Below are 56529 nucleotides of genomic sequence, written 5' to 3'. Positions count from 1 at the left end.
CACATATTGCTGCGCTCCGTCGATGTGCTCCACGATTTCTACGTGCCTGAGTTTCGCGCCAAGATGGACATGATCCCCGGCATGATCACCTATTTCTGGTTCACGCCGACGCGCACGGGGACCTTCGAGATCCTCTGCGCCGAACTCTGCGGCGTCGGCCATCCGCAAATGCGCGGCACCGTCRTCGTCGATAACGACGCGGACTACCAGACCTGGCTCGGGCAGCAGCAGACATTCACCCAGTTGACGGCATCATCGGGAGAGCTGCCGCCGGCAAACTGAACCGGCCGGAGGCCGCGTACCGGTTCAAGGAACCGGAGAAGCAGTCGCAGACCGCTTGGGAAAGGGAAGAGAGATCATGGTCGAGATTCCATCCGGCAGCATCCCATCCGCCGAAGTCGAGGATGTCGAGCTTTATCACCCGCACAGCTGGTGGACCAAATATGTGTTCAGCCAGGACGCCAAGATCATCGCCGTGCAATATTCGATCACGGCCATCTCGATCGGCCTGGTGGCGCTGGTGCTCTCCTGGCTGATGCGGATTCAGCTCGCCTTTCCCGGCGCTCTCTCCTTCATCGATGCCGATCACTATTACCAGTTCATCACCATGCACGGCATGATCATGGTGATCTATCTGCTGACCGCGCTCTTCCTCGGCGGCTTCGGCAATTACCTCATTCCGCTGATGGTCGGCGCCCGCGACATGGTGTTTCCCTATGCGAATATGCTGAGCTACTGGATCTATCTGCTTGCGGTGCTGATCCTGGTCGCCGGCTTCTTCGCCCCCGGCGGCCCGACAGGGGCCGGCTGGACGCTCTATCCGCCGCAATCGGTTCTATCAGGTACACCCGGCGGCAAGGACTGGGGCATCCTCTTGATGCTCTCCTCGCTGATCGTCTTCATCATCGGCTTTACCATGGGCGGGCTGAACTATGTGGTGACGGTGTTGCAGGGGCGGGCGCGCGGCATGACACTGATGCGGATGCCGCTCACCGTCTGGGGCATCTTCACTGCGACCGTGATGGCGCTGCTCGCCTTTCCCGCGCTCTTCGTCGCCTGCGTCATGATGCTCTTCGACCGCGTGCTCGGCACCAGCTTCTTCATGCCTGCCATCGTCGAGATGGGCACGCAGCTCCAGCATGGCGGCGGCAGCCCGATCCTCTTCCAGCACCTGTTCTGGTTCTTCGGGCATCCGGAGGTCTATATCGTGGCGCTGCCGGCCTTCGGCATCGTTTCGGACCTGATCAGCACCCATGCGCGCAAGAACATCTTCGGCTACCGCATGATGGTCTGGGCGATCGTCATCATCGGCGCGCTCAGCTTCGTCGTCTGGGCGCACCACATGTATGTCAGCGGCATGAACCCGGCCTTCGGCTTCTTCTTCGCCACCACGACGCTGATCATCGCTGTGCCCACGGCGATCAAGGTCTATAACTGGGTGCTGACGCTGTGGCGCGGCGACATCCACCTGACGCTGCCGATGCTCTTTGCGCTCGCCTTCATCGTCACTTTCGTCAATGGCGGGCTGACCGGCCTCTTCCTCGGCAATGTCGTCGTCGATGTGCCGCTGTCGGATACGATGTTCGTCGTCGCGCATTTCCATATGGTCATGGGGGTGGCGCCGATCCTCGTCATCTTCGGGGCGATCTATCACTGGTATCCGAAGGTGACGGGACGCATGCTCGACGAGGTGCTCGGCCAGATCCATTTCTGGGTCACCTTCCTCGGCACCTATGCGATCTTCTTTCCGATGCATTATCTCGGCCTGCTCGGCGTGCCGCGCCGTTACTTCGAGATGGGAGAGACGGCTTTCGTTCCGCCTTCGGCCCACACGCTGAACATCTTCATCACCGTGATGGCGCTTGTTGTCGGAGCCGGGCAGATGGTCTTCCTGTTCAATCTGTTCTGGAGCCTTTTCCGGGGCAGGGAGTCCGGCGGCAATCCATGGAGGGCAACGACGCTCGAATGGCAGACGCCGCAGACGCCGCCGGCCCACGGCAACTGGGGCAAGGACCTGCCCGTCGTCTACCGCTGGGCCTATGACTACAGCGTGCCGGGGGCGGCTGAGGATTTCATCCCGCAGAATGTGCCGTCAAGCGACGGCGTCACCCGGGAGGTCCACGCATGAACGTCATCCTGGTCTTCCTTGCTGCAATCGGCGCCATCATCATCTGGTGGCTTTCCGGGCAGCGGCTGACCTCGAAGCCCTGGCTGGAAACCGGATCGGTGCAACTGCCGGATCATCACAGCGCTGACCGGCCGCCGGTGCCGGCGGTGAAGATCGGCCTCTTCGTGTTTCTCGGCGTCGTTGGCGCGCTCTTCAGCCTTGCCGTCAGCGCCTATTTCATGCGTGCGGCGTCCGCCGACTGGTGGGCGATGCCGGTTCCCCGGCTGCTCTGGGTGAACACCGCGGCACTTGCCTTGAGCAGTGCCTCGCTGCAATGGGCGAAACGAGAAGCGGGGCAGGGCCGCATGGAAAACCTGCGGCCGGCGCTTGCCGCCGCGTTTGTCCTTGCCGTCGCTTTTCTCGTCGGACAGGTCCAGGCATGGCGGGAGCTGGTGGCGGCCGGCTACGTGCTTGTCGACAATCCCGCCAACAGCTTCTTCTACATGCTGACCGGCCTGCACGGGCTGCATATCCTCGGCGGGCTTGCCGTGCTCGCGCACACGACGGTCAGGGCATTTTCAACTGATGTCGCGCCGGAGAGACTGCGCCTCAGCGTCGATCTTTCCGCCATCTATTCGCATTTCATGCTCGCTGTCTGGCTGTTGCTCTTCGCGCTTTTCGCCGGCTGGGCGAATGATTTCGTCGATCTCTGCCGCACACTACTGAACTAAGGGGTTTGCAGATGGCACAGACTATCGAGACACACGGCGAGCCAGGCCTCAGGCCGGCCGGTCTGCGCGGTGTCGCGTCCGATTTCAGCTCTGATCAGCGCGCCTTCAAGACCGCCTCCTGGGGCAAGGCGATGATGTGGATCTTTCTCTTGAGCGACACCTTCGTGTTCGGCTGTTTCCTGATCGCCTATATGACGGCCCGCATGTCGACGCCCGTTCCGTGGCCCAATCCGAGCGAGGTCTTCGCGCTGCATATCGGCGGTGAGGACGTTCCGCTGATCCTGATTGCGATCATGACTTTCGTGCTGATCTCGAGCAGCGGCACCATGGCGATGGCGGTGAATTTCGGCTATCGCCGCGACCGGCGCACGACCGCGATCCTGATGCTGCTGACGGCGCTTCTCGGCGCTTGCTTCGTCGGCATGCAGGCTTTCGAATGGACGAAGCTGATCACCGAAGGCGTGCGCCCCTGGGAGAACCCATGGGGGGCGGCACAATTCGGATCGACCTTCTTCATGATAACAGGCTTTCACGGCACCCACGTGACGATCGGCGTCATCTTCCTCATCATCGTCGCCCGCAAGGTCTGGCGGGGCGATTTCGACGTGGAACGGCGCGGCTTTTTCACCAGCCGGAAAGGCCGCTATGAGGCCGTCGAGATCATGGGCCTCTACTGGCACTTCGTCGACCTGGTCTGGGTCTTCATCTTCGCGTTTTTTTATCTGTGGTGAGGTCGTCATGAGCGAGACAACGGCGCATGCACAAGTGCAAACGGCGCATGTACAGGCACACACCGGACAGCAGCATCCGCTCCGGCTCTATTTTCTCGTCTGGGGCCTGCTCTTCGTGCTCAGCGCGGCGTCCTACATGGTCGATTATCTCGGCGTCCAGAGCTACTTGAGGTGGACGCTGATCCTCGTGTTCATGATGCTGAAGGCCGGGCTGATCGTCGCCGTCTTCATGCATATGGCCTGGGAACGGCTCGCGCTCGTCTACGCCATCCTGCTGCCGCCGCTGCTGGTGCTGGTTTTCGTGGCGCTGATGGTATCGGAAGCGGACTACACGATCTTCACCCGGCTGGCGTTTTTTGGGGCTGGGCCGTAGGGCAGCAATCGGGCGGTCTCCGTTAGCGTTCCGATCGTCCATTTACTCGACTGCTACATCTTCAACCTGTCGAAGATGGGTAGTTCCCCTTCTTCTCCCAGGATCGCAGCGCACGCCAGAGCACGGTGTTGTCTGCATAACCCAGGACACGCGCAACTTCGGACATCGGTGCGGCATGTCGGTCGCCGAGATAGTGGGCGGCGAGTGTCTGACGATGCTGGCGAACGAGATCGCGAAGCGACACGCCTTCCTCCGACAGCCGGCGCTGCAGGCTCCGCGGCGACATCTTCAGTTCGGCGGCAAGGGTTGCGACTGTGATCGGCTTGCGGCCGAGATAGATGCTGATCAGAGCCTGGACCTTTTCAGTGACGATATCGCCGGCCGCTGGCTCGTTGACCAGATCGCCGATATGCCACTCCAGGATTTCGATCAGGCTTTTGTCTTCCGCACGGTGCACACGATCAGCCTCCGCCCTGTTCATGACCATCCGGTTGCCGGATTGGCCAAACAGGATGGGCGCGCCACAGATGCGTTCCAGCGCACTGGCGTCGCGCGGGGCGTGATGCTCGAGCTGGATTTCGATCGGCCGCCAGCCACGGCGGAAGCACGAACGGACGAGCTGACAGGAGGCGGCGATCGTGAATTCGCTGTCCTGCCGGCGCGGCCACATCGCTGGATCGACGATACGGTAGCTCCAGACAAAATCGCCATTCTCCTCGAACACGCCGGAACTGGTCGCGCCCTGGACCGCGTTCACATATTTCGACAGCCGTTCGAAAGCGCTGCGAATGGTCGGCGAGAGCGCAAAGAGCATTCCGATGGGGCCGATGTCGGCGGGCTTGAACCCGGTGCCCATGCGAGCTCCTAGTGCCGGTTCGCCGGTTATCGTCGCGGCCTCCTCGAACAGCGCGACATAACGCGCCATAGGCAGGACAGCGTAGGGATCTTCCAATTGCGAGCGCAGAATGCCGTGCGAAGCGAGAAGAAGGTCGGCTTTCCCGGATCTTTTATCGATTTGTTGCACCAGCGGGATCAAGACGGAGGCTCGAATAGAAGCAACTGCGGGCATGCGGCTGATCAAATGCGATGCAACTGCCATTTTCAGCGTCTCCGGTGACCGTCGTGGCGCGAATTATCGATTCATTGGCATAAACTGCAATTTCGGGGCCAGATCGCCGCGCTTACCTTCTTGGCAACAAACAAGCAAAGAGGGGTTCTCCATGACACTGGAAGCAAGCATGCCCGCACCATTATCGCCGGAGCGTCGTCTGGCCAGGAACTCAGTCGGCCTCGCCCACATCGTGTTCTTCGTCGTTGCCGCGGCCGCGCCGCTCACGGCCGTCGTCGGCGCCTCGCCGGCCGCCTTTGCCTTCGGCAATGGCGCAGGCGTCCCCGGCGCTTTCGTGCTTGCCGGCCTGCTCTACCTGCTCTTCTCGGTCGGCTTCACCGCCATGAGCCGGCATGTGGGCGGGGCAGGCGCTTTCTACACTTATATCACTCACGGCATCGGCAAGCCGGCGGGTGTGAGTGGCGCCTTCATGGCGCTGGTCACCTATAGCGCGGTTCAGATCGCCATCTACGGCCTGTTCGGTTTCTTCATGGCCAATGCCATAGCGCCGCTTGGGCTGGTCCTGCCCTGGTGGGGCTGGGCCTTCGCAGCACTCGTCGTCGTGCTGGTCTGCGGTCAGCGCAACATCGCCTTCTCAGGCGCGATCCTCGGCGTCTGCATGATTGCTGAAATCGCCATATTGCTGGTTCTGGATCTTGCCATCGTCTTTTCAGGCGGCGGACCGGAAGGCATCAGCTTCTCCTCCTTCATGCCATCGTCGGTCTTCGCGCCCGGCCTTGGTGCGGCGCTGGTCTTCGTTATCGGTTCGTTCATCGGCTTCGAAGCTACGGCCATTTTCGGCGAGGAAGCTGAAGATCCGGAAAAGACCATTCCCCGTGCCACCTATGTCGCTGTGCTGCTCATCACACTCTTCTATGCCTTCTCCACCTGGGCAATCGTGCAATTCTACGGTCCGGGCAAGGTGCAGGCCACTGCTGCTGCCGGCCTCGACAGCTTCTACTTCGCCGCCGCCAATTCCGTGCTCGGCGCGTGGTCGAGCCAGGTGATGAACGTGCTGCTGATCACCAGCCTGTTTGCCTGCATCCTGTCCTTCCACAATACGCTCAACCGCTATTTCTTCGCCCTGGGCCGTGAAGGCCTGGCCGCACAGGTGCTCGGCAAGGTGCACGCCAAGCATGGCTCACCCTATGCTGCAGGTCTGCTGCAAAGTCTGATCGCGGCCGTCATCCTTGGCCTGTTCGTGATTTTTGGTGCCGATCCTTACACCGTTGTGTTCTCGTGGATGGCAGCGCTCGCAGGTATCGGTATCCTGCTGGTGCAGGTGCTGGTCTCCGTCGCGATCGTCATGTTCTTCCGCAAGACGCCGAACAGATATAGCGCCTGGACCACGATGATCGCGCCKGCGCTGGCGCTCCTCGGCCTCGTTGGTTCGCTGGTGCTGGTCAGCTCCAATCTTTCACTCCTTTCCGGCAGCGAAAGCCCGATCGTCAAGGCTTTCCCCTATGCCATGGTGCTGGTGGGCATTCTTGGCGCGCTGTTTGCGATCCAGGTCAAGAGATCCAAGCCCGCTCTCTACGCCTCCCTTGGAAAGGTCTTCGAATGAGTGCCGTTGTCGAACTTGCACCCGTCGATCGCCTTCTCGTTCTCGCGGTCGCGATCCTTGCCGGCGCAACACTGCTGGTTGCCGTTGAGGCGCACGCCTTCTGCTCAGTGTTCTGCATTCATCGAGGCACGATGATGATCGAGACGCAGATCTGCTCCGGTCGATCCTGATCACCGCAGCTAGCGACGCGCCATGGTGCGTCGTCTCTTCCGAAACCAAGAGGCCCAAAACCAAAGAGGTATATCCATGGACGCCGTTGTCGCAGTCACCCATCCGCTCGATCCTCTGAGCCTCGACGAGATCGCTTCTGCCGTTGCCATACTCAAGGATACGCAGACACTCGCACCCACCTTCCGCTTTCCGATAACTCGGCTGGAGGAGCCGACCAAGGCGGATCTTGCCGCCCATCGCTTGGGCGACAGGCTGCCGCGCCTCGCCTTCATCCTGGCGATGGATATCAGCAATGGAGAAACCTTCGAGGGCATCGTAGACCTGACTGCCGGCACGGTGTCCTCCTATATCCGGCTGCCTCTTGATGAACTGCCTTATGGCCAGCCGCCGGTCATGCTGTGCGAGTTCGAAACCGTTGAAGGCACCGTCAAATCCGATCCGCGCTGGATCGCTGCCGTCAAGAAGCGCGGCATTACCGACGAGGATATTCCGTTCATCCAGATCGATCCTTTTTCCTCGGGCTATTTTGGCCGCGAATTCGAGAAGGGAAAGCGCATCGTCCGCGCCGTATCCTATTGGCGCGAGGATATCCGTGACAACGGCTACGCGCATCCGATCGAGGGCGTGGTGGCGGTGGTTGATCTGATCACCAACCGAGTGGTCGATCTCGTCGACGATGAGAAGATCATTCCGGTTCCGAGGAAGAAGCGCAATTATGGCCGCGAAACCTTCCCTGAACCGCGGCCCGATCTTGCGCCGCTGCATATCGTTCAGCCGCAAGGGCCGAGCTTTACGGTCGACGGCTGGAAAGTCGAATGGCAGAACTGGAGTTTCCGTGTCGGTTTCACCCCGCGCGAGGGCCTCGTTCTGCATGAACTCGGCATCAGGGATCAGGGCAGGCTGAGACCCGTCGTCTTTCGCGCCAGTGTCACCGAAATGGTCGTGCCCTATGCCGATCCGACCGCGAACCACTATTGGAAGAGCGCCTTCGATGCCGGCGAATATGGTCTCGGACGCTTGGCCAATTGTCTCGAACTCGGCTGCGACTGCCTCGGCCATATTCACTATTTCGACGTGCCGGCGGCGGACGATTTCGGCCAGCCTTTCATGATGAAGAATGCCACCTGCATGCATGAGGAGGATTACGGCATCCTCTGGAAGCATTACGAATTCCGCAACGGTGTTTTCGAAGTGCGCCGTTCGCGCCGCCTCGTCATCTCCTTCTTCGCAACCGTCGGCAATTATGATTACGGCTTCTACTGGTATCTCTACCAGGACGGCACGATCCAGCTCGAAGCCAAGCTCACCGGCATCATCCAGACGGCGGCGGTCGCGACCGGCGAAACCTATCCATGGGGCGGCATGGTCGATGACAATCTCGGCGGTCCGACCCACCAGCATTTCTTCAATGCGCGCCTGCACATGGATGTCGACGGCGGCGACAATACGGTAACCGAGCATGAGTTCGTGCCGCGTCCCTGGGGTGAAGACAATCCCTATGGCAATGTCTTCGATACCAGGACGCGTGTACTGAAACGCGAACTTGATTCCCCGGCACTCGCCAATGGCGAGACCGGCCGTTACTGGAAAGTCTCCAACACCAACACAAAGAACAGCGTCGGCAAGGCGCCGGGCTACAAGATTGTCGTCATGCCGTCGCCGGTCATGCTTGCCCAGCCGGATTCGACCGTTGCCCGGCGCGGCGGCTTCGCCAAGAAACACATCTGGGTCACGGCCTTCGATGCCAGGGAAAAATATGCGAGCGGCGATTATCCGAACGTGCATGCCGGCGGCGACGGCCTGCCGGGTTATGTCCAGCAGAACCGCGAAATCGAGAATGCCGATGTCGTGCTCTGGCATTCCTTCGGCCATACCCATGTCTGCAAGCCCGAGGATTTTCCGATCATGCCCGTGGAATATGCCGGCTTCACGCTGAAACCGAACGGCTTCTTCGCATCCAACATCGCCATGGACCTGCCGCCGGAAGGAAACAGCCAGAGCGTCGACAATCGCCTGCAGCACTCGCCCGACGACACCGGAAACGGCTCCTGTTGCCACATGTAGAGCTTGGCAGCTTCGATGGCGTGTCCGCACTCTTCCTGATGCGACGATGGCGCTGTAGAGTGGCCGAAAGTGCACCCGGCCGCCCCACCCGGAGGATCCGTATGGCTGCGGTCTTGTTGTTCCACCACGCACAGGGACTGACTCCTGATGCGGGAGCGTTCGCGGCGTTCTTTGGGCGGGGCCTTAGGGTGTGGCGGTCGTCTACACGCGGCACGCCTTGAGTGGACCGTTTGATGGAGATCAAGCAATGGAAAGTTTATGGCTATCTCGCGCAAAACGTCTCCAAGCGATCGCTTCAACCGGGCTCTACTTTTGCAAGGACGAATTCGATCGTGAACGATACCAAGAGGTAGCGGACATCGCCCACGCGATGCTAGCCGATCTTGCCAATGTGCCGATCACACGCATCCCTGGTCTCGTATCTGATTTTGCCAAAGGCTATGCCACGCCGAAGATCGATGTTCGCGGAGCGTTGATCGAAGGAGGTAAAGTCCTTCTGGTGCGGGAAAAGAGCGACGGCCGATGGACCTTGCCCGGTGGGTTTGCGGATATTGGACGATCAGCGTCGGAAAATGTCGTCACCGAAATACATGAAGAAGCCGGCCTTCAGGTTTCGGCCACCCACTTGTACAGCGTGYGACATAAGGCGAAGGCCGCATATGACCCGGACGCAAGAGATTTCTATAAACTGTTCTTCCTCTGCGAGCGGTCGGGAGAGATGACGATGAAAGCGGGCATCGAAACATCGGAAGTCGGTTTCTTCGCACCTGCCGATCTCCCCGATCTGTCGCAAGGGCGCGTCCTGGAAAGCGATATTCGTTCCGCTTTTGCATTCCAAAATGGTGCCCAACGGTTTGCCACGTTCGATTAGCCGCGTCACCTCGGGGATTTCAGCCATKGACAACGCTCAAGGCAAGAAAGTGATCTTGGCATTCTTGCGCCGGCACACCCTGGCGGTGATCGCGACATCGCATGCGGACGGCAAGCCTGAAGCTGCGGTCATTGACTTTTCGGTGCGTGACAACCTCGAAATCGTGTTCGATACCTTCGAACAGACGCGCAAGTTCGAAAACCTGTCGGATAGAGGCAGCGTCGCACTTGTCGTCGGCTGGGACAAGAACATCACGGTGCAATATGAGGGCGATGCCATGAAGGTTTCCGCCTCCGAAGTGCAGGAATACCAGAAAGCGCATCTTGAAAGCGTTCCAGTCGAGGGAGAGTTTGTCGAGAAGGGCGCCGTGTTGTTTAAGGTCGTTCCTCGGTGGATACGATATTCCGATTTCACCAAAGACCCTGTCGAACGTTTAGAGCTCCGCTTTTAGGTTGCCACGCGAGCGTGCACTGAAGCTCCATCTGTTAACCCCAGCCCCAGAAGGGCCTTCCCAGGTTAAACCTTCAGAAGAGAATATCTTCTGTTGCCGATCCATCGCTCCGCGGCTATGTTACCCCCGTCGGAAAAGGCATGACTTGGTGTGGTTGGCCCAAGTCCTTTCGGAAACGAAAGCTCTGTTCCTTGCCTCGTGCATGAGTTCTCCACGACGAACACGGACGCTGCTCAAGCGTCCCACTGTTCGTCCGTGTGGTTCTCGAAACGACGAACTGCTCCGGTCGAACGACCATAAAGGAGTAGTTCATGCCCGATTTTCCCATGATTCATGATGTTGTGATTGCTGGTGCCGGCCCTGTCGGTCTGTTTCTCGCCTGCGAACTGCAGCTGGCCGGCCTCTCGGTGCTGGTGCTGGAGCAGGCCGAGGACCCGCATTCGCCGTTGAAACGGCTGCCGTTCGGCATGCGCGGCCTTTCCGCGCCGACCATCGAAGCCTTCTACCGTCGCGGGTTGCTGGATGACATCACAGCGCCGCAACGCGAAAAAGATCAATCGATTTCAGCGCATTGGATGCAACAGTCACGCCGCCCGGGCGGCCATTTCGCCGGCATTCAGTTCTTCCACGACACCATCGACACCTCGAAATGGCCCTATCGTCTGCCAGGTCCGGCCGGCACCAGCATGGCGGTCGAGATGGAGTACCTTGAATCCATCCTGGCCGCGCGCGCAAGCGCGATGGGTGTGGAGATCCGGCGCGGGCTCCGCGTCGACGGTTTCGACCAGTCGGATGAAGGGGTGACCGTTCGCGCCGGTGGCGACAGCTTTCGCGGACAATGGCTCATCGGCTGTGACGGCGGGCGCAGCATCGTGCGCAGGGCAGGCGGCTTTGAATTCGCAGGCACCGATCCCGAGTTCACCGGCTATTCCGTTCAACTCGAGATGGCCGATCCGGAGAAACTCGTTCCGGGCCGCCACTACACGCCGACGGGGATGTATACCTACCAAAAGCCCGGCATGATCGCGATGGTCGATTTCGACGGCGGCGCGTTCCACCGGACGCAGGCGATAACGCTCGCGCATGTGCAGTCGGTGCTGCGGCATGTTTCAGGCACCGATGTCACCCTGACGGGACTTGAGCTTGCCACCACCTGGACCGATCGCGCCTATCAGGCGACGGCTTACCGCAAGGGCAGGGTGCTGCTTGCGGGCGACGCCGCGCACATCCATTCCCCCTTGGGCGGCCAGGGCCTGAACCTCGGGCTTGGCGACGCGATGAATCTTGGATGGAAGCTTGCGGCGACGATCCGCGGCGATGCGCCGGACGGTCTGCTCGATAGCTATATCTGCGAACGGCATCCGGTGGGAGCTGAGATTCTCGACTGGTCGCGCGCCCAGGTCGCGCTGATGCGGCCAAGCCGGAGTTCGCGCGCGCTCGAAGCCATCATCCGCGATCTGATTGACACGCGCGACGGCGCGACATACTTCGCCGAGCGCGTCTGGGGTGTGTCTCTCCGCTACGATCTCGGCGGCAGTCACCCGCTGGTCGGCCGCAGCGCTCCCGATTTCGAGCTGGCCGACGGCACGAAGCTCGGCGATCATCTCAGGGAGGGCAAGGGCCTGCTTTTGGACTTTGACGCCGGCGCACCGCTGCAAGCACTGGCAGGCCGCTGGAATGGGATCACCTATGTCGCAGGCGATGCGAGGGATCGGATAGGGCTGAGCGCGCTGCTCGTGCGCCCCGACGGCTTCGTGGCGTGGGCTGGTGAGGCTGTGCCTGACGATGAGGAAGCCGCGCAGGCTGCATCGCGGTGGTTCGGCAAAGCCTGAAACTATGAATGGAGCAATCGATGTACAGGTCTCGGAAAGGTTCTTCAGCTTATCAGTCCGGTAGAGCGTCACGGAGGTTTCCCGCCTATCGGTTTTCGGCGGGTTTGCAGACGTTGCTTCGGCAACGTATCCGCACTCTTCCCGGCAAGGCGGCGACGCTGTAGAGTGGCGATGCGCCCGACCGTCCCACCCGGAGGCTCCTTATGGCTGAGATCCTGTTGTTCCATCACGCACAGGGGCTGACCCCGGGTGTGCGCTCGTTTGCCGACGATATCAGGGCAGCCGGTCACATCGTGCACACGCCTGATCTGTTTGACGGGCGCACATTCCCAAGTATCGAAGCGGGGATCGCCTATATCGGCGAGATCGGATTCGACGCCATGCGGGAGCGCGGCGTGCGCCTCGCCGACGAATTGCCGCCCACGCTCATCTATGCCGGGTTCTCCTTCGGTGTGCTGCCGGCGCAGAAGCTGGCGCAGACACGGCCCGGCTCCCGCGGGGCTCTGCTCTTCTACTCCTGCCTGCCGATCAGCGGCGAGTGGGCCTTCGGACCCTGGCCGGACGGCGTCGCGGTGCAGATTCACGGCATGGACAACGACCCGATTTTCGTCGGCGAGGGCGATATCGATGCGGCCCGCGAGATCGCGGAGACGGTCGAGGACGCGGAGCTTTTCCTGTACCCAGGCGATCAGCATTACTTCGCCGACAGCTCGCTGCCGTCCTATGACGCGGATGCGACTGCGCTGCTCACCCTCCGCGTGATCGAGTTCCTGAATCGCGTCTGATCCAGACATTCCGCGGGAGATCCGGTTTGGCTCTGATATAGCCGTCTTGAGATGGGTGCCGTTCATCCGGCAGCGCGGCTTTCGGCCCGGATCGGATTATTCGGACGTCACGCAGAAATTGTTGCCTTCGGGATCATTCAAGACCGTGTAGCCATCCGCTTCCCGGACGAAGGTCGCTCCGAGGGATAAAAGCCGTTCTACCTCCCTGGCCCGATCGGGGGCGGCAATATCGAGATGAAGTCGGTTGCGGGCGGGACGTTCCCCCTGGCGAAGGTGAAAGCAAAGGCGGGTTCCGGGACCTTCGACCATCACTGTCGGGTCAGTCTCGGGTGTCAATCCGAGAGCGGCAAGGCGGGCCAGTTCTTCGTCGTCATATGGCATCATGTCGTAGCCATCGAGCGCCTCCGCCCAGAACCGGGCGACACGCGAGGGAATGTCGCAATCAATGACGATTTCTTTCAGCCTTGCCATGGAACCCTTCAAGAATTGTTGGGCCGGCGACGGCAAACGCGTTCAACGAGAGCGCCACCGATGGCCGGCAGCAATGCGAAAAGCATGAGCTGCGGTGTCTCCGTCAGCGCCAACAGGCCAGATATGAGGAAGGCGACCAATAATCCTGCCAGCACCCCGGCTGCATAGGGTAGATAATCCTTCAAGAAAGCCTCCATCTTGTGCTGATCTCAAACAGAAGGGGCATTATTGGCTTGAGATAGAGATCTTTGCGGTATCGGCAATGGCTGGTTGCGGCCGAACCTCACGTCGTCCGATTGGTTTATGCGGAATGCCACCACGTTGGTTTACGGGGCAGGTCGACCCAAACGACGTGAGCCGGTGCACGTGTTTTGCAGGAGACGACCGATTTCTTTCGCGCTATGAAGGCTGACCGCATATCCCCGCTACATCCGACACCGAGGTCCTTCACATGGCTTTGAAAATCCTTTTCGTTGGCGGTACCGGCCAGATTTCATATCCATGCGTCGAGCGCGCCGTGGTTCAGGGCCACGATGTCAACGTCTATAACCGCGGTTTGAGAGGCGACCCATTGCCTGCGGGGGTTACTTCGATCGTCGGCGATCTCGCGGCGCCCGCCTATGCAGACTTGGCCGAGGCCAAGTACGACGTCGTGTGTCAGTTCATTGCCTTTACACCCGATCAGATCGCGCGTGACATCGATGTGTTTTCCGGGCACTGCGGCCAATACATCTTCATCTCTTCGGCCTCGGCTTATGAAAAGCCGCCGCGCCACTACGTGATTACCGAGCAGACACCGGCGATCAACCCCTACTGGCGCTATAGCCAGGACAAGATTGCCTGCGAGACGCTGCTCAAGAACTCCGAGAATCTCGCCTGGACCATCGTCCGTCCCAGTCACACTGTTCGCACCGGCCTGCCGATCATGATGGGCGACAGCGATGTCATGGCGAGACGCATGCTGGATGGCGAGCCCACCATCGTGGCGGGCGATGGCCACACGCCCTGGACACTGACCCGCTCGGTTGATTTCGCGGTGCCGTTTGTCGGGCTTTTCGGCAAGCCGGCGGCGTTGAACGAGATTTTCCACATCACCTCCGACCGCGCTCATATCTGGAATGATATTCAAAAGACGATCGCCAGATTGTTAGGCGTCGAGGCCAGGATCGTCCACGTACCGACGGACACCTTGATCAAGTACAATCCGGAATGGGTTGGTCCGTTGCTCGGCGACAAGGCATGGTCGGCGATCTTTGACAATTCAAAAGTCAAAAGCGTGGTGGGCGAGTTCACCTGCGCCGAGAGCCTTGATGAAATTCTGGCGGAGCCGATCATGCATCTCAAGCAGCGCCTGGCCAAGAACCGCCCGCCAAGGGACGATCTTGATGCTTTGGTCGATCGGATTTGCGCTGCGCAAAGCGCTCTCGGCTAGGCCGGTCCTCGTAGAGCAACTTTCCGAAAGACACGGCGCAGACGGTCGTGCCCGCGCTGATCACCCGGACTTGCGATGTCGCCGATCTCGACAGCCTGTCGGGTTGGCTGGAAAACAACCATACCCACCTGAACGGCGGGTTGAGACTTGTGGCCRGCGACCCGAAGGGCCGGGCGAGGGTATCACGGTATGCAGTTCACAAAAAATCCCAGCCTAAAACACGTCCTAAAACATGATGAAGGTCGCGCCGGCGGAGGATCTCGGCAATGATGGCCATCTGTTTGCCACTCCGATCCTGCAGGCCATGCTGTTCATTCCGCTTCCCTTCGTCGTTGCTCTTCTGCTGCTCATCCTCTTCGTCACCGTTCTCAGGCGCGACGAGGAGGCGCAGCCCAACCGGTCGTTTCTGGCACTGATCCTGCTTGCCGTGCTGCAATCCGTCCTCTCCGGCCTGCGTTGGGGCTACGGGGTGCAGGCGGTGAGCGTGATCGCGCCGGTCACCGCGGCGATGGTGCCGCCGCTTGCCTATGCCGGGGTTTCCAGTCTGGTGAAGACGAGCCGGCGGTCGCTCGCGGCGCGGATTACGCTGCATGCCGTGCCCGCCGCCGTCATCCTCTTGTTGATGGTGGTCTGGCGGGATGTGATCGATCTCGCGCTGGTGCTTGTTTTCGTCGGTTATGCCCTGGCGATCCTGCTTCTGATGCGGCCGGGCGCGGATGCGCTTCGGCTTGCGCCCTTCGAGGGAGCGGTGCCGGCCTATCGGGCAATCATCTTCGCGGCGGCGGCGCTATGCCTGTCGGCCTCGGTCGATATCTTCGTGTTTCTCGACTTCACTTGGGCGCATGGCGAGCATGCGCTGACGCTGATCAGCCTGAGCAACCTCGCCGTCCTCGTCATCCTCGGCATCGCGGCAGCCGCCGCCAGCCGAAGCCGGGCGCCCGCCGAGACGGCGGAGGCGGCGCTGAAGCCCGAAACGACGGAGGATAAGGAGACGATCGCCATGGTCGATGCATTGATGGACGCGAGGAAACTCTATCGCGACGCCAATCTCAATCTCGACCGGCTGGCCCGCAAGGCCGGCATTCCCGCCCGCCAGATCTCCACGGCGATCAACCGGGCGATGGACAAGAACGTCTCGCAATATGTCAATGACTACAGGATCGGCGAGGCCTGCCGGCTGCTTGCAGTGACCCAGAAATCGGTGACCGAGGTGATGTTCGAGGTCGGCTTCCAGACCAAATCCAACTTTAACCGCGAGTTTCGCCGCGTGACGGATATGACGCCGGTTGCCTGGCGGGAGAAGAAGGCAGAGCGGTGAGGAGCAGGCCCGACGGGGCTTTGGTCCTCGTCAGGTTCGCTTGCCTATAACGCCCAGATGGGTGTGGCTGAAGGCGGATGCGTATTTCAATCCATAACCCAGGCTTCGGTCAAAGCCGGCATGAGCCGCCAGAATGAGGGCGACCTGCCAGAGCAGGTCGATGCCCAGCAGCCAGCTCGCGCCGGCGAGCAGTATGGCCGAGATGTAGCTGTGAACCATATTGTAGACGATCGCTCCCAGCCGGGCATTGAGAGCATAGGCCGCGAAGCTGAGATCCGGCGTGAAGAACAGAATGGCATAGAGCCAGGGGTTGCCGCCGGAGACGAAATAGGCCGTTGTCGCGGCCGCCATGATCGCGAAAGCCTCGAGCCGCAGCACCTCACGGACGCCGCCGGTCACTGATCCTGCGGAAGGAGAAATGATGTTCGCTGCCTGGTTCATCGGTCCTGTTCCTTCATGACAATTGTCGCCGCGCTGCTGGCGACCTGATGCGGGATTTCCTAGCATGAACATTGCGGGCGCCAAATTCGCGATCGATGAATAAGCGCCATACATATTTGTATCTTTGGCTCGTAGGTACTGACGTTTTCGAATGCCAAAATCCCATTCGTCTGGATGGTCATTGCCGTACAATTCCGCAATTATGAACGACGTGCCGTGCCGGCCCTGCGCCGGGGATGGATGAGAGGTCGCTGCCACACATATCTTCTCCGGCGGGGAGAAGAGCTGGCAGGCGAATGAAGGGGTGAGCAGTGGAACTGCGAATGCTCGGAGCGTAAGCGAAGGGCAATGAAGGGCTTGCCGTGTGGCTCGCTCATCCGACCCTCGGGCCACCGACGGGGAGGCTCGACCCGTCCCACGGACTCCCGGAGAAGAAGCGAGCAAGCCTCAGCCTCCGACAATTGCCGCCATCACGTACACAATCGCGATCGAGGACTGTCAGAAACGCGTTCGAGGTCGCGGTTTTGCTGCCGTTGGTCATTCTGGCGGCATGAACACGACAGCAGAACATGATCGAGACCTTGCCGCCAAGCTGAGATCACTTTCGATCGAGCCTGCGCCCTTCAAGACAGAGCCGCCGGAGCCCAGTGTCCGGCGGCGTGTGATCCCCGGAGCAATGCTGGCCCTTGCCGCGACGGCATCGCTGGCGGTGGTTCTTTTCTATCGGCCCGATACGCTGGAGCGCATCGAGACTGTGCTTGCGGGTTTCATAGGCAAGGACGGCGCCGCAATATCCGTCGATGGAACCGACGTGTCCGCCGCCGATCCGATCCGGGCTCTGCCTTCCAATAATCCAGCGGACAGGGCATTGCCGCCCCGGGAAGTCACCGGCTCCGGCTACGTCGTGGCACCCGAAATAGCGACCGTCTTCTCCAAATATGAGGGCCGGATCGTTGCCGTCGAAGTCGATGCGGGCGACAGGGTCGTAGCGGGCCAGGTGCTGGTGCGGCTCGATGATGCCRGCGCCCGCTTTGCGCTTCAAGGTGCCGAGATCGCCCGGCAATCGGCGGAGCTGGCGCTGACGGCGAAGACTATTGAATTGGCGCAGGCGCGGTCTTCCCTCACGCGCACAGAGCGGCTGGCCGGGCGCGATGCGATGTCGGCGCAGACGCTGGAGGAGGCGAAGACGGCGTTCGACACTGCCGAAAATACCGCCCTGCAGGCACGGCAGGACGTGGCCAAGGCCGATCTCGATATCGACAGGGCGCGCGAGCAGGTGGAGGCGCTGACCGTCCGGGCGCCAATATCAGGCACCGTTACGCGGCTTACCGCGCATGCCGGCGACACCGTACTGTCGCGCGAGGACAGCGTGCGGGAGAATGAAAGCCTGCTTGCGATTGCCGACATGGCAAAGATGGTCATCGATGCCGATGTGGCCGAGGCGAATATCGCGTTGATGCGGCCAGGCTTGCGTGGCGAGGCGGTGCTCGACGGCTTTCCCGACCGGCCCTTTGCGGTCGAAGTATCGAAGATCGCGCCGATGATTTCGCGGGAGAAGGGGACGGTGACGCTTCGCCTGTCACTTTCCTCACCGCCGTCAGACATGCGCCCCGCCATGGCCGCGCGCATCCGCCTTGTGGTGGGTGAGGCCGGGGATAGCACAGACAATCAGCAAGGAGTAGAGCGATGACCGACACTCAAGAACCCTATATCGCGCTTCGCGGCGTCAGGAAGGCATTCAAGATCGGCGCGGAGACGATTCCGATCTTTTCCGGACTCGACCTTTCCATAGGACGCGGCGATTTCGTCGCCGTCATGGGCCCGTCAGGCTCGGGGAAATCGACACTGCTCAACATGCTCGGCGGCATCGACAGCCCCGACGGAGGTGAGATCAGGATCGGCCGCAGCCATATCGAGCAGATGGGGGAAGGCGCCAGAGCCGCCTGGCGGGCACACAGCATGGGCATTATCTTCCAGTTCTACAATCTGCTGCCGATGCTGAATGCGGGCGAGAATATCGAGCTGCCGCTGCTGTTGAAGCCGCTCAAGCGGAAGGAGCGGCGGGCGCGCGTCGAGACCGTCATGGATCTGGTCGGGCTCTCCGGGCGGCAGCGGCAGTTTCCATCCAGCATGTCCGGCGGGCAGCAGCAGCGCGTCGGCATTGCACGCGCAATCGTCAGCGATCCGGATCTCTTGCTCTGCGACGAACCGACCGGCGATCTCGACCGGAGGTCTGCAAACGATATCCTGGAGATGCTCGGCTTTCTTAATCAAGAACTGCGGAAGACCATCATTATGGTGACGCATGATCCCGAGGCGGCTTCCTTTGCCCGGCGCACGCTGCATCTCAACAAGGGCGAATTCGTCGAGCAGGAAAGGTTGGCCCAATGACCTTCTTCCAGCTGATGCGCCGCAATGCCTGGCGCAAGCCGCTCAGGGCCACGCTTCTGATGTTCTCGGTCGGTGTCGCCTTCCTGATCTATGGGCTGACGGCGAGCTTCCTCAGCGGCTCGCAAGGGGCAGCCGGGGCGAGCGATACGCTGCTCGGCGTCTTCAACAGATCGGGGCGGGCGCAGCCGCTGCCGCTTGCCTATCTCAATAGGATCGCCGCCGATAGCGATGTCGCCGCCGTCGCCTACATGACGCGCATGCGGGGCTTCGTCGATGTCGAGAAGAATGTCGTGATGACGAGCGCGGTCGATCCACGATTGATCGCCGCGGCCAATGGCGACGAGCTCGGGCTGACGCCGCAGCTGATATCAGTGCTGGAAGAGGGCCGTGACCGGGTGCTGATCGGTCGGGCGCTGGCGGAGGCGCAGGGCTGGTCGGTCGGCCAGCACATCGGGGTCACCAGCCACCTGACAAGGGAAGACGGTAGCCGCAACTGGAGTTTTGAGATCGCCGGCATCTTCGAAGGGGCCGACGCCAGCACCGACACCTATTTCATGATCGCCCGCTATGATGCCGTCAATGCGGCGCGCGCCCGCGGCAAGGATACAGTCGATGGCTTCGTGGTGCGACCGCGACCGGGCGTTTCATCCGGCGTGCTGGCGGCAAGGATCGACGCGCTGTTTGCCAATTCGGCGGCACCGACGCGCACTCAATCGGAAAAGCAGTTCCTCGAGGCTTTCCTGCGGCAGTTCGCTGATATCGGGCTAATCGTCAGCCTCGTCGTCGGCGTGGCCTTCGTGACCATCCTGATGATCGCGGTCAACACCATGCTCTTTGCGGTGAGGGAACGCAGCTTCGAAATCGGCGTCATGAAGGTGCTCGGCTTTTCCAGCGAGCGCATCATGGCACTGATCCTCGGCGAGACGCTGTTCATCTTCGCCGCCGGCGGCGCGGGCGGGCTTGTGCTAGCCAAGCTCGCGACGGTCTTGACTGGGCCGGAATTCGGCCTCGCCTTCACCTCGTCCGTGCTGCTGAAATCCGTCGCCATCATCGCCGGCCTCGGGCTCGCGACCGGGCTGCTGCCTGCCGCCAATGCCATGCGCCTGCCCATCGTCAACGCCTTCAGATCGAGATAGTCCAATGTCATCAGCGCTCAAGCAGATCTTTCTCATGATCAGAGTCAATCTCGGCAGCCTGCCGCGGCGGGTGTGGATCTCGCTGTCGATGGTGTTGTCGGTGGCCCTGGTGGTGGCGGTGCTTGCGGGTTTTCTCGCCATGGCCAGGGGCTTCGAGGCGGCGCTTCAAGGCACGGGTTCGCCTGGCATCGCCGTCATTCTCGGCGGCGGCACCAACCAGGAGACCGGCTCGGATGTGCCGGCGGAGGCAATCCGCAGCCTGACCGCCACGACCGGTGAGATCGGCGTGGCGCGGAATGCCGCGGGCGGCTTGGCGCCCGCGGGCGAACTGGCGCTGTCGCGCGAGATCGTCGTTCCCGTCGATGTCGTCAGGGCCAGCGACGGCGTTGAGCAGACGCTGTCGCTGCGGGGCATGGATCTGGCCGGCCCCGGCTTGCGCGACCGCGCCACGCTCTCCCAAGGGCGGCTGTTTTCGCCATGTGCGCGCGAAATCGTCGTCGGCGGCCGCATCGCCGATGAATCCTCCGGCTTCGCCGTCGGCGACAAAGTACGGCTCGGCGCGATGGACTGGACGGTGACAGGGCATTTCACGTCAGGCGGCAGCGCCTTCGAATCCGAGATCTGGGCGGATCTGGAGGCGGTGCAATCCGCCTTCGACCGGCAGGGACAGGTGCAGAGCCTGCACGTGCGGCTTGAAGGCGCAAGCGGACTGGCGGCGCTGCGCGAGCATCTTTCGGCCCTTCCCGGCGCACCTCTCACCGCCGTCTCCGAGGCCGAGCTCTATGCGGCGCAATCCGAGCGCACCAGCAGCCTCATCCACCTGTTCGGCTGGCCGCTGGCGCTGCTGATGGCGGTCGGCGCCACCGCTGGCGCTTTGAATACTATGATGAGCTCGGTCTCCGACCGCACCGTCGAAATCTCAACGCTGCGCCTGCTTGGCTTCGGCCGCCTGCCGGCCTTTGCTGCGACCTGGGTCGAGGCCGTGGCTCTCTCGATATCAGGCGCCGCCCTCGGCATCCTCGCCTCCCGGCTCGCCTTCAACGGCTGGCAGGCCAGCACGATGGGCGCCAACAATTCCAAGATGGCCTTCCAACTCGACGTCACCACCGATGTCGCGCTCACCGCCGGGCTGCTGGGGCTTGCAATCGGCATCATCGGCGGGGCGTTGCCCGCGCTGGCGGCGACACGGCTGCCGTTGACTTCGGCTTTGCGGGCGAGGGGATAGAGGCTGGTTGTCTAAACCTTCCGGGSGGGTCACATCATCGCGGCGACCGTCCTGATCGGCCCGAAGGAGACATCCGCTACAGTCGGAGCGCCGCCGCCTCATCTGTGCAGCCCACGGAAACTGTGGCATAACTGAGCCATGGCAATGAATGTCTTGGCGGTCCATCGCGACACGGTCGGGACGGAACAGGCGGCAGGCAATTCGCTTGCCGCCGCCTATTCCGTGGGTGTTCTCTGCTGGCTGCTGTCGGCAGGCGTCTATATCGCCGCGAAATGGGTTTCTTCGGAGATGCCGCCCTGGGCGCTCTGTTTCTGGCGCGTGCTGATCGCCTTCGCGATCCTGATGCCGATCGTGCGCCGGCATTTCGGCGACATGGTCGCGCTGGTGCGGGCTCGCGCCCTCGAACTGCTTGCGATTGGCGGTGTGGGACTGGCGATCTGCCAGGGCATGATTTTCGTCGGTCTCGAACATGCCGATGCCACCACTGCCGGCATCATCATCGCCCTGATCCCGATCATCACCATGATCCTTGCCCGTTTGATGCTAGCCGAGCCGATGGGACGCTGGCAGGTGATCGGATCGATCTTGGCCTTTCTCGGGATCGTGGTCATCATCATCAAGGGCAGTCCGGCCGCGCTGATGCGGCTCGACTTCAACCCGGGTGAACTGTGGATCGTCGCTGGCGCGTTCTGTTTCAGCCTCTATACCGTCCTGCTCCGCCGCGCGAAATTCGATATGAATCGCCTTGCGCTCCTGGTGCTGCTGCTCGGCGCGGCGGTGCTGACGGCGCTGCCCTTCTACCTGTTCGAGCTATTCTCAGACGAGCGCTCGACGCTCAACGGCAGCGGGCTCATCGCGCTCGCCTATGTCGCGATCCCCGGCGGGGCGGTCATGTACTACCTCTTCAATCGTAGTATCGAGGCCCTGGGAGCGGCTCGGGCCGGTGTCCTCCTCTACACTCAGACCATCTTCATCGCCGTGCTCGCCTATCTGATCCTCGGCGAGCAGTTGCAACGCTATCACCTCGAAGGCGCGGCACTCATCATCGCCGGCTTGCTTCTCATCATCCTGCTGAAGCCGAAAATCAAGGCCGAAGCGGCTACTGCATAATTCCTTAAATCGGAATCGATTTAAGGATAAAATTATGCAGCAATTCAAAGTGCTACAGCGTCCTTTGCGCGTCTGAAAAGACGCGCGGCGCTGTAGGGCCTGAGGTCTCCCCATCGCTGCGACATGGTTGCCGCTGACCTCGGCTTTCAGGGCGAGGGGGTAGGGTTTCACCTTGGAGTGCGCCTTTCGCTTACGCTCAAGGCGTTCGTCGCTAGCGCTCCTCACGCCTTGAGCGCAAGCGAAGGCAAGAATCACATGGCGTACAGACCGAAGGCGACGTGCGCCTCGCGCAAACACGCCGCGATTTATTCACCTCGAAGTCGCCGATTTCTCGGCCCAAGTTGTAACTTTCGTCACACCAGGCAATTGCCTGTGGAATGAGGCTCGCGAACCCGCCCGCTGCCCCATTGACAACATCTTATCGCCTTCTTGCCGTGGCCGGTTGCCCCCCGCCGCATCCGATCGGCCGATTCTGGGCGATCCCGGCGGCGACATTAGCGATCCGACGAATAGGGCAACATGGCGATATGACAATCTACTATGTGAACTCAGCAACTGGCTCCGACCGCAACGGTGGAACGGGCCAGAACTCGGCTTTTGCGACTTTGTCCAAAGTGGAATCCTTGAAACTGAAACCCGGCGACAGCGTGCTTCTTGCCAAGGGGAGCGTGTTCAACGAGCAGTTCGATATCAAATATTCCGGCAGCGAGAGTGCGCCGATCAAGATCGGCAGTTACGGGACGGGGGCTGCGCCCGTCATCCACAGCAGCGGCGACGGCATCCACAGTCTCTATGCCTCGAACATCGTCATCGAGAACCTGAAGATATCGAATACAGCAGGTGCGGGCATCTATGGCGGCAGTGTCACGAACTGGACGGTCCGCGACGTCGAGATCGCCAAGACGGGATTGTCGGAAAACGCAGGCGCCGTCACCTTCCGGAGCAGCAAGAACGTCACGATCGAAGACAGCAAGATATCGGACGTCAGAGGCGACGGCTTCTGGATCGAAAAGGTCACCGGCATCAAGCTTCTCAACAATACCGTCACCAACGCCCATGGCGCGACGGCCGATGCCGTGCAGATGAACGACAGCAGCAACATTCTGATCCGCGGCAATCATCTCGACCAGACACATGCCGATAGTCCGAAGGGCGTCATCGCCCTCGTCAGGCCGGTGAATGCCGTGGTCGAGGACAATACGCTCACCGGCGGCAGCTTTGGCATCAGCGCGCAGGCCGGCAAGAATGTTGCCATCCGCGACAACGACATATCGGGTTTTCACGGCTACAGCTGGTCCTTTGCCGTCGGTCTCGGCGACACGGGCGATACGAGAGACTACGATATCGCGGGCAACCACATCCATGACGGCGCCTGGGGCGTGGTCATCTCCGCTGCCGGCAGCCCGAGCTACGACCGCACGAATATCAAGGTCCACGACAATGTCTTCGACGACCTCTCACAGGCGGCGTTGAAGGTCGACAGGCCGGCATCCGGCTCCTTTTCCAACAATACCATCGAGAGCGGCGTCACGGCCACCAGCATATCGCCTTCCATCGTCGACGCCCACACCTTCTCCGTCAGCAACAACCATACGGTTGCCAATGTCGAGACGGCGCTGGCGAGCCCGGTTGCCAAGACTGCCGCAGCAACGGAGGCGGCGGCGGATCCGGCAGTTGTCGCTGTCCATGACAATTTGAAGATCCTCAGCGATACGGGTGCTGCCCATCATGGCAATCTTCTCGAAAACGACAGCTCGGACAATGACACCCTGGTGCTTCGCCGCTTCGGGGATGAAACTGTCGGCAAGCACGGCCTTACGCTGACCGGGGAATACGGTGACATCCACGTGGACAGAGAAGGCAACTATGCCTACACGCTCGATGAAACGAAGCTCCCCACCGACCATAGCGGACACGTGAGCGAGTCCTTCAGTTACGGGGTCAACGATGGAACCTCGCATCATAGCGACGGGGATACGCTGACCGTCTTGATCCACCTGGATGGCTTGCTGAGCTGAGGTGAGGGTGCCGGGAGCGGCGCTACGCCGGGGGAGGCGTGACTCCCCCGGGGAGGCGTCGCTTCCACTCCCCGGGGAAGCGTTGCTCTTGCCACCAAATGGCTCCGCGGCGCCCCTCATCCGGCTGCCCGCCGGGTGAGGGTAAGGGGCTGCAATACGGCCTCAACCTTTCCGGCTTGCGACTGACCTGAAACAGGACATCTACACCTCCTGCGACCATACGTCGCCGAGGGGACGATTACCGTTCATTCACCTTTCGGTCGCTTTTTAGTAGATTGTTTTCGTATAAGTTGTCATCTCCAGGATATCGCCTCCGCCAGGCGTTCTCGAGACCAAGGCAGGCCCACAGGGTCTGCCGACCGTCGTGAAGGCAATATCGAAGGCCACGGCCTTTAGCCCCGACCGCATCCGATCCACGCGTCGCAGCCGATTCAGACGGCTGCGCGGCAATTCGAGAACAAGGCGATATGACAATCTATTATGTGAATCCAGCGACAGGCTCCAATGGCAACAGCGGAACGAGCGAGGCCACGCCGTTTTCGTCGTTCTGGGCGGTGGAAAACTTGAAGCTGCAGCCGGGCGACAGCGTGCTGCTCGCCGCCGGAAGCGTGTTCAACGACCAGCTCGACCTGAAATATTCCGGCACAGTGAGTGCCCCGATCACCATCGGCAGCTACGGTGTCGGCGATGCGCCAGTCATCCATAGCCCCGGCGACGGTATTCACAGCCTTTATGCATCGAACATCGTCATCGAGAATATCAAGATATCGGATACCGGCGGCGCGGCCATCTATGGCGGCTATGTTTCGAACTGGACCGTGCGTAATGTCGAGGTCGATCATACCGGCTTGGCAGGCAAAGCCGGTTCGATCACCTTCCGGACCGGCTCGAACATCACCATCGAAAACAGCACGATCAACGACGTGAACGGCGACGGCGTCTGGATCGAAAAAGTCAACGGCGTCAATTTTCTCAACAACACCGTCACCAACGCCCACGGCACTGCGGCAGAYGCCGTYCAGWTGAACGACAGCAGCAATATCCTGATCAGCGGCAACTACCTCGACCAGACGGGCGCAGCTACGCCGAAGGGGGTCATCGCGCTCGTTCGGCCCGTAAATGCCCTGGTCGAGGATAACGCGATTGTCGGTGGCGGCTTCGGGATCGGCGCACAAGCCGGCACCAACGTCGCCATCCACGACAACGATATTTCAGGTTATGGCGGCTACAGCTGGTCCTATGCCATCGGTCTCGGAGACACGGGCGACACGCGGGACTACGATATATCGGGCAATTACATCCATGACGGCGTATGGGGCGTGGCGATCAGTGCCGCCGGCACGACCAGTTACGTTCGCGAAGATATCAATATCTACGGCAATGTTTTCGATGACCTGTCCTCAGCGGCGCTGAAGGTCGACAGGCCGGCATCCGGCTCCTTCCACGACAATGTCATCGCCAGCGATGTCACGCCCTACAGCATCTCCCCCGCCATCATCGCCGCGAACACCTTTCCCGTCAGCAACAACACGACGCTCGACGAGGCCCAGGCGACGATGCTTGCGAGCAGCGATAGTCTCGCGGTCGGCGATGTGACGCACACGGACACGGCGCCTGCGCTTGTCGCAACCCATGACAGCCTGAAAATCGCCTCCGATCTGGACGCCGCCCATTATGGCAATCTCCTCGAAAACGACAGCTCGGCCAACGGAACCGTGCTGCTTCGCCGCTTCGAGGGCGAATTCGTCGACAAGGACGGCGTGACGCTGACCGGCAAATACGGCACCATCCATGTCGACAGTGACGGCGATTACACCTATACGGCCGATGCGGCGAAGCTCGCCGGGCTCAGCGGAGACGTGAGCGACACCTTCCACTACAAGATCTCCGATGGGACTTCGCTGCATTTCGACACGGATACTTTGAGCGTCTCCATCCATGTGAATGACTTGCTGAGCTGATAGGGATGCCGGCAGCAATTGGCGTTGCATCATCGCGGCGGCAGTCCGCCCAGCACTTGCGAAGTCTCATTGATCGCCGAGCAGGATCCTGATGACGTCGACTTCGATTTCCGCGCAGATGATCTCGTATTCGGTGATGATTGCGGAATCGGCCGATCTATCCCGGCGCATGCGATCGAGGACGGCGCAGGCTTCGCCGTAGGCGCCGCATAATTCGTAAAAATGGGGCTGGCTCGCCGCGGCTGTTCTGATCGTCGCCCGCGTCGCAGGCAGCCTCATCATCAGCCTGGCCAGCCCCTGTTCCGCGGCTTGCCGGGTGATATGGGCTACGCCTTCTTTCCTGACCATGCCGTCATTCCTCGCTGCCTGTGTTTTCCCATTCAGGGGGTACGCAAGACCCATCCCCTGAGTAGTACGCAGGAATGCTGCATCTGGTTTCATGTCGGATGAAGGATTAGCGTCGCATTGCTGCGCGTCTTCGACCGAGCTCGGCATTGCGGGACAATCGGCACTGCAATCCGACAGCCGGTGCTACCAGCGCAGGAGGCGGGGCCCGAGGAGGGCGCCGATTGCACCGGTCAAGAGGATGCCGAGCGAATACCAGAGGGTGACGAAGGGCAGGCCGTTTTCGGTGCAAAACCAGGAATAGACCCAGGCGCCGGATGCGCCGGCGGCAATGCCGGCGATGAAGCCTGTGATGCCGAGGTTGCTCGGCGCGCCGCCACGGAGAACCCAGGTATTTGCAATCAGGATCGGCATGGCAAATGCAAAGATCAGCAGCGGGCAATGCAGGGCGGAGGAGCCGAGCACCAGCACGGGATAACTTGCGGCCGGCGACAAAGCGAGCTGGATGACCGCCATGACCGCGAGAGCGAGTATGATGGCCGCGGCAATTCCGAAAAAGCGGCCTTCCGAGCCATCCGGCCGGGACAGGCGGTAAACGGCTGCGAAGGCGGCGATTGCGAGCAGGGCATTGTAGGCGGACTTGATCCAGAAGACCGGCAGCATTAGAGCCTGCGCCATATCGGTGCGAAGGCCGACGACGATAATCATCAGCAGCAGCGAGACTGCCAGAGCAGGCAGGATGGCGAGCGCGAAGCGGCGTTCGAGCGCACGTCTCGGCACCGGCTTCAGATCCCGGACAAGGCTGTCGATCACGTCCTCAGTCTCTCTCACATTCCACCTCGCAATCTTGCCGCCAGCGCCTTGATGCCCCTGTGAACGCCGACCTTGACCGCCGATTCCGACTGTCCGGTGCGGCTTGCCGTATCGGCAACCGACTGCCCCTCGAGCTTGACCTGCCGGATCAACTCCTGCTGGTGCTGCGGCAGGCCGTTCAACAGCCGTTCGACATCCATGCGCGCTGCAATCGCATCCTCCCTGAAGTCGTCTTCGATCTCCTCGTCCAGTTCTATTTCCGCCTTGTACCGGCTGCCATGCTTTCGGTGGTGGTCGATCAGCTTGTATCGGGCAATCGAGAAGAACCACGCAGTGAACGGCCGCTCCCTGTCATAGGTCGCCCGGCGCGAATGCAGCGCCAGCAACGTCTCCTGCACGAGATCTTCCGTGTCGGATTTCGCCGTCGCGCCGATCCGCCCGCCGTAATAACCGACGAGCAGGGTTCGCAACGTCACGAGCAGACGCCGATAGGCAGCCTCGTCCCCGTCGAGGGAAAGAAGCATCAGCATCTTCAGTGCTTGTTCCGAATGGGTGCTCGTCATGTCGTCTGCAATATCATTCGGGTGGATGACGCTTTGGTTACAGGCGGGTTCAAAAATCTTCCGGCGGCAATTCAAAGTGTACAGCGTCCTTTGCGCGTCTCGAAAAGACGCGCGGCGCTGTAGCGCTATCACATAAGCGTGAGGCTGTAACCGTCTTCGCAAGGGGATCGAATTCAGGACTGTGAGCCGTCGGCGGGTGCCGGCGGACATGTCAATCGATCCGAGGAGACCCTCATGACCAAGATCCTTTCCAGCCTTGCCGCCTGCACCTTCGTCATCGGCCTGTCGCTTGCCGGCGCCGCCAGCGCCCAGAGCAGCGATGCCATGAAGAAAGACAGCATGAAGACCGACACGATGTCGAAGGACGCCATGTCCAAGGATGCAATGTCGAAGGACGCAATGGCGACCGGCAGCACCAAAGCCGACTGCATGCACAATGCCGGCATGGAGAAGGACACGATGAAGAAGGACACGATGATGAAGGCCTGCGACGCGATGAAGTAAGTTTAGCCGCGGCCGCTGAAACTTTATCGTCGGCGGCCGCGTCTTTTCTCGCGAAGACCTTTCACGCCGATCCGGAGGAACTACAATGGCCACGACCGATGCCGGCATGGCGAGCGGACGCACGCTCTTCTACCGCCATGGCCTACTGGTGCGCCTGTCGCACTGGGTGAACGTGCTGTGCATGACGGTGCTGCTGTATAGCGGCCTGCAGATATTCAACGCCCATCCGGCGCTCTATTGGGGCCAGTATGGCGCCGACGACGATCCGTCCTTCATTTCCATGGAGGCGGAGCAGGAAGGCGATTCGCTGAAGGGCGTGATGCACTTGGGCGGATTGAGCTTTGACACGACGGGCGTTCTCGGGGTTTCGAATGTCGACGGCGAGGCTGCGGTGCGCGGTTTTCCAAACTGGCTGACCTTGCCGAGCTACCAGGATCTGGCATCGGGCCGGCGCTGGCATTTCTTCTTTGCCTGGCTGTTCGTCATCAACGGCTTCATCTATCTCGCTTATGGTTTTGTCAGCCGGCATTTCCGCCGCGATCTGCTGCCGGCGGCCGAAGAGCTGAAGCCTTCGCATCTCGGCCATGAGATCGTCAATCATGCCCGGCTGCGCTTTCCCAAAGGGCCTGAGGCCCGCCACTATAATACGCTGCAGAAACTCGCCTATGTCGCCGTGATCTTCGTGCTGCTGCCGCTGATGATCGGGACAGGGCTTACCATGTCGCCGGGCTTCAACGCGGTTGCGCCCTGGCTGCTCGATCTGTTCGGCGGCCGGCAATCGGCCCGCACGCTGCATTTCCTGACCGCCTTCTCGCTCGTCGCCTTCGTCGCCGTGCATGTGGCGATGGTGCTGGTTTCGGGCGTGTTCAACAATCTGCGCTCGATGGTCACCGGTTATTACGACATCGGGCAGGGAGGAAAGTCATGAGCCGTATCATTACCAGACGTCGCTTCCTGATCGGCGCGACCATGACGGCATCGGCGCTGGGGCTTGCCGGCTGCGATGCCCTCGTCGAAAACGATCGAACGAAATCGGTGCTGAAGATCGCCGAAGGCTTCAGCATGAAGACGCAGCGCTTCCTGCTCGGCGACGACGCGCTCGCCCGCGAATTCACGGAAGCCGATATCTCGCCGACCTTCCGGGCCAACGGCACGAGCATGCCGGATAATGCCCGCTATATCGACTGGATGAACCAGCGGTTTTCAAGCTGGAAGCTCGAGGTCGGCGGGTTGGTCGACAGGCCGATGCAGCTGTCGCTGGCGGATCTGAAAGCCCTGCCGGCCCGCACGCAGATCACGAGGCATGACTGCGTCGAAGGCTGGAGCGCGATCGGCAAATGGACTGGCGTGCCGCTCGGAGCGCTGCTGCAAGCGGCCGGTCTGAAACCCGAAGCCCGCTACATTGTTTTCCACTGCGCCGACGAATACGAAAAGACGCTCGACGGCAGCGGCTGGTATTATGAGAGCATTGATCTGATCGATGCGTTCCACCCCCAGACGATCCTTGCCCATACCATGAACGGCCGCGATCTCGAAGTCGCCCATGGTGCGCCGCTCCGGCTCCGAGTCGAACGCCAGCTCGGCTACAAGCAGGCAAAGTACCTGACCGGCATCGAAGCCGTCGCCGATCTCGGCCAGCTTTACGGCGGCAATGGCGGCTTCTGGGAGGATCGCGGTTATGAGTGGTATGCGGGCATATAGGCAGTGTTCTCCGACCGACATGCCGACCTTGACCTTTTCCTCGTGCCGGATTCCACGGCCGGAGGTCGTCGTGGTCGAGGGTGCGAAAATCCCGCTGCTCCCTCTCAGGCAGAGAGACCGATCGTGATGGTGGCGGACAGCACGCCGCCATCGAGCTTTTCGAAATCGAACATGTGATCGGCCGCATCCTCTGGAATGATACCGTCTTCGTCGTTGCGCGTATCGCGGGCAGGGCGCCCGAGATAATCAGGATGCTCGCCATAGATGATGTCGCTCAGCGCATCGTCGAAATAGATCTGGCTGACGAGAAGCTCCTTGCCGTCGACAAGGATGCGGCAATGAACATGCGGCGTGCGGCCCTTGTACCATCCGGGATAGGCCGTCAGGAAGCTTGCCTGCCCCTTGGCATCCGTCAGCTGGCGGCCGCGGAAGGCAAGACCGCTGATCGCCTCGACATCGCCGAAGGTACACATCTCCGCAGCCTCGCGGCCGGAATAGATGCCGCGGTGATCGGTATGCCAGATTTCGATATCGGCATTTTCGATCGGCCGGCAATCGGCGGCATGGACGATCCTAATGGCCAACCGCAAAGGCAGCCCGGCCTTTCCTTCCGAAACGTCCTGACGGGCCGGGACATTGTTGACATGACAGGGGCCAAGGGTCTGGGCGACGGTGACGACGCAGTTCGGACGGCTGCGGAAGAGCGGCTCGGGCAGCTTTTCCAAGGCGATCGACTTTGTGCCGCCGTTTACGAAATCGGTTCCCCTCCAGTCGAATGTCCGGGCGGCAACAGTGATATGCCGCCGTGGCCAGATTGCCGCCGCAGCCACGAATGATGCGACAATGGCCGTACCTCCAAGCACAAGGGTCCGTCTTTTCATCTATTTCCTTTCCTGAAGACGCAGGATTTAAGGAGGATGCGCAGGAAACTCCAATTAAATCCAGGCAATGATCGATGGCAACGCGATCATCGGCGTCAGATGTCTGCCGAGACAGTAGGCTGCGGTCCCGAAGCGGCGATTCCGTCCGGCGCATTGACGAGAAAGCGTATTCTGCCGATGCTAGCACACGGACGGGTTGCTCTAAGCCGTCCACTGGGATTCGTCGCGAAAATGCAGGGTAACGCTTTGAATTGTTGTGCAATTCTTTGAAACGACTCCAGATTTGAATTATGCAGAAGGTATCCGAAATTCGTTGCTGAGCCGGGGCAGAGGCACATGGAACCAACCCACTTATTCGAGCTCGTCATCGCGATGTTTCTGGCGATCATCGCGCTGCACTATGCCGCCCACCGGCTCGGACTGCCGCCGTCCGTCGCGCTGCTGACTGGGGGCGCCTTGCTGGCCTTTGTACCGGGGTTGCCGGCGATATCAGTCGATCCGGAGCTGGTGCTCGTCATCTTCCTGCCGCCGTTGTTGATGGACGGCGCCTGGTCCATTGCTGTGGCGCGGTTGCGGCGGCATGTGATCGGCATCGCCTCGCTTGCCGTCGGCGCGGTGTTCTTCACCTGCGCGGTCGTCGCCGTCGTCGCCCATCTGATCTTTCCATCGATTCCCTGGGCAGCTTGCGCAGCCCTTGGCGCGATCGTTGCGCCGCCGGATGCGGTTGCGGCGCGTGCCGTGCTGCAGCGCGTCAGGCTGCCGCGGCGGCTTCAGATTCTGCTGGAAGGCGAGAGCCTCCTCAACGATGCGAGCGGCCTGGTGCTCTTCCGTTTCGCCGTTGCCGCTGCCGCAACGGGCGCCTTCAGCGCGGCGGAGGCGGGCGGCAGTTTCCTCGTGCTGGCGCTCGGCGGCGCCGTCGTCGGCATCGTCGTGGGAACGGCGTGGTTCAAGCTCGTCCGGCTCCTCGGCGACGAATATCTCATCATCGCAGCCTCGGTGCTGCTCGGCTGGATTGCCTATCTCGCCGGAGAGCAACTGCATGTTTCCGGCGTCATCGCCACCGTGACCGCGGGTCTGATCATGAGTTGGCACCAGCACACCGTGCTATCCGCCGCGATGCGCATGCGCGGCACCTCGTTCTGGACGGTGATGATCTTCCTGATGGAGGCGGCGGTCTTCATCCTGATCGGACTGTCGCTTCGCGATGTCGTCGAACGCGGCGGGGGCTTTACCACCGTTATCGCGACGATGGGGCTGCCGATGCTGGCGATCCTCATCGCGCTCGTTCTGGCGCGTTTTGCCTGGGTCTTCGCCTGCGATTTCGTCGTCAGGTTCTGTGCCGCCATGGGGTTTGCGCGCGCCCGGCCGCTCGGCGTCGGCGGCGCTGCGGTTCTCAGCTGGGCGGGCGTGCGCGGCGTGGTGACGCTCGCTTTGGCACTGAGCTTGCCCGAGGGATTCCCGGGCCGCGACTTCATTCTCGTCACGTCCTTCGCCGTGATCCTCGGCACCGTGCTCATCCAGGGCACGACATTGGGGCGGGTGATCGCCTGGGCGCGGCTGGTGGAGCCGGAGTCGGAACGGGCGCGGCTGACGATGAGCCAGGCCGAAGCCGCCATGGCGCAGGCACAGGTTGGGGTCGTCCAGAACCTGGCCTACGACGCGGAGGGAAAACTCATCCACCCGCAATTGCTGGAGCGTTACCAGCGCCGCGCCACGTCGATCATCGACTACGCCGAGAAAACCGAGCAATACATGCCGGTGCTCCATGCGCATTTCGACGTCATTCTCGAAGCGGTTGCCATCGGGCGTCGGGAACTCATACGCCTCCATCGCGCTGGCGAGATCGACGACGAGACGCTGCTGGAGCTGGAACGGGATCTCGATCTCGAGGAACTGAGCGCGATCTCGGCGAAGGCGTGAGGTTCAGCGCCTCGCGTCTTCGGCTTCAACGCATTGCGATATGAGGCTGAAACAAGCGCGGTCCGGACGCCGTCGCCGGGTGGCGTCCTGCTCTAAATGGCGATCTGTTCGCCGAGTTCGACGACGCGGTTGGATGGCAGGTTGAAGTAATCGGAAGGATCAATCGCCAAGCCTTCCAGCGCCATGAATATGCGCTCCTGCCAGGCGGGCAGCCCGGTGTTCGGCGTCCTGACGAGGTTCCGGCGGCCGAGATAGAAGGAAGTCCTCATGATCTCGAACTTGAAGCCGCCCTCCCGGCAGAGAGCCAATGCCCTGGTGACGTCGGGGTCATCCATGAAGCCGAAGGTGATATCGAGGCGCACGAAACGCGGCGAGAGCTGGCTGATCTTGATGCGTCTGATATCGGGGACATAAGGTTCGTCCTCCGTCCAGACGGTCAGGATGACGTTCTGTTCGTGGAGCACGTGGTTGTGCTTGAGATTGTGAAGTAGCACGTTCGGCGTCCGGTCCGGAACGCTGGTCAGGAAGACTGCCGTTCCAGGAACGGTGACGGGGGAATGGTCCGACTTTCGCTCGATCGACCTGATGAAGGAATCGAGCGGGATCTCGTTGTTGGCCCGCAGTCTCTTCAGATAGGCCTGGCCTCGGGTCCATGTCCACATCAGGATCATGATCGCCAGCGCAAGGGCGACCGGAACCCAGCCGCCATCGTAGATCTTCAGCAGATTGGCCGCCAGGAACATGACTTCGATGGTAAAGAGCGGCAGCAGCCAGGCGGCGGCGTGCACGAGGGAGTAACCCCAGACGACCCGAAGGAACTGGAAGACCAGCATCGTCGAGATGACCATGGTTCCCGTCACTGAGATGCCGTAGGCCGTTGCCAGCGACTCGGAGTCGCCGAAGGAAAAGATCAGCATCAGCACGCCGACCAGCAGGAGAAGATTGACGGCCGGCACATAGATCTGGCCGGTGTTGGTCTCCGACGTGAACTTGATCCTGAGCCTCGGCAGGAAGCCGAGGTGAACCGCCGAGCGGGACAGCGAAAATGCGCCTGTTATCACCGCCTGGCTGGCGATGATCGTTGCCATCGTCGCCAGGAGAACCATCGGCGGCAAGGCCCAGTCGGGATACATCAGAAAGAACGGGTTTCCGGCCGTTTCGGGATGGGCGAGAACCAGCGAGCCTTGCCCGAGGTAGTTCAGCAACAATGCGGGAAAGACGAGCACGAACCACGCCATCTGGATCGGGCGGCGTCCGAAATGCCCGAGATCGGCATAGAGCGCCTCAGCACCTGTCACCGTCAGAAAAACGGCGCCGAGCACGATGAGGCCGACGCTGCCGGCATGGGTGAGGAATAGGAATGCGTTGGCGGGATTGAGTGCGGCCAGGATCCTCCAGTCGTCGCCGATATGGATCAGGCCGCCCGCCGCCATGGCCAGAAACCACAACACCGTGATCGGCCCGAAAAGCTTGGAAACGGCGGCCGTTCCCCTCGACTGGACGGCAAAGAGAACGATCATGATCGCCGCCGACGCAAGCGGGACATATTCGGCAAAGGCGGGCGTGATCAATTTCAGGCCTTCGAGCGCCGACATGACCGACAAGGCAGGCGTGATCATCGCATCGCCGATGAAGAGGGCGGCGCCGATCAKGCCGGCGAAGAAGAGCACCGGCACGTTTCGCCCCATCTTCTTCATCAGGAGGGCGAGGAGCGACAGCGCGCCGCCTTCGCCGTCATTGTCCGCCCTGAGAAGGAAGAGCACATATTTGAAGGTCACGATGATGGTCAGCGTCCAGACCATCAGCGAAATGAGACCGATGACCTCGGGTTCGTGTATGCCATCGGCGGCAAAGGGCCTCAGCGCCTCGCGGAAGGCATAGAGCGGGCTGGTGCCGATATCGCCATAGACGACGCCGATCGCGCCGATGACCAATCCGACAAAGCCCTTCCGACCGACGCCATCCCCCGTCTTATCCATATGCGTCGACGTCATAGTTCCCCGCTCATGCCATTTGCCTATGAACACAAACATATGCCGCATTGCAGAACGGCAAGCAAATTGATGCGGGTGCGAATTTTTTATATGGGGCGGAGGCGGATGCGGGATGGGGAGGGTGGCCATGTGATCCGTTCGACGTCGTCAATTCACATCCCCTTGTGATTGCGCTGTTGCATGGTAATAAGGATGCATGACCTGTGTCCTGAACCTTTCGAGCTTCTATTGCACGCTGCTCCCATAGAGCGGCGCAAGGTCATATTCCTGACACTCGAAACGCCGCACGGTCGGCGGCACGTGTGTCAACAAATGGTCTCCGGCCTCATCGGCTCAAATGGAGACCCTCGTGACACTATCCTCTCAGCCCACCGGACCCAGCCGACTTTCTTCGCACTCTGAGCGAGCGCGGCTTCCTGCATCAATGCACCGACTTGGAAGCACTGGACAGCTGGCCTTGTTCAGGAGCCGGCACGGCCTATAACGGCTTCGATCTCACCGCCGACAGCTTGCATGTCGGCCATCTCATTCCGATCATGATGCTGCGGTGGTTCCAGAAGACGGGTAACAAACCCATCGCTTTGCTCGGCGGTGCGACAAGCCGCCTGGGCGATCCGAGCTTCCGCGACACGTCGCGTCCTTTTCTCAGCCAAGAGCAGATCATGAAAAACCTGATCGGCATCCGGCGGGTCTTCGAGCGCTTCCTCGCTTTCGGGGACGGCCCGACCGATGCTGTCATGGTCAATAATGCCGACTGGTTGGGCGGGCTCAACTATCTCGATTTCCTGCGCGATATCGGACCGCATTTTTCAGTCAACCGGATGCTGACATCGAAGAGCGTGCGCCAACGGTTGGAACGAGAGCAATCGCTGTCATTGCTGGAATTCAACTATATGGTCATGCAGGCTTACGACTTTCATGTTCTCGCAGAAAGCCGCGGATGCCTGCTTCAACTGGGTGGCTCCGACCAGTGGGGCAATATCGTCAGCGGCGTAGAATTTGGGCGACGGATTGGCGGGCGAGCGCTGTTTGGATTGACTGCCCCGCTGCTGACGACGTCGTCGGGTGCGAAGATGGGCAAGAGCGTTTTGGGCGCGGTTTGGCTGAACGCCGATCGGTTGTCGCCTTATGAGTTCTGGCAATTCTGGAGAAATGCGGGGGATGCCGATGTGGGTCGTTTTCTCAGGCTGTTCACTGAGTTGCCCTTAAGTGAAATCGCACGCCTCGACGTGCTTCGGGATTCCGAGATCAACGAAGCGAAAAAGATCCTTGCCGAGCAGATCACGAGCCTATGCCACTGGGCAGATGCGGCAGCGCAAGCTTCCGAAACCTCCCGGCGCACTTTCGAAGCAGGCGAGGTGCCGGCTGGTCTGCCGACAATCAGTCTCCCGAATAGCCTTCGCGGTGATTTTCCGCTGGTCGACGCCATGGTCGTTGCCGGGCTCGCCAAGTCGAAAAGCGAAGCACGGCGATTGATCGTCGGCGGCGGGGTTCGGGTGAACGGCGGCAGCGTGAACGATGAGGCAATGCGGCTTGGCGACTCCGACGTCCAGGACGGCGTGATCCGGCTATCAGTCGGTAAGAAGAGACACGTCCTCCTTCAGCCGGTCTAGCGTGGTGTGTTCAATTCGGGGAGCGGGCAAACTCGACCACCTGTCGCGCTCCCCATTGATACAAGCTTGATGTGGCAGTGTGCGGCGGCGCCCCCTTTCACCCGGACGACCACGAACCGCCTGTTCAAGTCGCTCCAGGCTGTTTCACCACTTCGTAGCGAGCCCGGCTCAGGCTGACCAGGCTCGCTATTGCCGCGCAGCCACCCGCAGTGACGACCGCAAATTCGAGCGCGCTCGACAACGGCAATGTTGCGAAGATGATCGACATGCAGATCCCGCCCAGGGTTTGGCCGAGAAGCCGCGCGGTGCCTTGTATGGCGCCCGCGGCGCCGCTTCTGGCTTTCGGTGCCGACAGAAGGAGAATTCGGTTGTTCGGCGTCTGGAACAGTCCGAAACCGAGGCCGGCGATCACAGTGCCGACGAGAAACGCGATACCTCTCGGGTCGGGCGGGATGAATCCGACCACCAGGAGACCCAGGGCGAGCAGCGCGCCGCCGATGGCGCAAAGCCATGCCGTCTTGACGCGGTTTGCCAAACGTCCCGAAATGGGCGCGATGATCGCGGTCGCGGCAGGCCAGGGCACCATGTATAGACCGGCCAGAACCGGCGTCATGTGCAACGTGTGTTGAAGGTAAAAGGGTAGCGCGATGTAGCTCAGCATCTGGCCGCAGAAGCACGATATCGAGGCGATGACCGCCACGCGGAATGCCGGTGCCGCCAGCAGATCCGTGGGAATGATCGGTGCGTCACTGTTCCGTTCGAGGCGCAGCAGGACGAAAAGGCAGGCGAGCGAGGCGGCAATGAGGACGGCACCGCTTATCGGTGCGATCGCTATCCGGTCGGCGCCGCAGAAGAAAAGGATGAACATCAGCGTGTTGGCCAGCATCGCCTTCGCGTTCAGCTTTCGCTTCGCGCCCTGAATTTGTCCGAGCAGACCGCCGCCGAGCAGAACGATGGCGCCGAGTGGTATATTGACCGCAAAGAGCCAAGGCCAGGTGGTGACGGAAAGGATGGCGCCGGCAATGCCGGGGCCGGCAGCGGAAGAAATGGCGATGACCATGGCATTGATGCCGATGATCGGACCTAGCATATGCTGCGGCACGGCCGAGCGCAGGTTCATCATGGCAAGCGCCATGATCGCGCCACCTCCCAAGCCCTGCGCGAAACGAGCAAGGATCAGTAAGGGAAGGTCACCCGCAAAGGCGCAGGCCGCGGAAGCCGCGGTGAACAGCGCGACGCCGATCAGGAAGACCCGCCGCGCGCCGTAGATTTCACCCAGCGCACCACATGGAAGAATGGCGACGAGCACGGCCAGCTGATAGGCCGAGACGACCCATACGGTGCTACCCGCCTCCGCCTGCAGCGAGACCGCGATCGAGGGTAAGGCGACATTGGCAATTGCTCCGTCCAAAACGACAAGAACAAGCGTAAGAAGCAACATGGCAATAGCCAGGTACCGTCGAGGTGACGTCAGGCCGTCTTGAGAAACTGGTGCGGTGTAGGTGAGGGACATGAGAACTCCTCGATGTTTGTTGGACGGTCGATTACTTAGGCTTTGCTGATTACCCGCGCCAGACGCAACAAAATCAATTGACCGTTGCGTCTTGCGCCATGCCTGAATAGAATTGAGCCATGTCTGATCTCGATCTCAACCTCTTGGTGGCACTGGATGCGTTGCTGCGCGAGCAGAGCGTATCGGCCGCCGCTCGTCGGCTTGGCCTCAGCACGTCCGCCATGAGCCGGACGCTGTCACGGTTGAGGACCGCGCTAGGTGATCCGATCCTTGTGCCGGCCGGGCGCGGCATGGTTGCGACGCCCCATGCCCTGGCGATTGGCGCCGAGGTACATTTGTTGAAAGAAGCCGTGCAAGCCGTGCTTAGTCCGCCGTCGACCGTGGAGATCCGGGAGGTGCGCCGCCATTTCACGATCCGTGCCAATGAGGCATTCGTGCTTCTCTACGCCGCGGGTCTGAGCGCCGCTGTGACGAACGCTGCGCCGGGGATAAGGCTTCGCTTTGCGCCGAGATCGGACAAGGACGTTCAAGCTTTGAGGGACGCAGCCATAGATTTGGACATCGGTGTCCTCCCGCGTGACAGCGGGGAACTGCGTTGCCAAACCCTTTTCGAGGATCGGTATGTCGGTCTCGCAAGGGTAGGGCACCCGATCTTCGATGCAGATCGGATAACGGCGGAGCGCTATGCCACCTCGGGCCACGTGCTCTTCTCGATGCAAGCGGATTTTGCCGGTCCGATCGACAGGGCGCTCGCCGAATTGGGCCATTTCCGTGATGTCAGGCTGATCGTGCCGAGCTTTCCGGCGGTGATGGCAGTTGCGGCGGCATCCGATTTGATCGGCTCGATTCCGAAGTCATATTGCAAGTCCGCCGCGACAAGCCATATCGAAACCTTTGACCTGCCCGTGGACGTGCCGGGTTTCAACATCGTGCAGGCGTGGCACCCCCGCATGGACGCAGATCCCGTGCATCGTTGGCTGAGGGCGCTGATTTTTGAGACGTTCCACTCAATGAACTGAGTGCGTGGCCCGCCAAAGCAAGCGCTTCGTTCCCGTTCCGCAGACGTGATTGGCGATGTTGTTCGGTGCAGCCTCCCGCTGATGCAGGGAGCGAGAATTGCTGCTCGGCAGCGCCGAATGAACGGCTGCCAACCACTGTGAAATTACCGACCGCTGCGTCATGCTGACAGGGGCTGTCAGCAAAGGTGGTCGATAATCCCGAGACCGCGGGTGTCCGAGCCAGTCGCCTCGTCGGAATGTCCAGCTATGCCGTCGGATGCCTGGGCTTCAATCCCGCCCCAATCGGAGCAGAGTCCCCGAGATGAAGCCGCACCACCGTATTTTCTTCATTCAGTTTGCCGTGGCCCTTTCCCTGGGGGCGTTTGCTTCGCGGCTGCCCGACCTTCAGCTCAAGTTCAGCCTGACGGAAGGGGGGCTTGGCCTTCTGCTCGCCGTCATGTCCTCCGGGGTTCTCTGCGGGTTGACGTTCTCGGTGAGGTTCATCGAGAGGCTCGGTGCGCGCACCACCGCTTTCGTCACCGTCTTCGGTGCGTCGCTGTTTTTCGCGCTGATCCCCTGGATGCCTTCAGCTCTTCTGGCGGTGCCATTGTTCTTCGTTGCCGGCGTTTTCACCGGAGCATTCGAGATCAACGCCAATATCGAAACCGATCGCCATGAGGCGCTGCTCGGGTACCGCATCATGAGCCGGGCTCACGGCATGTGGAGCCTCGGCTTCTGCATTACCGCCCTTGTTGCCGCCGGCATGCGGCAGGCTGCCGTCTCCATCGAACTGCATAGCTTCATCACCCTCGTCACCGTGTTGATTGCCGGGTCGATCGTTTTCTCCGGGATCGAGAATGCGCCCCGGCGGCAGGACGCTCACCCCGGAGATACGCCGATCATCGCTTTTCCCACGATCGGACTGCTCCCCCTTTGCCTTGTCGCCGCAGCTCCGCTTCTTGCCGAAGGCGCAAGCGTCGATTGGTCGGCGATCTATATGCGGGACGTATTCGCGGTTGAACCCTTCGTCGGCGGGCTCAGCGTGACCATTTTCTCCTCGTTCATCGCCATCGGGCGGCTCGGCATGGACCCTGTCATCGACCGCTTCAATCCGCGGCCGGTCGCAATCACTCTCCTTGGGATCGCGGCCATCGGTCTCGTCATGGTTGCGACGGCGACACACCCGGTTGTCGCGCTCGCAGGCTTTGGCCTGACAGGTATCGGCTGCTCTTCAGTCTATCCGCTTGCCATCTCGGCTGCGGCCCGACGCACGGATCGGCCCGCACCGATCAATGTTGCGGCTCTGGCGCAGACGACGTTTCTCGTGTTTTTCGCAGGGCCGCCGCTGCTCGGTTTCGTTGCCGAACATTTCGGCATCCGCTTTTCGTACTGGGTGGTCGTCCCGGTTATCGGTGCCGCACTCCTGGTCACCAAGGCGCTTGCCGCTGCTTCCGCGCCGGTCACAGGGCCGCCCGAACCGGTGCAACCGTAGGGTTGAGACGCTGCCCCGCCCGTCGGCGATCCCAAGGTGGTACATGTTGGAAACCGGCAGGCGCGACCACGGCCTTTGCTGGTGAATGGAGCGAGGCGCAATGTATTGCCCGTCGCGTCGAAGTATTACAAATGATCTCCGGAAATATAGCTCGTATAGGTGACGAGCCAAGGTCATGCGCATCCGTCAACTCTGGACGAATGGTCTTGTCGTTCAAGCACTTGCGGGCGCGGTCGATCTCCTCAGAATGAAACTGGTTTGGATGGTGAAATTCCAGCCTTTCGTGCTTGCAAAACATATGTTTGCGGGTTTATCGATCGTCGCCTTCCGCCGCAAAGGGAGGCTTGCCTACGGAGTTCCGCGCCTCGCTTCGGACAAATTTCTGCCGCCAAAATGCCAGTATTAGTTGTTTCTAAATCACGCCATAATTCGCATCTACGTTGCCGCGCCTGTTTTATTCTTCGCCACATTTCGGAATTTCAACATTATACAAACAATGGTGGGTAACTATGAAGGTTATTCTCGTCATCGTCCTCACGGCGCTTGCCGTGCCCTGTGAGGCGGACATGCTCGGCACGGCGTCCCGATACAAAAGCATGCATGAACGCTCCATCTCCTTCCTCAGCATCAATCCGCGCAGGGTATCGTGGTGCGGGGCGTTCCTGGCCTTTGTCGCCAAGCGATCTTCGCGACAGCCGCCGCCCAACCCCAACATGGCGGCGTCCTGGAGGAAGTTCGGCCAACCGGTCGGCGTCCGCTCCGCCAGGCGAGGGGATGTCGTGGTGATCCGCACCGGCAGGCGCTTTCATGTGAGCCTGTTCGATCACATCGACCCGCGCCGACAGTACGTCTACCTGTTCGGCGGCAACCAATCCAACCGGGTCCAGCTGTCCAGATATCGCGCCAGTTCGGTCGTCGCGGTGCGACGATGATGCCAGGAACGTGAGCAGGCATCGCTTCTGAAAAAGGCGAAGTATCGCTCCTTGAAAATCTCTTGTCTGCAAAAGATAATTGAATTCAATATCTTGTCGTTGACAGAGAGGTTTTTAAGGGGCAACTTTTATAAAAGAGGCAGGCAGTTTTTGCCGCTGATGTTTCGGGTTTTCCCGGAAAAAGTTTGGCTTCTTGAAAATCGTTCCAACCTCGACGGCTGCTGCCGGCAAGTGGGCTTCAGGTCCTGCGGGCCCTGACGTGGAGGAAGATCGGCGCGATACGGGTATCGGCAACCATTGGCTCGGCAAGCGCGACCTCGACTGACGCCACGGGCTCGCCGAAAGCTTCGATCGTCAGTCCCGCTTCGACGATCATCGACACCCAGGTCGACAGCGTCCGGTGAAAACGCGGAATGGCGAACGGCGTCAGCGTCGCCCGTTCCGCTTGCGGTATGGAGGAGAAGATCCAGCGATCAATCCGGCCGTCGCGTTCGTCGAAATAATCGGCGATCTCAACCGCGATAGGCTCGCCGGCCTCATTGCGGATATTGCGGCGCGTCGGCGGCACGAAACAGGGATGCAGGATCGAAAACTGCAGGAAGCCGCCCGGCTTCAGGACGCGGTGGATGCCCTTCAGCACGCCGCGCTGGTCGGCCATGTCCATCATCGACATGAAGGCGGTGACGAAATCGAAGCTCGCCTCCGGGAAATCGATGCTCTGGCCGTCGCCGAGCACATAGTCGATGCCGAGCGGCGCTTCTGCCTCGGTCTCGCGGGCATAGCGAATGAAGGTCGGGGCGATGTCGAGACCGGTCATGCGGGCGCCGAGGCGRGCGACGGCACGGGTATTGGAGCCTTCACCGCAACCGAGGTCGAGCCCGGCAAGGCCTGCGATCGGCGGCAGCATGTCAAGAAAGGCCGGCGTGTTCAGCGCGTCGCGATATTTGTCATAGCCGGCGCGGCTATAGATCGTCCAGGTCTCGGCATTGCTCTCCCAATGGGCGGCGACATCATTGGCGTTCATGGCTCTCCTCCTTGCGCGATCGGAACGGGCGGGGAGCTATAAGCGGAGCGTGTGGCAATGGGAAGACAGGCTGCCCCCTCGACCGAGAAGAGAAAACCGTAGCCTTGCTTGGCGACGTGTGAATAGTCGATGCGCAGCATGCGTCACTGCGTCAGGGAATGGATCCTGTCGTAGCGGACCGTGTACTAGTCGGCCGTGCCTTCGCCATAGACCGTCGTCGCGTTCGGCGGAGGTGGTGATGCTGTCTGCCGCGGGTCGTGCCTGATGGCCGGTCATCTGGAAATTGCCGATCGTCGCGTTGCTCGGCAGGCTGGTTGATGCCGGATGATCGCTTAGAGATGCCGGGGTACCTTCGCCTTCAGCAGCTGAACGAGCGCGGGGTCCATGAAATCGTAGTCATCGGGAATATGAAGGCATATCAATCGCTTGTCCTTGAGAGCTGACCGGTACTTGCCCTGGACCTTCGTGCGGTGAGCTTTCTCCATGACGAAGACGATATCAGCCCATTCGATCAGTTCTGTCGATAGCGGATTTTCGGCATCGTTGTTGGTGCCTGCCGAGGAGACTTCGATATCAGGCCAGCTTGCGAAGACCTGTTCGGCCGTCGGGCTGCGAAGCTTGTTCTGACTGCAGACGAACAGGACGTTTTTCACGTTTCGATCTCTCTTGGAGTGAGCGAGGCCGGCGATAGCACAATTCCGTGTCCGGGCGAACCAAGGGAGTTGATGCGTCATCCCAGGCGCACACTCTTGAACGCAGCGATGATGCTTTGTGCGGCGCGTTGCGCCTCATCTGATGTTGTCTGGAAATTGGTGACGGAAAGGCGGAGCACGTCGCGGCTGCGCCATTTGGCGCCGCCGGCGAAGATCATGCCGTCCGCCTGGATCTTTTCAATCGTCTTTCGCGTCAGCGTGTCGCCTTCTTCGGAGGGCAGGTCGGCTCCGAGGCGGATGACGAGCTGGTTCAGCGCCACCTCGTTCAGAATGGCAATGCCGGGCTCGCGTGCAAGCAGGTCGGCCACCAACCGCGCTGAGGCGCAGCACTGGTCGATGAGGGTGGCGATGCCGTCGCGGCCGAGGTGTTTCAGCATCGCCCAAGTGGCAAAGCCGCGCGCTCTTCTCGAAAGCTCGGGCACGTAATGGGAGGGATCGCGTTCGCCTTGACCGGCGAGCGGCAGATAGCTCGCGGCGATCGTCATGGCGCGGCGATGGGCGAGCTCGTTGCGGACGATCGCATAGCCGCAATCATAGGGCGCTTGCAGCCACTTGTGGCCGTCGGTCGCCCAGCTGTCGGCCGCTTCGATGCCGCGGCTGAGGTGGCTGGTTTTCGCTGAAGCCTGCGCCCAGAGGCCAAAGGCACCATCAACATGCACCCAGGCGCCTTTCGCCTTCAGCGGCGGGATGATCTTGCCAAAGTCGTCGAAAGCGCCGGTATTGATTTGCCCAGCTTGAAGAACGGCGATCAAGGGACCGGCGACGGAATCGAGCGCCCCCAAGAATGCCGTCGGGTCGATCCGGCCGGTCGCGTCGGTGGGCACCCGCAGCACGCGATCATGCCCGAGGCCGAGGAACTGAAGCGCGGAGAAGACGGTGGTGTGGGCGTCGTCGCCGATTAGCACGGTAATCTCAGGCGCACTGAACAGGCCCTTTGCATCGGCATCCCAGCCCACCTGGCGCAGCACCTCGCCGCGTGCGGCGGCAAGGCAGGTGAAGTTCGCCACCGTCGCTCCCGTGACGAAGCCGACCGAGCTTTCGGCCGGCAGCTTCAGGAGATCGAGAAGCCATCTCGCCGCGACGGTCTCGACGGCGGCCGCGGCCGGGGCGACGACATGGTTTCCGGCATTCTGGCCCCAGGCGCTGGTGAGAAAATCGGCGGCGACGCCGACCGGATGGGAGCCGCCGATGACCCAGCCGAAAAAGCGCGGCCCTGTGGTCGCATGCAACCCGGGTTCGGCGCCGTCCGAGAGACGCCTGATGACATCAAGCATATCGGTACCGGCCGCCGGCAGCGGCTCGTCGAAACAGGCAAACGAGGCTGCGTAGTCGTGGGTGGGCATATGGCGGGCGGGCGCCGCCTGCCGGAACACCGCGGCAAGGCGGGCGGCTTCCTGAAACAGAGATGCGATTGCCGACATGCGGCCCCCCCCTGCCGCCGCCGATCCTGAAGGGGCCGCCCTCAAAAGCAGGCTGCTGGCGCCATACAATCTAGCCCATATCGCCGACGTTGTCTTCGCCCGGGAGATCCGGGCCGGGGTCTGGTGGCTCTTCCTCGTTCTTGCCCAGACTTCAAGACAAATTGAGCATCGGGGAGAGACTTCCTAAATATATACAATAATTACCTTATCCCGTTCTGTGCATTTTTGAAATTTCGTGGCTCTTGTTGAAAATGATTGCCTTCTCTTCAAGTATCGTTCAATGATGCGGAAATATCATTTGCACCATTGTCAAGTTGGTGCTGCCAATCAGCGAGGGATATGCACTGAAATATTTCCTTCTCTACGCGCTGACGTGCACGTTGGTCGGGATAGTTCTTCTCTTCATCATCCGTGAAGTTGTACCGTTCACGATCGACAAGCCAACCGATCAATCGGTGGTCGGATCAACTGATGAGCCAGTTGCCGTACCAACCGAGCAATCAGCCGGACCAATCGGGGAGCCGGTGCCCGCGGCAACCGGCGAGCCGGCGCTTAGGCCAACAACCGATCAGTCCGCCGTCCAGCCAGCCGACCCCTTGGTCGTTCGATCCACCGGCCAGCCGGTCGACGGGCCAGCCCGTGAACCGGCGGTCGGGCCAACCGGCGAACCGGCTGCGAGGCCGGCCGATCAATCGGTGGTCGGTCCGAGCGGTGAACCGGTCGTCCGGAAGGGCGGCCGGCTGGGGAGTCCGGCGCAGTGATCGGCGCTTGAGATGATGGATTTCTATTCGATCTCATAACTCCGAGCATATGCTGAAGGACGAAGCTTGCTGACACCGGTTGACGGCTGGGCCATCTGTATTGACAGTACCTCTCATCTTGCAGGAGGTCCCGATGGATGGAAGCGGCACGACGATCAGACATATCCAGGCGGACGAAGTGGAGGCTTTCCGGCGCATCCGTCTGGAAGCGCTTCGCACCGAACCGTCCCTCTTTGCAAGCCGTTATGAAGACTGGGAGGTTCTCTCTCTCGAGGAGTGGCGCAATCGCTTGAACGAGCCGGTTTTCATCGCCTTTCAGGATGGCGAACCCGTTGGCATAGCGGGCCTGCTTCGGCAGCGGTCGAGCAAGATGGCCCATCGCGCGACGATCATCATGGTTTATGTCAGAAGGAACCTGCGCGGAACGGGCCTTGCGGGCAAGCTGCTCAGCGCGGTGGCCGATCACGCGCGCGATATCGGCATACTGCAGCTTGAACTCTTCGTCAGCGCGGAGAACCCGGCGGCAATACGCTTCTATCAGCGGGAAGGCTTCTCCGAGATCGGTCGGATTCCCGGCGGGGTTCTGGAAGAGGGCAGGGAGATCGACGACGTCATGATGGCTCGCCGTCTGGTTGGTTAACTCTCACCGAATATCAGCCCATATCCGTTCGTCTGACCTATTGACCTCAAGCGGGGTTGGGGTTGCAGGATGCCGGCATGGGCTGGAGGTTTGGCCGTGACGAAAATTCTGAAAGACCAGGATCTGGTCGGCAGCGTGCTGATAGTGGTCGCGATCGATGCGCTCGAGACCGCTTTTCTCGCGAGAGCCGGCAACCGGCTGATCTCTCCGCCCCGGCATCATGTCTCGTTTCCCGATCGAGGCGATCTCGTCTTCACCGTCGGCGGCGTCCTCGGCGACAAACCGCTCGCGGGTTTTCGGGTCTATGAAACATTCGACGGGGCGGAGCATTCGCAGATCGTCGCGGTGTGGTCGGCTGACAATGCGAAGCTCAAGGGCATTGTTCTCGGAGAGCGTCTCGGCAACCTCAGAACCGGTGCGATCGGAGGAGTCGCGATCCGACACCTTAGTGCGCCGGATGCCAGGACCGTCGGGATCGTCGGCAGCGGAGCCCAAGCGCGAACCCAGCTTGCCGCGGCTGCCGCCGTTCGGAAACTGGACCGCGCCCGCGTCTATAGCCGCGACGAGAAAAATCGCGCCGCCTTTGCAGCCGAGATGCAGCAGGCCCTGGGTATTGAGGTGGAGCCTGCCGGCAGCGCCTCTGAAGCCGTTGATGGTGCCGACATCGTCATCTGCGCGACGACGAGCCGAATGCCCGTCATCCATGCGCGGGATTTGAAACCCGGGGTGCACGTCAACACCGTCGGCCCGAAAACGCGTGCGGAATACGAACTCGGCCTGGATATCGCCGATGTCGCAGCCGTGATCGCAACGGACTCTCCCGAACAGACGCGCGCCTATGCTTTGCCCTTTTTCCTCGCCGGCTCCGGCAATGAGCACCGCATGGCCGACCTTGCAGATATCATTGCCGGGAAAGCGGCGGGGCGAGGATCGTCTGGCGATACGACCTTGTTTTGCTCCGTCGGCCTGGCTGGAACCGAAGTCGTTGTCGCCTCGGCAATCCTCGACATGCTGTGAGCCTGTTTCCCTTATTCACGCCAGACCCAGCACATCCCCCATGGCGTATTCGCCGGGTGCGCGCCCTGCGATCCAGCGGGCGGCGCCAAGTGCGCCGCGGGCAAACATGCCGCGATCGAGAGCCGAATGCGAGAGCGTCACGACCTCCTCGGCGGCAGCAAACATTACGCTGTGTTCTCCGACCAGCCCTCCGGCCCGCAACACGGCAAAGCCGATTTCGCCGGGCGGTCGCTCGCCGGTGATGCCGTCGCGCCCGCGCCGCTCGACGGATGCGAGGGAAACGCCGCGGCCCTCGGCGGCGGCTTCGCCAAGCATCAGCGCCGTGCCGGACGGCGCGTCGATCTTCCTGTTGTGATGGGCTTCGAGGATTTCGATATCCCAGCCATGTGCGGGAAGAGCGCGGGCCGCCTGGGCGACGAGACCGACCAGCATGTTGACGCCGATGGAGAAATTTCCGGAGCGCAGAATCGGAATTCTGCGGGCGGCCTCTGCGATCCGTTCGAGCTCATCCGGCTCGAAACCCGTCGCCCCGATCACCAGGGCCGGCCCGCCGGCCGAAGCGCACAGGCCGGCAAGTTCGGCGGCCGCACGTCCCGTCGTGAAATCCAGGATCACGTCGGCCGCCTTAATCGCGGTCGAACGGTCGATCAGCCCGGCGTCTGTGGAGCCCTCACGGCCGATGCCGCCGACAAAGGCAAAACTCGGATCGCCCGCCAGCAGCGGCAGGATGGCGCGGCCCATGCGACCATTCGCGCCGGCGACGGCTATTTTGATTGGTGAGATCACGGTCTTTCCTTGGCTCGCGATGTTTCCGGCTGAACGGCTATTTGCATCCAGCATTCGCGCCGGAGAAGGCGAGCTGCAACTACCTCATTCCGCTCCCGGCGCAAAACCGTACTTCCAGTCGCCCCTCTGGTCGTCTGCCGCTTACCAATTGCCGGGATCGGCGGTGTGGTCGATGCTGGCGAATTCGTCGGCCTTTTCCCGATCCAGCTTCACCTCGGTGGCCACCTTCGTCTCGTCGGTGACGGAGTAGCGGTCAGGGATCGGTCCCGTTGATAGTTCCTGGTACATGAGCAAGGCGGCCTCCTCGGCGGTGTCGGCCTCGATCTCCCGGGTGATTGATACGGTGAATTTGTGCATGGCTTCGGCCTTCCCGATCGGCGCGCCGGCGTGTGCGCAGCTTGCACAGTCTGACACGAGTTTTGTGTCGATGACACTAAAACTGCTCGCTTAGAATTTGATTCATGCGATGGCTTCAGGTCTTTGTTTCTATGTGTGTCGTGGTGCCAAGCCGTCGGACAGTTTTGGGCGAACTCAGCTGGGAGGATAGGTCATGCGCCTGAACCAGGTAACCGTTACGATGCCTGACCTCGATGCGGGCTGGAACTTCTACTGCATTCTCGGTCTCAGGCCCGTCGTCGACGCCCGTCCCCGGTATGCGCGTTTTGTCTGCCCGAATGGGGACAGTACCTTCTCCCTGCATCAGGGCGAAAGTTGCGGTGGCGGAACCACGGTGTATTTCGAGTGTGAGAAGCTGGACGAGACGGTCGGCAGTCTCAGCGAGGCCGGTTTTCGTTTCGTCGGCGGCCCGGAGGACAAGAGTTGGCTCTGGCGCGAGGCCGAGCTGTTCGACCCCGGCGGCAACCGCATCATCCTTTATTTCGCCGGTTCGAACCGCCTCGATCCGCCCTGGCGGGTGGATCAAGATAGGCCCGTTTGAGGTAGGTGCTCGGCCGGCAATTCCGGTCATTCCCGAATTGACGAATCGCGGCCGCCTCGGCATCTTTGGCTCGGTGTGGCCTACCGCCGAACCTCTCCAGACCTTCCCCAGCAGGGTCTTTAACCGGAGGCAAAGGGACTTTCGTCTCGGGTCGTGATCCTTGGTCCTGATGTTTCGGGCCTGTTGCTGGGGAGCGATGTCCGGAACGTGAGAGGCCCTGATATGACTGAGAATGGAAATTTCAAACGGCGGGTGCGTGCGCGCGCCGCCAAGACGGGTGAATCCTACACCACCGCCCGCATGCATGTTCTCCCCAAGTTGGCGAACGACGCAGTGCCTGAGGCAAGACGCCTGCGTCTCGCCGTGGCCCAGACCACCCACGCGGACGATCCGCGCGATATCGACAAGCTTCGCCAGAGCGGCCAGGAGATGCGCCTGCTGATGCGGCAGGCGCGAGAAGCAGGGGCGCGGCTCTTGCACTTTCCCGAAGGGCCGACATCATCGCCGAACAAGCGCATCATGTCGGAAATCGGGCCGAGGGAGATCGGACCGTCCGATTGGCGGCGGTTCGAATGGGCCGTGTTGCGTGAGGAGTTGGATGCAACGCGGAGGCTGGCGCGCGAGCTGGGACTCTGGACGGTCATCGGCTCGGTGCATCCGCTGACGGCGCCGCACCGGCCGCACAACAGCCTCTACATTGTCTCCGACCGCGGCGAATTGGTGACGCGTTACGATGAGCGCCTGCTGTCGAACACCAAGATCTCCTTCATGTACACGCCGGGTTCGATCCCCGTGACCTTCGAGGTCGACGGCATCCGCTTCGGCTGCTCGCTCGGTATGGAGTGCAACTTTCCCGAAATTTTCTCCGAATACGAGCGACTCGATGTCCACTGCGTGCTGTTTTCGTCCACTGGGGGGACGCCGGCCAACGATACCTCCTTCGCCGCCGAGGTGCAGGGGTATGCGGCGAGCAACAGGTACTGGGTGAGTTTTTCCATACTCGCACATCCCGGTTTAGCTGATCCGGTGTCTTCCGGGATCGTCGCTCCCGGTGGCCGGTGGGCGGCGCAATGCCCTGCGGATGGAACGGCGGCGATATCGCTCGCCGATATCGACGACAATCCCGGCGATATTGCTCGGCCGTGGCGACGCAAAGCGCGGAGCGGCCTCTACGAGCCGCACCGCGTGGCCGGCGATCCACGTAGCGACGGGCGAGATAGGTTTTAGAGCTGCGTCGCGTTCGCGGTATGCCCTGCAAAGTGAATGCAGGTGGCGCTGAGAGCACTTGCGGAGCTGTAAGCCACGGTTCCGCAATTTCCTCATAGCTGATTGTCCGGAAGTCCAATGGTGTCAGCGGTCATCCCAGTGGCATCAACCATTTAGCAGCGCTCGGCAATCGTCCGCGTGAAATCGCTCGGACTGGGCTGGAGAAAGACAGTTTGCTTCTTATTTCACCGGGGAATGCGAAACGAAGTGCGAAAGGACCGCGCAATGGCAAAGAACACGATCTGCGTATGGTACGACAAAGACGCTGAGGCCGCCGCCCGCTTCTATGCCGCGACTTTTCCCGACAGCGCCGTCGGCGCCGTCGTTCGTGCACCGGGAGATTATCCTGACGGCAAGCAGGGAGACGTCCTGGTCGTGGAATTCACCGTTGCGGGCATTCCTTGCATCGGCCTGAACGGCGGTCCTGCGTTCAAACACAATGAAGCCTTCTCCTTTCAGATCGCAACCGACACTCAGGAAGAAACCGATCGCTATTGGAACGCGATCGTCGGCAATGGCGGCCAGGAAAGTGAGTGCGGCTGGTGCAAGGACAAGTGGGGCGTGTCCTGGCAGATTACGCCGCGCGTTCTCTCTGAAGCCCTTTCGGCAGGCGGTGGCCAGGCAAAGCGTGCTTTTGACGCGATGATGACCATGAGGAAGATCGACATTGCGGCGATCGAGGCGGCCCGGCGTGGCTGAGGTGGCCTTTGCGCAAGACGATCTTTTGCCAGGGCTCGCATCTGGGCCGGTCCGGTCGCGTGTCGATCCTCGCAGTCGGCTCAGAACCAGAGATCGCGCACGCAGCGCTCCTTSGATGGAAGGTCTTCAAACGTGTCCAGGCCGTCGAAATGATCGATAGGCAGATCCTGAACGAGATCCGGCGGCGCAAGCCGGATGTTGACGGCCATGCGCCGGCGGCCATCCTTTCCAAGCCGCAGGCCGCGCCAGCTCAAGACACAGGCGCAGGATGGGCAGAACAAGATTTCGAGAGACGGCTCGTCCCTGTCGGCGCGGGTGTAGGAGGCGGTCTCACCGGTGAGAGCGACGCGCTCTCCTTCGTAATCATAAGCCCACAGCGTGCCGTAGCGTCGGCAGAGCGTGCAGTTGCAGGCGGTGATCGAGCCCGGATCACCTTCAAGTGTCCAGCTCGCCGCGTAGCTGAGTCCACGCCTCCTCCCGATTTTTGATCCGAGTGGCCCATGTCGATTTCAGATGCGATTTACCGTCCCTTCGAAACCTTGATCCGGCCGCTCGACATCCCCTACCGGCCGATGCCCACCAAGGGACCTGTGGCAGTTCTCGTGCATTTCATCGCGATGTTTCGGGGCGTCATCGTTACCATGGCGCTGACCTCGATGGCCATCGAAGCCATCAACCTTACGATCATCTGGGGTCTTTCGGTCATTGTCGACGGAGTGACGACACACGGCGTGGAACTCTTCGTCGACAGCAATTTCCGGCTGCTGGCGGTCCTCGCCTTTCTGCTTTTTCCCGTAATGCCCGTTCTTTTCTACGTCACCAATATTCTCAACTCGCATACGATCGGCATCAGCCTGCCCGTTGCGATTCAATGGCAGGGGCACAAGGCCGTCGAGCGGCAGGACCTCGCCTTCTTCCATGATCTTTTCGCCGGCCAAGTCGCATCCCGGCTCGGTCAGGTCGCCAATGCCGTTCAGCAACAGATCCTGATCGCGTTCCAGACGGCACCGCGCTTTCTGCTTCAGATCATCGGCTCCGTTGTTCTTCTGCTCACGCTCTCCTGGCAGCTTGCGCTGCCAGTCATCGTCTGGGTTGCCTTCAACGTGCTCTTTGCGATCAAGGTCGTTCCGGATTTTACGGAGCGCGCCCGCCGCTCGGCAAAGCAGAACAGCCTCATCTCCGGTGCCCTGACCGACATCTACGGCAACATCCAGATGGTCAAGCAGTTCGCAGCAGAAGACAGCGAGGCGGGTGCGCTAAGAACGATCATGTCCAACGGGGTCGATACGCTTCACCACGAACAGCGCATCTACCGGACAACCGAACTCGTCGTCATCAGCCTCAACATGGTGCTCTGGCTCGTCATGCTCGGCATTGGTTTCTGGGGGCTGTTTGACCGATTCCTGACCGTGGGCGATTTCGCCGCAACGGTTTATATCCTCCAACGCCTCTCGGCAGGGTCCTTCACCTTCCTGCAGATGGGACAGCAGATCTTCCGCGCACTCGGGACGATCAAGGATGCCATGCCGGTCATGACAACGCCGCCCACCATCACCGACCGGCCGGATGCGACCGAACTGACGGTCAGCCGTGGGGGGATCCGTTTCGAGAACGTCCGCTTCGCCTACAAGTCGGGCAAGCCTGTCATCGATGACCTGTCGCTGACGGTTCGGCCCGGCGAAAAGGTAGGGCTCGTCGGCCTCTCCGGTGCTGGCAAGACGACCCTGGTCAGCCTGCTGCTGCGTTTTTACGATATAGAGGATGGTGCGATCCTGATCGACGGGCAGGAGATCCGCGAGATCACGCAGGCAAGCCTTCGCCGCGCCATTGGGGTCATCGCGCAGGACGTCGCGCTACTGCACCGTTCGGTCGGCGACAATATCCGTTATGGCCGGCCGGAGGCGACGAAGGACGAGATCGAAGCAGTGGCGAAGATGGYGAGCGCCGATGTCTTCATCGCCGATCTTTCCGACGGCGAAGGCCGCAGCGGCTATGACGCCTTCGTCGGCGACCGCGGCATCAAACTGTCAGGCGGCCAGCGCCAGCGCGTGGCCATTGCCCGCGTTCTCCTGAAGGACGCACCGATCCTGGTGCTCGACGAGGCGACCTCCGCCCTCGACAGCGAATCCGAAGCCGCCATCCAGGAAAGGTTGAACCTCGTCATGGAGGGAAAGACGGTGATCGCCATCGCACACCGCCTGTCGACCATCGCCAGGATGGACCGGATCGTCGTGCTCGATCGCGGGCGCATCGTGGAAGAGGGCAGGCCGGATGAGCTGGTCGAACGCGACGGCCTATTTGCCCGCTTGTGGAAACGCCAGACCGGCGGCTTCATTCCCGAAGACATCGACGAACCCTTGCCGGCCTCGCCTGCGACCTGACCGAGTGGCTGGCCCTCCCGTAAACCGGGATAACATCAGCGAGCCCAGAGCAGGCGACCGCCGATGAGGATCAGGGCGGCGCCCATCACGCGCTCGATACCGGCCTTGAACCGCAGGAAGCTGGCGGAAACGCGCGGGTTCGAAAAGAAAAAGGCCAGGCCGCAATACCAGAGGGCCGAAAGAAGGAAGCAGGTCAGGGCGATGACGCAATAGAGCCCGACCGGCGCATGTGCCGGGATGACAAGCGCAAAGATACTTCCGAAGAAAGCCACTGATTTCGGATTGGTCATGCTGACGACGTAGGCGCGACGCATCGCGGAGCGCCATGTGACTTCGGTCGGCCCCGTCGTCTTCAACGGCTTGGCCGCGCCGCGGATCATCTTCAGGCCCAGCCAGATCAGATACAGTGCGCCGACCACCTGCAATGTTATATGCAGCCAATCGAAATGCGTCAGCAGAAAGCCAAGCCCCGCCATCGCCATGATGGCCCAGGTCAGGGATGCGATGGCAAGTCCGAGACCCGCAAAGAGCCCGGCTGCGCGTGATACCGTCATGCTTGTGTTGGTGACGATGATGAAATTCGGGCCGGGGCTGACGAGGGAGACGATGTAGACGCTGACGAGCAATGCGAGTGAATCGATATATTCCATCCGGCCTTCCTACTTTGCAGTCCGGGAGCCTATGCGAAGCAGGCGGTTTTTGAAAGGCTCGTTCTCCCAGGCGTGATGCATCCGCGTACGGGATCGGCACCTTATCCGTCGCCGCACCTCTTGACGATCGGCGGCGACCGTCCTGCCTATGCCGGCAAGGGAACCGGGGCAGGGTGCATTTAAATGCGAGTGCGCTATTCGACGAGCCCGAAGATAGGGCCGTAGCCGCCGTGCCAAGACCGGTCGTTGCGGCCCATTTCGGGATTGTAAAGTCCGACACCCCGTCCGCCATCGAGAAACAAGGCGTCGGGGCATTTCAGATGGTCGCGGAAGAGCCCTGCGAAATCGTGGAAATTCACTCCGTCTTCGCTGATCGCGAAACGAACCGCGCCACCCTCGCAGACGCCGACACCGTTGCGGCGGGTTCGGTCTGTCGAGCCGACGATGAAGATCGGGTTCAGCTTGTTGGCGATGACAAGCATCGGGCCGGATTGCGTGGCGAACCGCACCTTGGGCCGACGCTTCAGAAATTCATCCGTCGGCAGTATCGCAGCACCTGCTTCACCCAGAAAGAACACGCCGTTCGGTTTCTTATAGAAATTCGGCACCTGACCGGCGGAGCTTTCGGCCTTTGTCGTATTGGCGGGTTTCAATTCCCTGCCGTTCTCGACATAAAGTCCCATCGGCGAAAAGTCGGCCCGGTACATCCCTGCGTTGACGGCGAAAGTCAGCGTTCGCCCCTCGGCGCGAACGTCTTCGGCAAGGCTTGAAAAAGTGCGATACGGTGCGTTATCGGCGTTCTTCCAGAACAATCGCAGGTCGGCTTTGCCTGGTTCCAGCGTACAAACGATGTATTTTGCCTCTTCGAAGCTTTCCTGCTCGCATGGTTGCGCATGCGCCTGATGCAGGGATGTCATCATTGCGGCCAGCATCATGGCCGCCGCGAGCACGGGATGTTTGAGATAGGTCATCTTGTGCCACGTCCTCGCGCTGCTTACCATGTGCCTGACAAAGCCGTGCAGGCGAGCAGCGCCCCGGTCAGGATATTCGCCAGGAACAGGCGATAATTCACCTCCGGGCGGGCAAGATCGATCCGCCGGGTCTGCCAGGCAAGATGGATGGCGATCACCAGCATTCCGATCGTATAAGGCGGCGACATGTCCAACAGCCAGCCCCCGAGCGACCACGCGCCGACCGCCAGAGCATAGAACAAGCCGATAAAGGTCTTGCCGTGCCGGCCAAACAGAATTGCCGTCGATTTCAGCCCAAGACGGGTGTCGTCCTTCAGATCGACATAGGCATAGACCGTATCATAGCCGATCTGCCAGGTGATGGCCCCGGCCCACATCAGCACGGCGCCAACCGGGATATGTCCTGCAGCCTCGGCCCATGCCATCAGCATCCCCCAGTTGAACGCCGCGCCCAGGACGGCCTGGGGCCAGTGGGTGAAACGCTTGCAGAGCGGATAGACGAAGACAAGCGGCAGGACACATATCGCGATGAGGCGCGTGTAGGGCGTCAGGAAAAACAGAAGCGAAGCCGCCAGTGCGAGTTCAACGGTCAGGAAGATAAAGGCCTGTAGCGTGACGATCTCTCCACTTGCCAGAGGTCGAAAGCGGGTCCGCTCGACATGGCCATCAAACTTCCGATCGACGATGTCGTTGACCGTGGAGCCGGCACTTCTCATCAGAAGAGCGCCGAGAGAGAAGATCGCCAATCGCCTGAGGTCCGGGAGACCGTGTGATGCCTGGATAAGGGCGGCCCAGCAGGGGAAGAGCGTCAGCCATATTCCGACCGGGCGATCCAGCCGCGCCAACCGCGTATATGGCCGCCATGCGGCCGGCAACCGGCGATCCACCCAGTCGCCACGGTGGATGTCGCTGAGATCAGGGCGGCTCAGAGTCGTCATGATGTGATCCAAATTTCCTGTCGCAAATAGCCATGAAGCCTCAGGTTTTGTCGCCATCGGCGCTGCCCAGAATAGGAATTTTTGCAGACACGGCAATAACCGTCCGTTGCGATTGGTCGCTGACCTTCTGCGGAAAATGCGGCCAACTGTTCTTGTTGCGTTCGCATGTTTGCGATATGAATTCTTCCGATCTTGGAGATCGAAAGGGAGGATCATGTGCGTCTACGCAACCGTCGGTGCAGTCGATTCCGTCAAATCGAATGGTTTTTATGATGCGACTCTGGCAACGATCGGTTGGAGCAAACATCGGGAATTTCCCGGATGGAGCGCTTATTCCGAAGGCGGGAAGGGTGAAGGTTTCGTTCTATGGGTTTGCGAACCGTTCAACGGCGAACCGGCGAGCGCCGGAAATGGCTCGATGGTCGCTTTCATGTCCAAGTCCCGCGCCGAGGTGGATGCTTTTTACGATGCTGCCATGACCAACGGTGGAACGGACGAAGGCGCACCTGGTCTACGTCCGCACTACGGGCCGAACTGGTATTCCGCTTACGTGCGTGACCCCGCCGGAAACAAGATTGCTGTCGTCTACGATAGCTGAGGCCAGCTCGATTGCCCCAACTCGACGTCTCGGGGATTTCCCTATTTCCCGGCGAAAATGACGTGGGGACCGGCGCCGCGATCCGGCGCATCCCGGGGGAGGCCGAAGAAGCGTCTTGCCATTTCGGTCGGGCCGATATCCTCCAGGGATTTGAAGCCCAGGCTCAG

At 61.0% G+C, this 56529-nt stretch carries 56 protein-coding genes and 2 pseudogenes (2 of these 58 running past the window's edge); 38 read left to right on the top strand and 20 right to left on the bottom strand.

What is annotated here, in order from left to right:
• The 5 genes from AC1ECN_RS15880 to AC1ECN_RS15860 form a co-directional block, all read left to right on the top strand.
• Positions 1 to 282, top strand: partial view of a cytochrome c oxidase subunit II gene (locus AC1ECN_RS15880; RefSeq protein ID WP_477953495.1) — the end only. The gene continues 537 nt to the left of window position 1, outside the view; 282 of the gene's 819 nt are visible here — the last part of the coding sequence; its start codon lies beyond the left edge, outside the window; its stop codon occupies positions 280 to 282.
• A 76-nt stretch (positions 283 to 358) separates the two neighbouring features.
• On the top strand, positions 359 to 2128 hold the full coding sequence (gene ctaD / locus AC1ECN_RS15875; protein WP_130672802.1) for a cytochrome c oxidase subunit I: 1770 nt from the start codon (positions 359 to 361) through the stop codon (positions 2126 to 2128).
• A complete protein-coding gene (locus AC1ECN_RS15870) occupies positions 2125 to 2838 on the top strand; it encodes a cytochrome c oxidase subunit 3 (protein WP_018074374.1) in 714 nt (237 codons plus the stop codon). The genes ctaD and AC1ECN_RS15870 overlap by 4 nt, the downstream gene beginning before the upstream one ends.
• An 11-nt stretch (positions 2839 to 2849) precedes the next feature.
• Positions 2850 to 3569, top strand: a complete 720-nt coding sequence (locus AC1ECN_RS15865; RefSeq protein WP_018074375.1) for a heme-copper oxidase subunit III family protein — start codon at positions 2850 to 2852, stop codon at positions 3567 to 3569.
• A 7-nt stretch (positions 3570 to 3576) separates the two neighbouring features.
• Positions 3577 to 3942, top strand: coding sequence for a cytochrome C oxidase subunit IV family protein (locus AC1ECN_RS15860; protein WP_018074376.1), 366 nt, complete (start codon positions 3577 to 3579; stop codon positions 3940 to 3942).
• A 61-nt stretch (positions 3943 to 4003) separates the two neighbouring features.
• Here AC1ECN_RS15860 and AC1ECN_RS15855 read toward each other — a convergent pair whose 3' ends face one another.
• The gene (locus AC1ECN_RS15855) at positions 4004 to 5041 is read right to left on the bottom strand and encodes an AraC family transcriptional regulator (RefSeq protein ID WP_130672801.1); all 1038 of its coding nucleotides are present in this window, start codon (positions 5039 to 5041) and stop codon (positions 4004 to 4006) included.
• A gap of 121 nt (positions 5042 to 5162) precedes the next feature.
• Between AC1ECN_RS15855 and AC1ECN_RS15850 the strand changes: the two genes are divergently transcribed.
• From AC1ECN_RS15850 to AC1ECN_RS15820, 7 genes are all read left to right on the top strand, one after another.
• The gene (locus tag AC1ECN_RS15850) at positions 5163 to 6614 is read left to right on the top strand and encodes an APC family permease (RefSeq protein WP_130672800.1); all 1452 of its coding nucleotides are present in this window, start codon (positions 5163 to 5165) and stop codon (positions 6612 to 6614) included.
• Positions 6611 to 6784 (top strand): hypothetical protein, encoded by a 174-nt coding sequence (locus AC1ECN_RS15845; RefSeq protein WP_018074379.1) that lies wholly within the window; start codon positions 6611 to 6613, stop codon positions 6782 to 6784. Before AC1ECN_RS15850 ends, AC1ECN_RS15845 begins: the two co-directional genes overlap by 4 nt.
• Before the next feature lie 76 nt (positions 6785 to 6860).
• Complete coding sequence (locus AC1ECN_RS15840) at positions 6861 to 8849, top strand: primary-amine oxidase (protein WP_130672799.1); 1989 nt, start codon at positions 6861 to 6863, stop codon at positions 8847 to 8849.
• Between the two features lie 247 nt (positions 8850 to 9096).
• On the top strand, positions 9097 to 9720 hold the full coding sequence (locus tag AC1ECN_RS15835; protein WP_477953491.1) for an NUDIX hydrolase: 624 nt from the start codon (positions 9097 to 9099) through the stop codon (positions 9718 to 9720).
• A 25-nt stretch (positions 9721 to 9745) separates the two neighbouring features.
• Positions 9746 to 10171 carry a pyridoxamine 5'-phosphate oxidase family protein gene (locus AC1ECN_RS15830; protein WP_130672797.1) on the top strand — a complete coding sequence of 142 codons (426 nt, stop codon included), beginning with the start codon at positions 9746 to 9748 and terminating at the stop codon, positions 10169 to 10171.
• A gap of 311 nt (positions 10172 to 10482) precedes the next feature.
• Complete coding sequence (locus AC1ECN_RS15825; RefSeq protein ID WP_130672796.1) at positions 10483 to 12003, top strand: FAD-dependent monooxygenase; 1521 nt, start codon at positions 10483 to 10485, stop codon at positions 12001 to 12003.
• 203 nt (positions 12004 to 12206) lie between these two features.
• Positions 12207 to 12788, top strand: coding sequence for a dienelactone hydrolase family protein (locus AC1ECN_RS15820; protein WP_130672795.1), 582 nt, complete (start codon positions 12207 to 12209; stop codon positions 12786 to 12788).
• 96 nt (positions 12789 to 12884) lie between these two features.
• Here the strand turns inward: AC1ECN_RS15820 and AC1ECN_RS15815 are convergent, their stop codons facing one another.
• Together AC1ECN_RS15815 and AC1ECN_RS15810 are read right to left on the bottom strand one after the other, a co-directional pair.
• The gene (locus AC1ECN_RS15815; protein WP_130672794.1) at positions 12885 to 13259 is read right to left on the bottom strand and encodes a VOC family protein; all 375 of its coding nucleotides are present in this window, start codon (positions 13257 to 13259) and stop codon (positions 12885 to 12887) included.
• 8 nt (positions 13260 to 13267) lie between these two features.
• A complete protein-coding gene (locus AC1ECN_RS15810) occupies positions 13268 to 13444 on the bottom strand; it encodes a hypothetical protein (protein WP_204347794.1) in 177 nt (58 codons plus the stop codon).
• Positions 13445 to 13710: 266 nt separating this feature from the next.
• Here AC1ECN_RS15810 and AC1ECN_RS15805 point away from each other — a divergent pair, with 266 nt between their 5' ends.
• The gene (locus AC1ECN_RS15805) at positions 13711 to 14691 is read left to right on the top strand and encodes an SDR family oxidoreductase (RefSeq protein WP_130672793.1); all 981 of its coding nucleotides are present in this window, start codon (positions 13711 to 13713) and stop codon (positions 14689 to 14691) included.
• A 266-nt stretch (positions 14692 to 14957) separates the two neighbouring features.
• Positions 14958 to 16009: pseudogene (locus AC1ECN_RS15800) on the top strand (helix-turn-helix domain-containing protein).
• 30 nt (positions 16010 to 16039) lie between these two features.
• Here AC1ECN_RS15800 and AC1ECN_RS15795 read toward each other — a convergent pair.
• The gene (locus AC1ECN_RS15795) at positions 16040 to 16708 is read right to left on the bottom strand and encodes a DUF4260 domain-containing protein (protein ID WP_245484725.1); all 669 of its coding nucleotides are present in this window, start codon (positions 16706 to 16708) and stop codon (positions 16040 to 16042) included.
• Between the two features lie 292 nt (positions 16709 to 17000).
• On the opposite strand from AC1ECN_RS15795, the gene AC1ECN_RS15790 reads away from it, so the two are divergent.
• The 7 genes from AC1ECN_RS15790 to AC1ECN_RS15760 all read left to right on the top strand — a co-directional run bounded on the left by AC1ECN_RS15790 (position 17001) and on the right by AC1ECN_RS15760 (position 26291).
• Positions 17001 to 18140: an efflux RND transporter periplasmic adaptor subunit gene (locus tag AC1ECN_RS15790; RefSeq protein ID WP_477953489.1), complete on the top strand. Its 1140-nt coding sequence runs from the start codon at positions 17001 to 17003 to the stop codon at positions 18138 to 18140.
• Positions 18137 to 18841 carry an ABC transporter ATP-binding protein gene (locus AC1ECN_RS15785; RefSeq protein WP_130672791.1) on the top strand — a complete coding sequence of 235 codons (705 nt, stop codon included), beginning with the start codon at positions 18137 to 18139 and terminating at the stop codon, positions 18839 to 18841. Before AC1ECN_RS15790 ends, AC1ECN_RS15785 begins: the two co-directional genes overlap by 4 nt.
• The gene (locus AC1ECN_RS15780) at positions 18838 to 19977 is read left to right on the top strand and encodes an ABC transporter permease (RefSeq protein WP_130672790.1); all 1140 of its coding nucleotides are present in this window, start codon (positions 18838 to 18840) and stop codon (positions 19975 to 19977) included. Before AC1ECN_RS15785 ends, AC1ECN_RS15780 begins: the two co-directional genes overlap by 4 nt.
• Positions 19978 to 19981: 4 nt before the next feature.
• Positions 19982 to 21202: an ABC transporter permease gene (locus tag AC1ECN_RS15775; RefSeq protein WP_130672789.1), complete on the top strand. Its 1221-nt coding sequence runs from the start codon at positions 19982 to 19984 to the stop codon at positions 21200 to 21202.
• Between the two features lie 138 nt (positions 21203 to 21340).
• Positions 21341 to 22312 carry a DMT family transporter gene (locus tag AC1ECN_RS15770; RefSeq protein WP_130672788.1) on the top strand — a complete coding sequence of 324 codons (972 nt, stop codon included), beginning with the start codon at positions 21341 to 21343 and terminating at the stop codon, positions 22310 to 22312.
• Between the two features lie 527 nt (positions 22313 to 22839).
• Positions 22840 to 24330: a right-handed parallel beta-helix repeat-containing protein gene (locus tag AC1ECN_RS15765; RefSeq protein ID WP_130672787.1), complete on the top strand. Its 1491-nt coding sequence runs from the start codon at positions 22840 to 22842 to the stop codon at positions 24328 to 24330.
• 467 nt (positions 24331 to 24797) lie between these two features.
• Positions 24798 to 26291: a right-handed parallel beta-helix repeat-containing protein gene (locus AC1ECN_RS15760; RefSeq protein WP_477953485.1), complete on the top strand. Its 1494-nt coding sequence runs from the start codon at positions 24798 to 24800 to the stop codon at positions 26289 to 26291.
• 66 nt (positions 26292 to 26357) lie between these two features.
• Here the strand turns inward: AC1ECN_RS15760 and AC1ECN_RS15755 are convergent, their stop codons facing one another.
• The 3 genes from AC1ECN_RS15755 to AC1ECN_RS15745 form a co-directional block, all read right to left on the bottom strand.
• Positions 26358 to 26639, bottom strand: a complete 282-nt coding sequence (locus AC1ECN_RS15755; protein ID WP_024322441.1) for a hypothetical protein — start codon at positions 26637 to 26639, stop codon at positions 26358 to 26360.
• 183 nt (positions 26640 to 26822) lie between these two features.
• Entirely contained in the window at positions 26823 to 27467 is a 645-nt protein-coding gene (locus AC1ECN_RS15750; RefSeq protein ID WP_130672786.1) for an NrsF family protein, read from the bottom strand.
• Positions 27464 to 28012, bottom strand: a complete 549-nt coding sequence (locus AC1ECN_RS15745; RefSeq protein WP_130664777.1) for a sigma-70 family RNA polymerase sigma factor — start codon at positions 28010 to 28012, stop codon at positions 27464 to 27466. Before AC1ECN_RS15745 ends, AC1ECN_RS15750 begins: the two co-directional genes overlap by 4 nt.
• A 234-nt stretch (positions 28013 to 28246) precedes the next feature.
• Here AC1ECN_RS15745 and AC1ECN_RS15740 point away from each other — a divergent pair, with 234 nt between their 5' ends.
• The 3 genes from AC1ECN_RS15740 (at position 28247) to AC1ECN_RS15730 (ending at position 30217) form a co-directional block, all read left to right on the top strand.
• A complete protein-coding gene (locus AC1ECN_RS15740) occupies positions 28247 to 28516 on the top strand; it encodes a pentapeptide MXKDX repeat protein (protein ID WP_018485766.1) in 270 nt (89 codons plus the stop codon).
• A gap of 85 nt (positions 28517 to 28601) precedes the next feature.
• On the top strand, positions 28602 to 29444 hold the full coding sequence (locus AC1ECN_RS15735) for a cytochrome b/b6 domain-containing protein (protein ID WP_130672785.1): 843 nt from the start codon (positions 28602 to 28604) through the stop codon (positions 29442 to 29444).
• The gene (locus AC1ECN_RS15730; RefSeq protein WP_130672784.1) at positions 29441 to 30217 is read left to right on the top strand and encodes a molybdopterin-binding protein; all 777 of its coding nucleotides are present in this window, start codon (positions 29441 to 29443) and stop codon (positions 30215 to 30217) included. The genes AC1ECN_RS15735 and AC1ECN_RS15730 overlap by 4 nt, the downstream gene beginning before the upstream one ends.
• Before the next feature lie 104 nt (positions 30218 to 30321).
• Here the strand turns inward: AC1ECN_RS15730 and AC1ECN_RS15725 are convergent, their stop codons facing one another.
• Positions 30322 to 31098 (bottom strand): dioxygenase family protein, encoded by a 777-nt coding sequence (locus AC1ECN_RS15725; RefSeq protein ID WP_130672783.1) that lies wholly within the window; start codon positions 31096 to 31098, stop codon positions 30322 to 30324.
• A gap of 336 nt (positions 31099 to 31434) precedes the next feature.
• Here AC1ECN_RS15725 and AC1ECN_RS15720 point away from each other — a divergent pair, with 336 nt between their 5' ends.
• Positions 31435 to 33018 carry a Na+/H+ antiporter gene (locus AC1ECN_RS15720; protein ID WP_018074404.1) on the top strand — a complete coding sequence of 528 codons (1584 nt, stop codon included), beginning with the start codon at positions 31435 to 31437 and terminating at the stop codon, positions 33016 to 33018.
• 92 nt (positions 33019 to 33110) lie between these two features.
• On the opposite strand, the gene AC1ECN_RS15715 is transcribed toward AC1ECN_RS15720, so the two are convergent.
• Positions 33111 to 35012: a potassium transporter Kup gene (locus AC1ECN_RS15715; RefSeq protein WP_477953483.1), complete on the bottom strand. Its 1902-nt coding sequence runs from the start codon at positions 35010 to 35012 to the stop codon at positions 33111 to 33113.
• Between the two features lie 349 nt (positions 35013 to 35361).
• Between AC1ECN_RS15715 and tyrS the strand changes: the two are divergent.
• Positions 35362 to 36625 (top strand): annotated as a pseudogene (gene tyrS, locus AC1ECN_RS15710) (tyrosine--tRNA ligase).
• A 124-nt stretch (positions 36626 to 36749) separates the two neighbouring features.
• Here tyrS and AC1ECN_RS15705 read toward each other — a convergent pair.
• On the bottom strand, positions 36750 to 38066 hold the full coding sequence (locus AC1ECN_RS15705; protein WP_130672782.1) for an MFS transporter: 1317 nt from the start codon (positions 38064 to 38066) through the stop codon (positions 36750 to 36752).
• Between the two features lie 191 nt (positions 38067 to 38257).
• On the opposite strand from AC1ECN_RS15705, the gene AC1ECN_RS15700 reads away from it, so the two are divergent.
• The 4 genes from AC1ECN_RS15700 (at position 38258) to AC1ECN_RS15685 (ending at position 41560) form a co-directional block, all read left to right on the top strand.
• Positions 38258 to 39157: a LysR family transcriptional regulator gene (locus tag AC1ECN_RS15700; RefSeq protein ID WP_130672781.1), complete on the top strand. Its 900-nt coding sequence runs from the start codon at positions 38258 to 38260 to the stop codon at positions 39155 to 39157.
• A gap of 301 nt (positions 39158 to 39458) precedes the next feature.
• Positions 39459 to 40628 (top strand): MFS transporter, encoded by a 1170-nt coding sequence (locus AC1ECN_RS15695; RefSeq protein WP_130672780.1) that lies wholly within the window; start codon positions 39459 to 39461, stop codon positions 40626 to 40628.
• Positions 40629 to 40803: 175 nt separating this feature from the next.
• Positions 40804 to 41034, top strand: a complete 231-nt coding sequence (locus AC1ECN_RS15690; RefSeq protein ID WP_130672779.1) for a hypothetical protein — start codon at positions 40804 to 40806, stop codon at positions 41032 to 41034.
• A gap of 103 nt (positions 41035 to 41137) precedes the next feature.
• The gene (locus AC1ECN_RS15685) at positions 41138 to 41560 is read left to right on the top strand and encodes a TIGR02594 family protein (protein ID WP_018074411.1); all 423 of its coding nucleotides are present in this window, start codon (positions 41138 to 41140) and stop codon (positions 41558 to 41560) included.
• A 238-nt stretch (positions 41561 to 41798) separates the two neighbouring features.
• Here the strand turns inward: AC1ECN_RS15685 and AC1ECN_RS15680 are convergent, their stop codons facing one another.
• The 3 genes from AC1ECN_RS15680 to AC1ECN_RS15670 form a co-directional block, all read right to left on the bottom strand.
• On the bottom strand, positions 41799 to 42584 hold the full coding sequence (locus AC1ECN_RS15680) for a class I SAM-dependent methyltransferase (RefSeq protein ID WP_130672778.1): 786 nt from the start codon (positions 42582 to 42584) through the stop codon (positions 41799 to 41801).
• A 332-nt stretch (positions 42585 to 42916) separates the two neighbouring features.
• Positions 42917 to 43237, bottom strand: coding sequence for a low molecular weight protein tyrosine phosphatase family protein (locus AC1ECN_RS15675; RefSeq protein WP_024322426.1), 321 nt, complete (start codon positions 43235 to 43237; stop codon positions 42917 to 42919).
• Between the two features lie 77 nt (positions 43238 to 43314).
• On the bottom strand, positions 43315 to 44718 hold the full coding sequence (locus tag AC1ECN_RS15670; RefSeq protein WP_477953479.1) for a pyridoxal phosphate-dependent decarboxylase family protein: 1404 nt from the start codon (positions 44716 to 44718) through the stop codon (positions 43315 to 43317).
• 314 nt (positions 44719 to 45032) lie between these two features.
• Between AC1ECN_RS15670 and AC1ECN_RS15665 the strand changes: the two genes are divergently transcribed.
• The 3 genes from AC1ECN_RS15665 to AC1ECN_RS15655 all read left to right on the top strand — a co-directional run bounded on the left by AC1ECN_RS15665 (position 45033) and on the right by AC1ECN_RS15655 (position 47136).
• Complete coding sequence (locus tag AC1ECN_RS15665) at positions 45033 to 45479, top strand: hypothetical protein (RefSeq protein WP_130672776.1); 447 nt, start codon at positions 45033 to 45035, stop codon at positions 45477 to 45479.
• Between the two features lie 133 nt (positions 45480 to 45612).
• Positions 45613 to 46119: a GNAT family N-acetyltransferase gene (locus AC1ECN_RS15660; protein WP_130672775.1), complete on the top strand. Its 507-nt coding sequence runs from the start codon at positions 45613 to 45615 to the stop codon at positions 46117 to 46119.
• Between the two features lie 96 nt (positions 46120 to 46215).
• On the top strand, positions 46216 to 47136 hold the full coding sequence (locus tag AC1ECN_RS15655) for an ornithine cyclodeaminase family protein (protein ID WP_130672774.1): 921 nt from the start codon (positions 46216 to 46218) through the stop codon (positions 47134 to 47136).
• Between the two features lie 15 nt (positions 47137 to 47151).
• On the opposite strand, the gene dapB is transcribed toward AC1ECN_RS15655, so the two are convergent.
• Both dapB and AC1ECN_RS15645 read right to left on the bottom strand, forming a co-directional pair.
• Positions 47152 to 47976: a 4-hydroxy-tetrahydrodipicolinate reductase gene (gene dapB, locus AC1ECN_RS15650; RefSeq protein ID WP_130672773.1), complete on the bottom strand. Its 825-nt coding sequence runs from the start codon at positions 47974 to 47976 to the stop codon at positions 47152 to 47154.
• A gap of 87 nt (positions 47977 to 48063) precedes the next feature.
• The gene (locus tag AC1ECN_RS15645; RefSeq protein WP_018074418.1) at positions 48064 to 48279 is read right to left on the bottom strand and encodes a hypothetical protein; all 216 of its coding nucleotides are present in this window, start codon (positions 48277 to 48279) and stop codon (positions 48064 to 48066) included.
• Between the two features lie 193 nt (positions 48280 to 48472).
• On the opposite strand from AC1ECN_RS15645, the gene AC1ECN_RS15640 reads away from it, so the two are divergent.
• The 3 genes from AC1ECN_RS15640 to AC1ECN_RS15630 all read left to right on the top strand — a co-directional run bounded on the left by AC1ECN_RS15640 (position 48473) and on the right by AC1ECN_RS15630 (position 50824).
• The gene (locus AC1ECN_RS15640; RefSeq protein WP_130672772.1) at positions 48473 to 48859 is read left to right on the top strand and encodes a VOC family protein; all 387 of its coding nucleotides are present in this window, start codon (positions 48473 to 48475) and stop codon (positions 48857 to 48859) included.
• A 222-nt stretch (positions 48860 to 49081) separates the two neighbouring features.
• A complete protein-coding gene (locus AC1ECN_RS15635; RefSeq protein ID WP_130672771.1) occupies positions 49082 to 50086 on the top strand; it encodes a carbon-nitrogen hydrolase family protein in 1005 nt (334 codons plus the stop codon).
• 264 nt (positions 50087 to 50350) lie between these two features.
• Positions 50351 to 50824, top strand: coding sequence for a VOC family protein (locus AC1ECN_RS15630; protein ID WP_075226085.1), 474 nt, complete (start codon positions 50351 to 50353; stop codon positions 50822 to 50824).
• 80 nt (positions 50825 to 50904) lie between these two features.
• Here the strand turns inward: AC1ECN_RS15630 and AC1ECN_RS15625 are convergent, their stop codons facing one another.
• Positions 50905 to 51306, bottom strand: coding sequence for a GFA family protein (locus AC1ECN_RS15625; protein WP_477953503.1), 402 nt, complete (start codon positions 51304 to 51306; stop codon positions 50905 to 50907).
• A gap of 18 nt (positions 51307 to 51324) precedes the next feature.
• Between AC1ECN_RS15625 and AC1ECN_RS15620 the strand changes: the two genes are divergently transcribed.
• Positions 51325 to 53205 (top strand): ABC transporter ATP-binding protein, encoded by a 1881-nt coding sequence (locus AC1ECN_RS15620; protein ID WP_477953476.1) that lies wholly within the window; start codon positions 51325 to 51327, stop codon positions 53203 to 53205.
• 35 nt (positions 53206 to 53240) lie between these two features.
• Here AC1ECN_RS15620 and AC1ECN_RS15615 read toward each other — a convergent pair whose 3' ends face one another.
• From AC1ECN_RS15615 to ubiA, 3 genes are all read right to left on the bottom strand, one after another.
• A complete protein-coding gene (locus AC1ECN_RS15615) occupies positions 53241 to 53855 on the bottom strand; it encodes a LysE family translocator (RefSeq protein ID WP_024322418.1) in 615 nt (204 codons plus the stop codon).
• Between the two features lie 194 nt (positions 53856 to 54049).
• Positions 54050 to 54826 carry a phosphodiester glycosidase family protein gene (locus AC1ECN_RS15610; protein WP_130672769.1) on the bottom strand — a complete coding sequence of 259 codons (777 nt, stop codon included), beginning with the start codon at positions 54824 to 54826 and terminating at the stop codon, positions 54050 to 54052.
• Between the two features lie 23 nt (positions 54827 to 54849).
• A complete protein-coding gene (gene ubiA / locus AC1ECN_RS15605; protein ID WP_075226073.1) occupies positions 54850 to 55764 on the bottom strand; it encodes a 4-hydroxybenzoate octaprenyltransferase in 915 nt (304 codons plus the stop codon).
• A gap of 214 nt (positions 55765 to 55978) precedes the next feature.
• Between ubiA and AC1ECN_RS15600 the strand changes: the two genes are divergently transcribed.
• Positions 55979 to 56362 (top strand): VOC family protein, encoded by a 384-nt coding sequence (locus AC1ECN_RS15600; protein WP_130672768.1) that lies wholly within the window; start codon positions 55979 to 55981, stop codon positions 56360 to 56362.
• Positions 56363 to 56403: 41 nt separating this feature from the next.
• Here the strand turns inward: AC1ECN_RS15600 and AC1ECN_RS15595 are convergent, their stop codons facing one another.
• Positions 56404 to 56529: the final stretch of a class I SAM-dependent methyltransferase gene (locus AC1ECN_RS15595; protein WP_477953472.1), read on the bottom strand. Its footprint extends 705 nt past the window's final position; the window shows 126 of its 831 coding nt (coding positions 706–831); the start codon falls outside the window, past its right edge; the stop codon is at positions 56404 to 56406.

It is taken from the genome of Rhizobium sp. 01N447_2 (genome assembly GCF_056399245.1).
This window is presented reverse-complemented; position numbering and strand designations above follow the sequence as displayed.

Coding starts and splice junctions, on each gene's coding strand:
- AC1ECN_RS15720 (WP_018074404.1), top strand. CDS start 31,435: ATGGAACCAACCCACTTATTCGAGCTCGTCATCGCGATGTTTCTGGCG.
- AC1ECN_RS15610 (WP_130672769.1), bottom strand. CDS start 54,826: ATGACCTATCTCAAACATCCCGTGCTCGCGGCGGCCATGATGCTGGCC.
- AC1ECN_RS15725 (WP_130672783.1), bottom strand. CDS start 31,098: ATGAAAAGACGGACCCTTGTGCTTGGAGGTACGGCCATTGTCGCATCA.
- AC1ECN_RS15640 (WP_130672772.1), top strand. CDS start 48,473: ATGCGCCTGAACCAGGTAACCGTTACGATGCCTGACCTCGATGCGGGC.
- AC1ECN_RS15855 (WP_130672801.1), bottom strand. CDS start 5,041: ATGGCAGTTGCATCGCATTTGATCAGCCGCATGCCCGCAGTTGCTTCT.
- AC1ECN_RS15660 (WP_130672775.1), top strand. CDS start 45,613: ATGGATGGAAGCGGCACGACGATCAGACATATCCAGGCGGACGAAGTG.
- AC1ECN_RS15770 (WP_130672788.1), top strand. CDS start 21,341: ATGGCAATGAATGTCTTGGCGGTCCATCGCGACACGGTCGGGACGGAA.
- AC1ECN_RS15815 (WP_130672794.1), bottom strand. CDS start 13,259: ATGGCAAGGCTGAAAGAAATCGTCATTGATTGCGACATTCCCTCGCGT.
- AC1ECN_RS15870 (WP_018074374.1), top strand. CDS start 2,125: ATGAACGTCATCCTGGTCTTCCTTGCTGCAATCGGCGCCATCATCATC.
- AC1ECN_RS15865 (WP_018074375.1), top strand. CDS start 2,850: ATGGCACAGACTATCGAGACACACGGCGAGCCAGGCCTCAGGCCGGCC.
- AC1ECN_RS15845 (WP_018074379.1), top strand. CDS start 6,611: ATGAGTGCCGTTGTCGAACTTGCACCCGTCGATCGCCTTCTCGTTCTC.
- ubiA (WP_075226073.1), bottom strand. CDS start 55,764: ATGACGACTCTGAGCCGCCCTGATCTCAGCGACATCCACCGTGGCGAC.
- AC1ECN_RS15635 (WP_130672771.1), top strand. CDS start 49,082: ATGACTGAGAATGGAAATTTCAAACGGCGGGTGCGTGCGCGCGCCGCC.
- AC1ECN_RS15615 (WP_024322418.1), bottom strand. CDS start 53,855: ATGGAATATATCGATTCACTCGCATTGCTCGTCAGCGTCTACATCGTC.
- AC1ECN_RS15825 (WP_130672796.1), top strand. CDS start 10,483: ATGCCCGATTTTCCCATGATTCATGATGTTGTGATTGCTGGTGCCGGC.
- AC1ECN_RS15600 (WP_130672768.1), top strand. CDS start 55,979: ATGTGCGTCTACGCAACCGTCGGTGCAGTCGATTCCGTCAAATCGAAT.
- AC1ECN_RS15645 (WP_018074418.1), bottom strand. CDS start 48,279: ATGCACAAATTCACCGTATCAATCACCCGGGAGATCGAGGCCGACACC.
- AC1ECN_RS15780 (WP_130672790.1), top strand. CDS start 18,838: ATGACCTTCTTCCAGCTGATGCGCCGCAATGCCTGGCGCAAGCCGCTC.
- AC1ECN_RS15705 (WP_130672782.1), bottom strand. CDS start 38,066: ATGTTGCTTCTTACGCTTGTTCTTGTCGTTTTGGACGGAGCAATTGCC.
- AC1ECN_RS15820 (WP_130672795.1), top strand. CDS start 12,207: ATGGCTGAGATCCTGTTGTTCCATCACGCACAGGGGCTGACCCCGGGT.
- AC1ECN_RS15765 (WP_130672787.1), top strand. CDS start 22,840: ATGACAATCTACTATGTGAACTCAGCAACTGGCTCCGACCGCAACGGT.
- AC1ECN_RS15630 (WP_075226085.1), top strand. CDS start 50,351: ATGGCAAAGAACACGATCTGCGTATGGTACGACAAAGACGCTGAGGCC.
- AC1ECN_RS15785 (WP_130672791.1), top strand. CDS start 18,137: ATGACCGACACTCAAGAACCCTATATCGCGCTTCGCGGCGTCAGGAAG.
- ctaD (WP_130672802.1), top strand. CDS start 359: ATGGTCGAGATTCCATCCGGCAGCATCCCATCCGCCGAAGTCGAGGAT.
- AC1ECN_RS15745 (WP_130664777.1), bottom strand. CDS start 28,012: ATGACGAGCACCCATTCGGAACAAGCACTGAAGATGCTGATGCTTCTT.
- AC1ECN_RS15755 (WP_024322441.1), bottom strand. CDS start 26,639: ATGGTCAGGAAAGAAGGCGTAGCCCATATCACCCGGCAAGCCGCGGAA.
- AC1ECN_RS15775 (WP_130672789.1), top strand. CDS start 19,982: ATGTCATCAGCGCTCAAGCAGATCTTTCTCATGATCAGAGTCAATCTC.
- AC1ECN_RS15735 (WP_130672785.1), top strand. CDS start 28,602: ATGGCCACGACCGATGCCGGCATGGCGAGCGGACGCACGCTCTTCTAC.
- AC1ECN_RS15860 (WP_018074376.1), top strand. CDS start 3,577: ATGAGCGAGACAACGGCGCATGCACAAGTGCAAACGGCGCATGTACAG.
- AC1ECN_RS15730 (WP_130672784.1), top strand. CDS start 29,441: ATGAGCCGTATCATTACCAGACGTCGCTTCCTGATCGGCGCGACCATG.
- AC1ECN_RS15805 (WP_130672793.1), top strand. CDS start 13,711: ATGGCTTTGAAAATCCTTTTCGTTGGCGGTACCGGCCAGATTTCATAT.
- AC1ECN_RS15695 (WP_130672780.1), top strand. CDS start 39,459: ATGAAGCCGCACCACCGTATTTTCTTCATTCAGTTTGCCGTGGCCCTT.
- AC1ECN_RS15700 (WP_130672781.1), top strand. CDS start 38,258: ATGTCTGATCTCGATCTCAACCTCTTGGTGGCACTGGATGCGTTGCTG.
- dapB (WP_130672773.1), bottom strand. CDS start 47,976: ATGCTGGATGCAAATAGCCGTTCAGCCGGAAACATCGCGAGCCAAGGA.
- AC1ECN_RS15685 (WP_018074411.1), top strand. CDS start 41,138: ATGAAGGTTATTCTCGTCATCGTCCTCACGGCGCTTGCCGTGCCCTGT.
- AC1ECN_RS15670 (WP_477953479.1), bottom strand. CDS start 44,718: ATGTCGGCAATCGCATCTCTGTTTCAGGAAGCCGCCCGCCTTGCCGCG.
- AC1ECN_RS15690 (WP_130672779.1), top strand. CDS start 40,804: ATGCGCATCCGTCAACTCTGGACGAATGGTCTTGTCGTTCAAGCACTT.
- AC1ECN_RS15840 (WP_130672799.1), top strand. CDS start 6,861: ATGGACGCCGTTGTCGCAGTCACCCATCCGCTCGATCCTCTGAGCCTC.
- AC1ECN_RS15740 (WP_018485766.1), top strand. CDS start 28,247: ATGACCAAGATCCTTTCCAGCCTTGCCGCCTGCACCTTCGTCATCGGC.